A 57,671-nucleotide genomic window follows, 5' to 3' on the forward strand; every position below is an offset into this window, starting at 1 on the left:
TCGAGGCGACGAAGAAGTGACTGACGATGTCGTCCTGCCGCAGAGTGGCCCCGCTGACGCCCTTGCCGCCCCGCCGCTGCGACCGGTAGAGGTCGACCTTGGTGCGCTTGGCGTACCCGGTGCGAGTGATGGTGACCACCACGTCCTCGCGGGCGATGAGGTCCTCCATCGAGACCTCGCCGTCGAACGGAATGATCTTCGTCCGCCGCTCGTCACCCCACTTGGCGACGATCTCGCCGAGCTCCTCCGAGACGATCCGCCGCTGCCGTTCCGGCTTGGCCAGGATGTCCTTGAGGTCGGTGATCTCCAGCTCGATCTTGGCGAGCTCGTCGATGATCTTCTGGCGTTCCAGCGCGGCGAGCCGGCGCAGCTGCATGTCCAGGATCGCGGTGGCCTGGATCTCGTCGACGTCGAGTAGCTGCATCAGGCCCTGCCGGGAGTCCTCGACCGTCGGCGAGCGCCGGATCAGGGCGATCACCTCGTCGAGCATGTCCAGCGCCTTGACCAGGCCGCGCAGGATGTGTGCCCGTTCCTCGGCCTTGCGCAACCGGTACGCCGTACGTCGGCGGATCACGTCGATCTGGTGCTCGACGTAGTAGCGGATGAACTGCGCCAGGTTGAGCGTACGCGGCACCCCGTCGACCAGCGCCAGCATGTTGGCGCCGAACGTCTCCTGCAGCTGGGTGTGCTTGTAGAGGTTGTTGAGCACCACCTTGGCGACCGCGTCGCGCTTGAGCACGAGGACCAGCCGCATACCTGTACGCCCGGACGACTCGTCGCGAATGTCGGCGATCCCGGCGAGCTTGCCTTCCTTGATCAGCTCGGCGACCCGCTCGGCCAGGTTGTCCGGGTTGACCTGGTACGGCAGCTCGGTGACGACGAGCGCGGTCCGGTTCTTCTTGTCTTCCTCGACCTCGACCACGGCGCGCATCCGGATCGAGCCACGCCCGGTCCGGTAGGCGTCCTGGATCGGGGTGGTGCCGACGATCAGCCCCGCCGTGGGGAAGTCCGGGCCCTTGACGATGTCGATCAACGCGTCGAGGGTGGTCGCCTCGTCGGTCTCCGGGTTCTCCAGGCACCACTGCACCGCCGCCGCGATCTCCCGCAGGTTGTGCGGCGGGATCTTGGTGGCCATGCCGACCGCGATGCCCTCGGAGCCGTTGATCAACAGGTTGGGGATCCGGGCCGGCAGGATCACCGGCTCCTTGGCCCGCCCGTCGTAGTTGTCCTGGAAGTCGACGGTGTCCTCGTCGATGTCCCGCAGCATGTCCATCGCCAACGGGTCGAGCTTGCACTCGGTGTTGTGGCTGACGAATCCGTCGGTGACGAAGGAATGGTCGTCGGTGTCCACCCGGAGGCTGTAGACCGGTTGCACGCCCGCATCGGTGATCTCGGCGACCTCGGCGTAGTAGAAGCGGCCGTCGACCAGCGGCTCGACGACGTCACGCACCTCGCGTTCGGTGATCCGGGCGAGGATTTCGGACCGGTCGCGTTCCCACCGTTCGATCCGGTCGACGTTGTGCCGACGCAGCCAGTCACGTTCCGTCCACCGGCTCGCGCCATGCTCCCGGATGAAGTCCCCGACGAACGGCACGAAGTCGCCGGCGAGGGCCCTGCTGGTCGCCGACACCTGGGCCAGCTCGGACTCCAGTTTGGCCTGCTTGCGCCCGAGGAAACCGACGTGGGCGGCGAAGATCCGGGCGTCGCGGCGGTTGGTCACGACCACCTTGATCTCGCCGTCGTCGTACCGGCACTGCTTGCTGATCACGCCGAACTCCAGCAGGAGCTGCTGTACCTCACGGGCCAGCCGGTCACTGCGAGTGGAGTACGAGATTTGGATGGTGTTGCGGGGCAGCAGCGAGAAGGAGCCATCGCACTCGAAGAGCGCCTGGAGGAAGGCACGCTTGACCGCCGCCGGCCCCTGCCAGACGAACTCGGGTACGAACTTGGCGGCGCTGCGCGCACCGACCAGCTCGCCCAGTGCGGTGCTAGCAAACTGCTTGATGCTGGCCCGAACTCGGTACAGCGTTTTGCCTGAGGGCATCGACTCCTCGTTGACCCAGCGCTTACCCCCGACAGCGAGATCGAACGCCGCGATCACCCGTGTGAAGAAGCTGCGATCGACGTTGGCGAACTCAACCCACCTGTCGGAAATCCAGCCCTCACTCACCAGCGCACCCGCAAGGACGGCTGCCTCGACGTGCTCCAGCATCGGGTAGCCGATCTCGTCCGGCACCGAACGCTGGATGACCACCCGGTCGCCGGGGGAGATCTCGGCGAGTAGCTTCCAGAGCAGGGTCGGCACGCCGGCGACCTCGACCAGGCAGAGCACCGGGTGGTTGTGGGTGCCGGTCAGCTCGTACCCCTCGCGGGTGCGCAGCCGCAGGGTCGGGTGCTCGCCGGAGTGGAAGAACTTGGAGGCGCGGACCAGATCGCCGTTGCGGTCGCGGACCTTGAGGTCGACATCGGTCTCGCTGCTCGACGCGGCGTCCGCCACGACCTGCTCGATCCGGACCGAGCCATCAGAGGTGCGGATTCGAACATTACCGGACAGACAATAACGCATCGCCGCAGCCGGGTCGTTGCCAGGGGAGCCGAAGTTGCCGTTGCCGTCGACCAGCGGGTAGCGCAGCGACCAGGGCTGGGCCATCCGGACCAGCGCGTCGTAGATGGCCGAGTCGCCGTGCGGGTGGAACTGGCCCATCACGTCGCCGACGACCCGGGAGCACTTGACGTAGCCCCGGTCCGGTCGGTAGCCGGAGTCGAACATCGCGTAGAGGATCTTGCGGTGTACGGGCTTGAGCCCGTCCCGGACGTCCGGTAGCGCCCGCCCGACGATCACGCTCATCGCGTAGTCGAGGTAGGAGCGCTGCATCTCGACTTCCAGCCCGACCGGCTCGATGCGATCGTGGCCGGCGACCGCTGCCGTGGCGGGGGGTACCGCCGCGGCTGCCGCGCTGTCCGACTCGCTGTCGAAGGACTCGGGAGTATCCGTCACAGTTAACCCTTATCAGACTTAATACCGTCATACCGCTGTGGACAACGGCTGTGGAATCTGGCGAAGCGGGGGACAACTCGTCCGGGCCGGCCGAGGTGACGGCCGGCCCTGGTCATGGTCGCTAGATGTCCAGGAACCGCACATCCTTGGCGTTGCGTTGGATGAACGACCGGCGCGCCTCGACATCCTCACCCATCAAGACGCTGAACAACTCGTCGGCGGTCGCGGCATCGTCGAGGGTCACCTGGCGAAGCGTACGGGTCGCCGGGTTCATCGTGGTGTCCCACAGTTCGGGGTAGTTCATCTCGCCCAGGCCCTTGAACCGCTGGATGTCGTCCGGCTTGGCGTTCGGCTTCTTCTGCTGACGCAGCGCGATCAGTCCGTCCCGCTCCCGGTCGGAGTACGCGTACTGGGCGTCGTCGCCCTTGCGGTTCCACTTGATCTTGTAAAGCGGCGGGGCGGCCAGATAGACGTGACCGAGCTCGACCAGCGGCCGCATGAACCGGAACAGCAGGGTGAGCAGCAGGGTCTGGATGTGCTGACCGTCGACGTCGGCGTCGGCCATCAACACGATCTTGTGATAGCGCAGCTTTTCGATGTCGAAGTCGTCGTGGATCCCGGTGCCGAGCGCGGTGATCAGCGCCTGCACCTCGTTGTTCTTCAGTACCCGGTCGATCCGCGCCTTCTCGACGTTGAGGATCTTGCCGCGGATCGGCAGGATCGCCTGGGTACGGGGGTCGCGCCCCTGCTTGGCCGAGCCGCCCGCCGAGTCTCCCTCGACGATGAAGACCTCCGACTCACGCGGGTCGGTCGACTGGCAGTCGGCCAGCTTGCCCGGCATCGAGCCGGACTCCAGCAGCGACTTGCGCCGGGCCAGCTTGCGGGCCTGCTGGGCGGCGATCCTGGCCCGGGCCGCCTGGGTGGCCTTCGTGATGATCATCTTGGCTTCGGCCGGGTTGCGGTCGAGCCAGTCGACCAGCCACTCGTTGCACACCCGCAACACGAAGCTCTTCACCGGGGTGTTGCCGAGCTTGGTCTTGGTCTGGCCCTCGAACTGCGGATTGGCCAACTTGACCGAGATGATCGCGGCCAGCCCTTCCCGGATGTCCTCGCCGGAGAGCTTCTCGTCGCCCTTGAGCAGCTTCTTGTCCGCGCCGTACTTGTTGACGACGCTGGTCAACGCGGCCCGGAAGCCCTCCTCGTGGGTGCCGCCCTCGTGCGTGTTGATCGTGTTGGCGAAGGTGTAGACCGACTCGCCGTACGATTCGTTCCACTGCATGGCGATCTCGACCGACATGCCCTCCTCCTCCGCGCCGAACTCGACCACCGTCTTGTGGATCGGGCTCTTGGAGTTGTTGAGGTGCCGGACGAAGTCGGCGATGCCACCCTTGTAGCAGAACGTCACCTCGCGGGGCTTACCGTCCTCCTCGGCGACCCGCTCGTCGCGCAACTGGATGGTCAGCCCACGGTTGAGGAAGGCCATCTCCTGCAGGCGACGGTAGATCGTCTCGAAGGCGAAGTCGGTGGTCTCGAAGACCGACGAATCCGGCCAGAAGGCGACCGCCGAGCCGGTCCGGTTGGTCGGCTCGCCCTTGTCCAGCGGGCCCGGCTTGGAGTTGGTGTACTGCTGGCGCCAGACGTGGCCGTCCTTGTGGATCTCCACCTCCATCCGTACGGAGAGGGCGTTGACCACTGAGACACCGACACCGTGCAAACCACCGGAGACGGCGTACGCCTTGCCGTCGAACTTGCCACCGGCGTGCAGCACGGTCAACGCGACCTCGACGCCGGGCTTCTTGAGCTTCGGATGCAGGTCCACCGGGAACCCACGGCCGTTGTCGGTGACCCGTACCCCGCCGTCGGCGAGCAGCACCACCTCGATGGTGTCGCAGTAGCCGGCCAGGGCCTCGTCCACCGCGTTGTCCACGACCTCCCACACCAGGTGGTGCAGGCCACGTTCACCGGTCGACCCGATGTACATGCCCGGCCGTTTGCGGACCGCCTCCAAGCCCTCCAGTACGGTGATCGACTCGGCGCCGTACTCCTGCTTTTTCTGCGCTGCCACCCTCGGCCACTTTCTCGCGCACCTGGCCAGTGTCAGCGCAGGTGGCGCGGGGTTCGGCGGGCATCCGGACGACGGGCGCGAATCGGCACCATGGTCGACAACCCGAAAAACCGGGTGGATCGCCGACGGGTGGCGAAACGCGCCGATCGCCGCAGGGCACCCGCGGATCACGAACGGCTGGGTCCCCCTGCGGCCCGCCGATCGTGAACTGGATCGTCGCGCCGCACGGATCCCTCGTCTCTGCCTACGATCCTACTGTGCCGAACCCAGATAACAGGGACGCGGCACCCCCGTAAAGCGGCTGAGAGGTGCGTAGCCGGCCGCACCCCACCCACCGCGACCACCCCCACACGCACCCGACCGGCCCGTGGCGAGCGCCGAACCTTTGCGGCACCTTAAGATGAGACACCGCCACAGTTGCCGCTACAGTGCCGCTACCGCTGCGGCGTACCGGGTCCGCCCGATACCCGCCACCGGCTCGAGAAGGGTGACGCTTGCGATGGGGCTGGACAACGTCGCCGTGCAGTGGCCACGGATCGGCGAGTTCTACGAGCCGGTCGCGCCGGCCGAGTTCGTCGACTTCGGCGACCTGGCCGAGGTCGCCGAAGTCGCGGCGCCGACCGCGGCGCTCGCCGGATACATCGCCAAGACCGGCAGCGTACGGGCGACCGCCTACACCGAACTGGTCGATCTGCTACTCGGCCTCGTCGGGGTGCTGTACGCCACCGAGGCCGCGGCAGAGGACGAGGACCCGGTGATCGACCCGGACGGCTGCGCCTGGATCGCCGGCGGTCTGGAGCGCTTCGTGGCCGGCCACGACAAGTACGGCGAGGTGGTCACCTTCGACACCGTCGCGGCGGTGCTGCGCGACGCGCTCGTCGACGCCCGGCTGGCCGAACAGCAGTTGCGGTGGCTGGACAGCCGGCTGGACGCGCTGCGCGACGACGCCGGCAACGCGCCGCAGTGGAGCTTCCCGCGTTCCGAGCTGGCCGTACTGTCGCGTTTCTACCGGCGCTGCGCCGACCGTGGCTTCGCGATCTACGCCGACGCCGACGGCTGATCCCGCCCGTCGAGTCCGCAGGTCGATACCCGCGCGGGACATCTCCAGCCGGCCGATCTCCAGCCGGCCGATCTCCAGCCGGCTGAGTCGGCTCGGCCGTACGAGCCGACTCAGCCGTACGTGTCCCGAGGTCCCCGCCCCCGTACCCGGCGCGGTCCCTTCGACCACGATGGCGCAGCCGGACCGTGGATGTGCAGTCTGCGCACCACGTTGTGCCCGACCTCCTTGGCGATCTGCTGCAACAGCGAGCGGGCGAGCAGCCGCAGCTGGGTGGCCCACGCGGTCGACTCGGCCTCGACGGTCAACTCGCCGTCCTCCAGCTTGACCGGTCGGCTGTGCGTGGCCACCTCCGGCCCGACCACCCGTTCCCACGCGCCGAAGACGGTCGCCTCGGCGGCCGGACGCTGCCAGCCACGGGCCTTGACCAGCCGGGCCAGCACGTCACCGAAGAGTTGCGGATCGCGCGGATCCGGGCCTGGTCCGGAGTAGCCGCGCAGCCGCCGCCGGTTGCCGCCACGGCCGCCGGCGAACTCACCCGCGTCGCCGCCGGCGCCGTCCCCCGACAGATCGTCTGACGAGGTACGGCGACGCGGCTGGCTCGCCAACCGTCGGGCCCGGGCGGCGTCCAGAACCGCCCTGGCGAGCTGCGGACCGGTCGACGGCGGCGGCAACCGTACCGGGTCCTCGTCGCCGCGCGGGCGCGGTGTTCCCGGGGTGTCGGGCGGTGGATCAGCTGGCACGGCGGACCTCCCCATGAGTCACCTCGAACCTGGCCCCACGCAGCGCCAGTGGTACGTCGTCGGCGACCGCGCAGGTCACCAGGAGCTGGCTGGCTCCGGTCACGAGCTGCGCCAACCGTTCCCGCCGGCCGGTGTCCAGCTCGGCGAAGACGTCGTCGAGCACCAGCACCGGCTCAATCCCGTCGGCGCGCAGCAGGTCGTAGGCGGCCAGCCGCAGCGCCAACGCGCAGGACCAGGATTCGCCGTGGCTGGCGTAGCCCTTGACCGGCAGACTACCCAGGTTCAGCTGCAGGTCGTCGCGGTGCGGCCCGACGAGCGTGACGCCGCGTTCGACCTCACTCGGCCGGGCGGCGCGCAGGGCCTCGGCGAGCGCCGATTCGAGCGCGCCCCGGTCGGCGGTCGCCGGCTCCGGCAGCTCCGGCAGCTCCGTCGACGATCGGTAGGAGATCGCCGCCGCGCCGGTCCCGGCGGCCACCGCGTCGTACGCCTTGGCCACGTGCGGAGCCAGCGCGGTGACCAGCGCCAGCCGGCCGGCGAGCAGCTCGGCGCCGTGCCGGGCGAGGTGCGCGTCCCAGACGTCGAGCGTGCTCAGGTCGCCGCCCCGGGAACCGCCGGTCTTGCGGGCCAGGTACGCGCTGCGCAGCAAGGCGTTGCGTTGCTTCACCACCCGGTCGTAGTCGGCGCGGACCCCGGCGAACCGGGGAAGCCGGGTGACCAGCAGATCGTCCAGATAGCGGCGGCGTTCGGCCGGATCGCCCCGGACGATCTCCAGGTCCTCCGGGGCGAACATGACCAGGCGCAACGCGCCGACGATGTCCCGCGCCCGGCGTACGGCGGATCGACCCAGTCGGGCCCGGTTCGCCCGACCCGGCGTGATCTCCAGTTCCACCAGCAGCTCGCGTTGGTCCTGCGTGATCAGGCACCGGATGATCGCCGACTCGGCACCGACCCGTACCAGCGGCGCGTCGGTGGCGACCCGGTGGCTGCCGAGGGTGGCCAGGTAGCCGAGAGCCTCGATCAGGTTGGTCTTCCCGACCCCGTTCGGCCCGACCAGTACGCTGCCGCCAGGCTCGAAGGCGAGATCGACCCGCTGGTACGAGCGGAAGTCGATCAGTTCGAGCCGGCGGACGTGCACGGGCTCAAGGGCTGGACTGTACGGCGTGACCGCCGAACTGGTTGCGCAACGCGGCCACCGCCTTCATCGCCGGCGAATCCTCCTGCCGCGAGGTGAACCGGGCGAACAGCGACGCCGCGATGACGTTCATCGGCACCCCGAGCTTGATCGCCTCCTCGACCGTCCAGCGGCCTTCCCCGGTGTCGTCGGCGTAGCCGCGCAGCGCAGCCAGCCCCGGGTCCTCGTCGAGTGCCGCGTCGAGCAGGTCGAGCAGCCAGGACCGGACCACGGTCCCCTCCCGCCAGGACTTGATGACCCCGGGCACATCGGTGATCAGCTCCGCCCGCGACATCAGCTCGTAGCCCTCGGCGTACGCGTGCATCAGGGCGTACTCGACACCGTTGTGCACCATCTTGGCGAAGTGACCGGCACCGACCGGTCCGGCGTGCACGAAGCCGTACTCGCCGGCCGGCTTCAACGCCTCGAAGATCGGCATCATCCGTCGGACATGGTCGGCGTCACCGCCGACCATCAGGCCGTAGCCGTTTTCCCGACCCCAGACACCGCCGGAGACGCCGACGTCGAGGTAGCCGATGTCGTGTCGGGCCAGCCGCTCGGCCCGGGGGGTGTCGTCGGTGAACCGCGAGTTGCCGCCGTCGATCACCAGATCGCCGGGGGCGAGCAGGTCGCACAGCTCCTCGATGACCGAGAAGGTCACCGTCACCGGCACCATCGTCCAGACCGCCCGGGGAGCGTCGAGCCGGTCGACCAGTTCGGCCAGGCTGGCCACGTCGCTCACGGCCGGGTCTCGGTCGTAGCCGACCACTTCGTGACCGGCGTCGCGTAGCCGGTCCCGCATGTTGCCACCCATTCGGCCCAGACCGATGATGCCCAACCGCACGACTGATCCCCTCCGTCGGTACCGCTCGTCGCCTGCCGGATCGCGCCGCCTAGCGGGTGACCCGGATCGGCATTATCAGGTAGCGATACCCAGGAACGATCTCACCATCCTCGCCAGCGGGGGAAATCACCGCCGGCTTGAACGCGTCCACGAACGCGAAGACGGCGGTGGCCGCGCCGAGGTTCTGCAGACCGTCGATCAGGTACTGCGGGTTGAACCCAATGGTCAACGGCTCACCGGTGAAGGTGGCCTCCATCGCCTCGCTGGCCCGGGCCTCCTCGGTGTTTCCCGCCTCGACCACCAGCCCGTCGGCGCTGAAGCTCAGCAGCACCGGGGTGGTGCGCTCGGCGACCAGCGCGACCCGCCGTACCACCTCGACCAGGGTCGCGACGCTCAGCCGCGCCTCGGCGTTGTGGCTGGCTGGGAAAAGCGACCGCACCGGCGGATAGTTGGCCCCGTCGAGCAACCGGCTGGTCGTCCGGCGGGTGCCGCCGGCGAATCCGATCATGCCTTCACCGGCCCCGCCCTGGGCGAGGGCGATGGTGACGTCGCCGCCGATCGGACCGAGGGCTTTGGCGGTGTCGGCGAGCGTCCGGGCCGGAACCAGCGCGTTGATGCTGATCTCCGGATCGTCGGGCTGCCAGTCGATCTCCCGGATCGCCAGCCGGTATCGGTCGGTGGCCAGCATCGCCAGGGTGGTGCCGTCGAGTTCGAGCCGGACCCCGGTCATCATCGGCAGCGTCTCGTCCCGGCCGGCGGCGACCGCGACCTGGGCGACCGCGGCGGCGAAGGTCGGCGCGTCCACCGTACCGGCGCTGGCGGGCATGTCGGGCAGGGTCGGATAGTCCTCCACCGGCATCGTCGGCAACGTGAACCGGGCGCTGCCGCAGACCAGCTCCAGGTGTGCCCCGACCGCGGCGATGTCGACCGGCTTCGCCGGCAACGACTTGGTGATCTCGGCGAGCAGCCGGCCGGAGACCAGTGCCGCCCCGTCGGCGTCGGCCTGCACGTCGACGGTCACCTGGCTGGACACCTCGTAGTCGAACCCCGAGACGTGCAGGGCACCGTCGCCGACGCGAAGCATCGCTCCGGCCAGTACCGGCACCGACGGCCGGTTGGGCAGGCTCTTGGCGGTCCAGGCCACCGCGTCGGCGAGCGCGTCGCGCTCCACCCGGAACTTCATGACTTGCCTCCGCGCTTCATGCCGTGCCTCCGCGTCGACTCGGTGATCTCTTGGTGGCGTCGATCTCGTGGTGACGTCGGACCGCCTCTTGGTGGCGTCGGACCGCGTCGGCGGTCCGTGGGCTCGACTGCCGTCGGTCAACGCACCTCACCGAACGATAGGCCAGTCCGTCACGCCGCTGCGTTCGCCCCCGGTGCTGCGCTCCCTCGTCGGTGCCGGTCCGCCGCTGCTCTGCTCGATCCACAGAATCCACAACGCTGATGATTGGGTTTTGTTGTCTAGAAGATAAAACTCATCGTCTTCGTCGGTCCTGTGCACTCTGTGGACATCTCGCGTTTACGCAGCTCAGGTGCTATGACCCCCGGTGGGTTTCCTGTGGAGAAGGGTGGGTACAACCCGGCCCGTCGTCCACAGCCCGATCGGCCGCCCACAGGTCGGCGGAGTTATCCACAGGTTATCCACCGGTTGTCCCCAGGGTTTGTCCCCAGCTGTGGGCAGAGTAGGCGACCGGCCCTGGTCCGTTATCCACAGAACCTTCAACAGGCCGTACACAGGCAAGGGCCGACCGGTGGACAAAAGGTCACGCTGGGTAACTGTCCACAGCGGTTTCCCCAGAAGTTGTCCACAGCCTGTGGACAACGAGCACAGCCAAACAGGGGGTTATCCACCGTCGGTGGACAACCCCCTGTGGAAAACCTGTGGGCAGTGACTCAGGTGTTCTGCTTGATCCGGTTGGTCAGCTCAGCGATCTGGTTGTAGAGCGACCGCCGTTCGGCCATCTGCTGCCGGATCTTGCGGTCGGCGTGCATCACCGTGGTGTGGTCCCGACCGCCGAACGCCTGCCCGATCCGGGGCAGCGACAGGTCGGTCAGCTCCCGACACAGGTACATGGCGACCTGACGCGCGTTGACCAGGACCCGGGACCGCGAATGACCGCGCAGATCCTCCAGGCTGACACCGAAGTAGTCAGCGGTCGAGACCATGATCTGGTCGGCGGTGATCTCCGGGCCGGCACCGTCGGGGATGAAGTCCCGCAGCACCTCCTCGGCCAGACCCAGCTCTACCGGAGAACGGGTCAGGCTGGCGAAGGCGGTGACCCGGATCAGGGCACCCTCCAACTCCCGGATGGAGTTGGCGATCCGCGACGCGATGAACTCCAACACGTCCGGCGGTGCGTAGAGCCGCTCCTGGGCGGCCTTCTTCTGCAGGATCGCGATCCGGGTCTCCAGATCGGGTGGCTGGATGTCGGCCAGCAGCCCCCACTCGAACCTGGTCCGCAGCCGGTCCTCCAGGGTCGCCAGCTGCTTCGGGGACCGATCCGAGGTGATCACGATCTGCTTGTTGGCGTTGTGCAGCGTGTTGAAGGTGTGGAAGAACTCCTCCTGGGTCCGCTCCCGGTTCTCCAGGAACTGGATGTCGTCGATCAGGAGGATGTCCACGTCTCGGTACCGCCGCTGGAAGGCACTCGTCTTGTCGTCCCGCAACGAGTTGATGAAGTCGTTGGTGAACTCCTCGGTCGAGACGTACCGGACCGCGCGGGCATGCCCGAGGGTCGTCGCGTAATGCCCGATCGCGTGCAGCAGGTGAGTCTTGCCCAGTCCGGAACTGCCGTAGATGAACAGCGGGTTGTACGCCTTGGCGGGCGACTCGGCGACCGCCACCGACGCGGCGTGGGCGAACCGGTTGGACGAGCCGATCACGAACGTCTCGAACATGTATTTCGGGTTGAGCCGGTTGCCGCCGGTGTCCACCCCGGGGCCGATCAGCCGACGATCCTCCCGGCCGGTGCCCCGGTGCTCGGGCGGTGCCCCACGGCCCGGTCCGCTCTCCGGTGCCGATTCCCGGCCCGGCCCACTGTCCGGTCCACCGGCGGACAGCCGTCCCGGTGGGCCGCCGCCGTACCGCTGGTCGGCCGACCGGTAGTCGATCATCGGAGGCGCGGTCGTCGCCTCGCGGCTCGGCGGCTCGCCACGGCCGTGGGCGTACTCGTCGCCGAAGAGGGTTTCCTGCCCGGATCGCGCGCCCGGCACCACGGACGGCTGGGCGGGCACGCCCGGGCGACCCGACCCGGTGTCGAATCGTTGGTGCGGCTGTCCGGGGGCGCCACCCGCCCCGGCCTCCGGCGGCTCGGCATCGCGGGGACCGGCCCTGCCGGGGAAGCGCTCGGCCCCGTCCGGTCCGGGACCGAGCGACCCGGGCGGGCCGCCGGGCCCGCGCCCAGCGACCGGATAGCCATCCAGATCAGCCGGTGGATGGTCGGGGTGCGAGTGGACAACCGGGGCCGGACCGAGCCCAGCGGGGGGGTGCACCTGCGGATAGGCGCCAGTCGGCGGTTCGGCGTACGCCACCCGTCCATCGGCGGCGGAGGCGTACACCGTTCCTAACGGTCGCCCCTGACCGTCCTCCGGCGGACGTACGGTCACCGCGACCTGGATCGGCCGCCCGAGCCGGCGGGAGAGTGCCTCGGTGATCGCCGGTCGTAGCCGCGATTCGATCACGTCCCGGGTGAACGCGTCGGGGACCGACAGCAGCGCGGTGTCCTCGACGATGGCGCGGAGCCGGGTCAGGCGCAGATAGGCCCGTTGCTGTGCGGAGACGATCTCGTCCGCCAGTTCGTCCGTGGTCGCCATCCAGACCGCGCCGAGGTCCAAGGTCTCGGCCACCGTCGCGCCACCCCCATCGCATCCGAGTACCCGGTCGCCGCCAACCATCGATGCCGGCTGCCGGTCGGGACCGGTCCCGCTCTCGAACAGGTACGACGAGGCATGCTGCGGGCCGCTGATCTGACCGTCATCCACAAGTTATCCACAACCTGTGTGTACTGCTGGCTGCGGATCCCCGTCGCCCGCCGAAGCTGCCCCCCGCCGATCCGGCGTCGTTCTGGATCACCACTGCGGGCAGCCGCGCTGGCCGCCCGATTCGTACCGATAAAGCGGTGCCAGGTGCTGCCTGATGCTTGACCGGCAAACGCGCACGCTAACAGCGTCGTCCACCCCCGTTCAACCGGCGGCCCGTGGTTGCCGTTGTCGGTGACGGCAAAACCGTCCAGGTGCCGGGAGTCCGCGACCGGCACGGGGCTTTGCTGGGCGGGAGCTTGCGACCGGCACGGGGCTTTGCTGGGCGGGAGCTTGCGACCGGCACGGGGCTTACAGATTGACCGGTGAGAGGTCGGCGCGTAGCCTCATCGGGCCCTGCTAGCGTCCTCTGATAAGCTGCTCTTCGTGTGCTGTGCCCTGAGTAGCTGCTGGGTGCCAGGAGACCAACCGCGTCACGAGATCGAGCGGTCACGAGATGTCGAACGTCGAGAGACATAGAGAGATCAACGCAGAGGAATCCTGGGCACCTCAGCAGTAGCGATGGGCACACCGCCGCACACAGCTGGCTGAACGGTCGTCGCCGGGCACCGCGATGGTGGGGTGCCGTCACCGGTGGGTCGACCAGTAGCCTGCCTGACCACCGACTCCGGGCTGCCGGCCTGGGGCACACCCTGACGGAGAGTCTGACGTGAGCAAGCGCACCTACCAGCCGAACAACCGTCGGCGTGCAAAGACCCACGGCTTCCGGCTGCGCATGCGTACCCGCGCCGGCCGCGCCATCCTCTCCACCCGCCGCGCCAAGGGCCGCGCCCGCCTGTCGGCCTGACGGCCAACGCCGGCGTCGCGGGGATGTAAGCGCCATGCTGGCCGCTGCTCAGCGCGTACGGCGTCGTTCTGAATTCACCGACGCCGTACGCGCGGGCCGTCGTGCCGGGCGCGGCGCGGTCGTCGTACACCTGATGGTTCCGGCCGACGCCGCCCAGCCCGTCGACGCCGACGCCGGTCTGGCCGACGCCGACCGACGGCCGACGCCGACCGCGCGCGCTGGTTTCATCGTGGCCAAATCGGTGGGCCACGCGGTGACCCGCAACACGGTACGTCGACGGCTACGCCACCTGGTCCGACACCGGCTCCCGCAACTTCCCCCCGGTGCCACCCTGATCGTCCGGGCGCTGCCCGCCGCTGCCAACTGCTCTTCCGCCGAGCTCGCGGCAGATCTGGATGCCGCACTCCGGGCCGCCGCCCGCCCGGGCCGCTCCACCTCGACCGGCCGCCGATCGACGTCGGCCCGTTCCCGACGTCGCGGCACTGAAGCCAGCAGGGAGACCGGATGAGCGACGAGTCCGCTCCGCCTCGTCCTACGACACCGGGTGGCCGCCTGCTGACAGCAGCCATCGTCGCGTACCGTCGTTGGATAAGCCCGGCTCTGCCGGCTCGCTGCCGCTTCTACCCGTCGTGCAGCGCTTACGCCCTGGAGGCGGTGGCGCGGCACGGTGCACTGCGGGGGATGGCGTTGGCGGTCTGGCGGCTGCTGCGCTGTCATCCCTTCCACCCCGGTGGATATGACCCGGTACCGATGCCGGGCGGCCGCCGTGCCGATGTGACTGGAGCCCCGAATTGAGTCTCGACTGGATCTACTGGGCGATCTCGTGGATCCTCCTGTTCTGGCACTCCGTCTGGGACCGGATCGGCGTGCCGTCGCGCGAGGTCCTCGGCACCAACTGGTCGTGGATCCTGGCGATCGTCTTCCTCGTGGTCACCGTACGGGTGATCCTCTTCCCGATCTTCGTGAAGCAGATCAAGTCCCAGCGGGCCATGCAGGCGCTTCAGCCCAAGGTCAAGGAGCTGCAGGAGAAGCACAAGGGTGACCGGGAGACGCTCCAGAAGGAAATGATGGAGCTGTACCGGACGGAGAAGGCCAACCCGCTGATGGGTTGTCTGCCGATGTTCCTGCAGATCCCGGTCTTCCTCGGGCTGTTCCACATCTTGCGGCGGCTGAACCCGGAGCGGACCAGCAACATCGACATCTACGGCTGGTCGGCCGAGCAGTTCTACGACGCCTCCCGGGCCAACCTGTTTACTGCCCCGATCGCCAGCAAGTTCGGCTCCACGGCTGAGGAACTCGCCGCGATGGGAGCCAACTCGGTCACCGTCAAGGTGATGGCGGGTGTGCTGGTGCTCGTCATGATCGCGACCACCTACCTGACCAGCCGTCAGATGATCCTCAAGACCGGCTGGGCGGAAGACCCGCAGCAGCGGATGATCCAGCGTCTGATGCTCTACGGCATCCCGGCCTCGCTGTTGATCTCCGGCGCGATCTTCCCCATCGGTGTGATCATCTACTGGGTGGTCAACAACCTCTTCACCCTGGTTCAGCAGCAGTGGGTGCTTCGGAAGTTCCCGCCGCCGCCCACCCCGGTCGGCAAGAGCGGCAAGCCGTCGGCCGCCAAGCCGACCGGGCGGCCGCCGGCCCGCTCCGGTGGCGCGGCCGACCGCAAGTCGGAGACCAAGGCGAAGCCGGCGAAGTCGGCCGGGATCTTCGCCCGGGCCAAGGCCGACAACGCCGCGCCCGAGCCGGAACCGGCTCCGGTCCGCGAGGCACTGAAGCCAAAGCCCGGCGCGAAGCCGGTCAACCCCAAGAAGCGGCGGCCGGCCAAACGCCCAGGCTGAGGCGAGTTGACCGGTGCGTGCTGGAACACCTGGTCCGGCAGGCGGCACGGCCGTCCCGGGAGTGGCCTCCCGGATACCGCAGCGTTTCCGCCACCTCGGTGGCCACCAGGTAGACGTCCCCGAGAACGCGGCGCCCGTCCCTGTGTTCTCGGGAAACCAGCGGACCGACACCGGTCCGGCCGAGCGAGTACGGAGATGAGACCGTGACCGATACCAGCCTGCCCAACGCCGATACCGCTGTCGACGAGGAGAACCCTCCGACCGGGATCGCGGACGACGAGGATGACGACCTCGACCAGGCGGAAGGTGACGCTGCCGACGACGCCGCACCGGCCACGGCGGCACCGAGCGAAAGCGAACTGTTCCGGCAGAGCGAGATCGCCGCGGACTACGTCGAGGGCCTGCTCGACATCCTCGACTACGACGGTGACATCGACGAGCTCGTTTCGGCTGGACGACCGATGGTGGAGGTCGTCGGGGGACAGCTCAGCCCGCTGATCGGCCAGCGTGGTGCCACGCTGGAAGCGTTGCAGGAACTGACCCGACTGGCGATCTTCCGCCAGACCGGTACGCCGAGCCGGCTCCTGCTCGATGTCGGCGGCTACCGCGCGAACCGTCGTAAAGAACTGGCCGCCGTAGCGAAGAACGCGGTCGAGAAGGTCAAGGAGCACGGCGAGCCGGTCCGCCTGGAGCCGATGTCGGCCTTCGAACGCAAGTGTGTGCACGACGTGGTGAACGCCCTCGACGGAGTCGTCAGCGAGTCCGAGGGCGTCGAACCGACCCGTCGGATCGTCGTTCGTCCCGCCGACTGACCCGATGACGGACCTGCCCGTACCAGACGATCGGGCATCTACCGGCCCGGACGGCACGCCGTCCGGGCCGGCCCGGTCTGTGGAGAACACGTCCGAGGGTCTGCCTGCGGTTCCGCCCGCCGCCCATGAGGTGTTCGGGGCGCGGCTGGAGACGGCGGTCCGATACGCCGAGTTCCTCGCTGCCGACGGGGTGCTGCGTGGCCTGATCGGTCCGCGGGAGGTGCCTCGCCTCTGGGACCGTCATCTACTCAACTGCGCCGCGCTGGCCGAGTTGATCCCGGTCGGCACCACCGTTGTCGACGTCGGTTCCGGAGCTGGTCTGCCTGGTCTCGTCCTGGCCGTCGCTCGGCCTGACCTTTCGGTGGTCCTGGTCGAACCGCTGGCCCGGCGGTGCGCGTTCCTCACCGAGGCCGTGCGGCTTCTCGGCCTGGCGGCGTCGGTCGAGGTGGTACGGGCCCGCGCCGAGGAGGTCGCCCGTGACCACCCGGACGGGATGGCACCGATCGTCACGGCCCGTGCGGTGGCTCCGCTGGACCGGCTCGTCGGGTGGTGCCTGCCGCTGGTGGAGTCGGATGGGCGACTGCTCGCGATGAAGGGCAGTTCGGCGGCGACGGAGATCGCCGAGCATCGGGCGGCGGTCGTCCGGGCCGGTGGTTCCGATCCGGCGCTACGGCTCTGCGGCAGTCGCTGGCTCGATCCGCCGACCGTCGTGGTGGAGATCGGGTGGCGTGACGGCGGCCGTACCGGTGGCGGCCTGGTACGCGGTAAGGCGCGCCGGTCGGTGCGGGGCGCGACCGACCGCCGCGCCGGTCGGTCGCGGCGACGCGAGCCATAGCCGATGAGCCATAGCCGATCCCGCGACACCAGGAGGTTCCCGTCCGGTGATCCCGTCCGTAGGTTCCTGTCCGGCGGTTCCTGTCCGGCCCAGTTCCGGTCGCTTGGACGGGGTGGGGTCGACCAGCCCATCGATGGCGTCTCCGGTGTGGTTCTGACCGTCGGTCGGCTGGATCGGGTGCGACCGTCTCGACACGTCGGACGGTCAGCCGTGGCCACACCGGCCCTGCTCCCCGTAGGCTGACCGCGCGTCGATAGTGTGGACCGGGCGGCAGTGCGCAGCGCGTCGAATTCCTGCCGCCTCTTGCCGGTCCGCACGCCACGCCCGAAAGCGCGGACGTGAGCGCTGGCGGTGCCGATCCATCCGAGGCGGGCAGGGATGACACGGTGCATGACAACGATAGGTACGACGATCCGCATCTGATCAACGGCCGTTCGTCGGCGGGCGAGCGGTCTCCCGTTTCACGTGAAACGGGAGACCGTGGCTCGCACCGACCGACCGGCAGCGGTGGCATGGGTTCTTCGTGGCAGGTGGTGCAGCCGGCACCCCGACCCGGCCCACCCGTCGCGGACGAGCTACGTCCGCCGGACGAGCCGTTCGCGACGGTCGACCCCGACGGCAACGGAGCCCGGGTCGATCCGGATGGACCCGCCGGACCCGACCTGCCGGTCACACCGATTACGTCGCCGTCGGCTGGTGCGGTCTCCGAACGTGGTCGGTCGGACATCGGCACTCCGACAGCGTCGGTGGTGCCGGGCGTATCCGCCGCAGTGGCAGTGATCCCGATCGAGCCCGCAGTTGACGACCCATACGTTTCACGTGAAACGACGTCCCGGGAAGAGGATGATCCCCCCTTGGCAATGGAGGCTTTGCGCGCCGTGCAGATTCTGAACCCGAGCGGCGAGGTGACCATGCCTCGACCCGACCGGATGCGGGTCATGTGTGTCGCCAACCAGAAAGGTGGCGTCGGCAAGACCACCACCACGGTGAACCTTGCGGTCGCCTTGGCCCTGCACGGGAACCGGGTCCTGGTCGTCGACCTGGATCCGCAGGGCAACGCGTCGACTGGGCTGAACGTGCCACACCACGCTGGTGTGCCAGACGTGTACGACTGTCTGATCGACAACGTTCCGCTCGCCGAGGTGGCTCAGCCGGTGGAGGGAATTCCGAACCTCTGGTGTGTGCCGGCCACCATCGATCTCGCCGGAGCGGAGATCGAGTTGGTCTCGGTGGTAGCCCGCGAATCCCGGCTGGCCCGGGCGATCGCCGCCCATCCAGTCGAGCTGGACTACGTGTTCATCGACTGCCCTCCCTCGTTGGGCCTGCTGACGGTCAACGCGCTCGTGGCGGCCCAGGAGGTGCTCATCCCGATCCAGTGCGAGTACTACGCGCTGGAGGGATTGAACCAGCTGATCAGCAACATCAATCTGGTCCGGCAACATCTCAACCCGACGCTGGACGTGTCGACGATCCTGCTTACGATGTACGACCGCCGGACCCGGCTGGCCGACGCCGTGGAGCAGGACGTCCGCAACCACTTCGGCGACAAGGTTCTGCAGGCGGTGATTCCACGCAACGTCCGGGTGTCGGAGGCTCCGAGCTACGGTCAGTCGGTGATGACCTACGATCCCGGATCGCGGGGTGCGACGAGCTACTTCGAGGCAGCTCAGGAAATCGCCGAGCGCGGAGTGGCCCGGCTCGGCCGGAATGCATGACGGAGTACGGAGATCGGGAGGCAGGGCATGAAGAACCGTCCGAAGGGCGGGCTCGGTCGCGGGCTGGGTGCCCTGATCCCGACGGCTCCCGCTCCGGTGACACCAGCACAGCCGGCGGCCCCGGCGGTGCACGTCGACCGACCGGAGCCGGTACCCGCCGATTTCGCGCCGGCGCTTCCCACCCCGGCTGACAGTCCGCGCGCGGAGCCGGTTGTCGGTCAGGCCCCGCTGTCGGAGAACGAGCTGTCGCCGGTGCCCGGCGCCCGGTTCGCCGAACTGCCGGTCGCGGCGATCGTGCCGAACCCCAAGCAACCCCGACAGGTTTTCGACGACGAGGCCCTGGACGAGCTCAAGGTCTCGATCGAGCAGGTCGGGTTCCTCCAGCCGATCGTGGTACGGCAACTCGACGACGGCGTCAACTACGAAATCGTGATGGGCGAACGCCGGTGGCGGGCTGCCCAGGCGATCGGTCGGGCGTCGATTCCGGCCATCGTGCGAGACACCAAAGACGACGCGATGCTTCGGGACGCCCTGCTGGAGAACATCCATCGGGCGAACCTGAACCCGCTCGAAGAGGCTGCCGCGTACCAGCAGCTTCTGGAGGAGTTCGGCGCGACACACGAGGAGCTCGCTCGGCGAATCGGGCGGAGCCGTCCGCAGATCTCCAACACCATTCGGTTGCTGAACCTGCCCGCGCAGGTCCAGCGACGGGTGGCGGCCGGCGTGCTCTCGGCGGGCCACGCCCGGGCGCTGCTCAGCCTGGAGGATCCCGACGACCAGGATGCGTTGGCTCTACGGATCGTCGCCGAAGGCCTGTCGGTCCGCGCGACCGAGGAACTGGTGGCATTGGCGGCGACCGAGGGTACCGGCAAGCGAGGAGCCAGTACGCAGCGGCGGGCCAAGCCGCACGCTCCCGCGCTCAGCGATCTCGCCGATCGCCTGTCGGACCGGTTCGACACCCGGGTGAAGGTCGACATCGGCCGCAGCAAGGGCAAGATCACGATCGAGTTCGCGACCGTGGACGACCTGGAGCGGATCGTCGGCATCATCGGCATGGAGGGTGACGAGAGGTCCGCCGAGGAAACCTGACGCCTCCGGACCCCCTCCGAGTCTGGACGGGTTCGTGGTGGTGGCGCTGAAACGGCCGGGGGGTTCCACGTGGAACCCCCCGGCCGTTTCACGTGAAACGGGATCTCGCTCGACGGCGCGAAGGACCGGACGCGCTCTCGGTCTCCGTCGTGACCGGCTTCGACGGTGCCCGGCTCCGTTTCACGTGAAACCGTCGCCGTTCGCCCATCGCGCTGGCTCCAATAACCCGGCGGGGAGTAGCTCGTTGAGCCGACCGGGAGTCATCGGATGCTCGCGCGAGAGCCGGACCGGTGAACGGCCTCTCGGGGTCAACGTTTTCCACAGGGGTTTTCCACAGGGCGACCCCGTTTCACGTGAAACCGCGGGTGAGAGAGCCTGCCTGCCTGTGGATAACCTCGTGGAAATCCGCATCGCTGGTCCTCCTCCACGGGCGATGCACCCACGATCCAGGCGCGATGCACCCACGATTGATCCGCGATCCCACCCGTGAACGCACCCGGGTGATCGCCGGAGCACGCCCGCGTCTTCTGCCGGTATCGCCCGGCGCACGGCAGCCCAGGACACCGCCGGGGCAGCCGGGACGACCGGCGGAACGGAGGAAGGACAGCAGCCCGCGACTCCGTTAGGGTCAGCCTCGTGCCACACACCCCTGCTCCGGTACCTGACTTCGCCAGATGGCCATCCTTTCCGTTCGAGGGCGACCTGCGGGTCAAGCAACTCGATGACCCGGTGGACGCCGAGCCGCCCAGGAAAGGGGAAGGCGCGGGCGAATGTACGTCCTGCAACGCCCCCGACGACGCCTACATCTGGGTCAGCGAGCGCTGGCGGGTCCGCGCGATGGACCGACCGACCGGCTTGCCCATGGTCCTGATCCTGGAATCCCGGTCGCACTTCGACCTCGGTGACCTGCCGAACCTGCTCGCGGCTGAACTCGGTGTGATGACGGTCCGGCTGGAGCGGGCGATCCGGTCCCTGGACGGCGTCGCTCGTGTCCACGTCAACCGCTGGGGCGACGGCTCTGCCCACCTGCACCTGTGGTTCCTGGCCCGGCCGTACGGGCAGCTGCAGTTGCGGGGAACCTTTTTGTCCCTGTGGGACAGCATCCTCCCGCCGATCCCGGAGTCACGGTGGCGCGAGAATCTCGCGATGGTCGCCGCGTGGCTGGCCGAATTCGGTGGTCGGCCGCTAGCCGCTCCACCGCGGATCGAGTGGCAGGCGCCGTCGAGTCTCCGCGAGCAGGCCAGCGCCGGACCAAGTCGCTCCAGCGACGAGGAGCAGATCGCGGCGAGCAGCCAGCAGGCAGTCGGCAACCAGGCAGTCGGCAACCAGGTGAAGGAAGGCCGTACCTCATTGGTGGCCGCAGTCGATGAGGTGGAACCGGCGCGCTCCGCCTCCGGGCCACCGGCCGGGCCGCCACCAGCGGCGGCGGCGGACCCGCGATCAGCGGAGTCGCCAGCGGAAGGGCGACCTACCGACCGGCAGCCCGCCGGGTCAGGCTGGCCGGCTGGCGGCCAGATGCACCAGGGTGGCCAGCAGATTCCCGAGGTCCAAGCCGCCGGCCTGGACCGCGAGGGGTAGCAGCGAGGTCTCGGTCATTCCCGGCGCCACGTTGACTTCGAGCACGTGTGGTCGGCCAGCGGCATCGACGATCAGGTCGACTCGGGACAGGTCCCGCAGGCCGAGCGCCTGATGGGCGGCGACAGCCGTCGCCGCCACATCGGCGGCGACGGACGCGTCCAGTCGCGCCGGGGCGTGCCAGGTGGTCAAGCCGGCGGTGTACCGGGCGGCGTAGTCGTACACCCCGTTGCGCGGAACGATCTCCACCGCTGGCAGCGCCGCCGGGCCGGAACCCAGATCGACGACGGACACCGCAACGTCCATGCCCGGCACGTAGCGTTCCACCAACGCCGTCGTGTCGTACGCGAAGCATCCGACCATCGCCGCGGAGAGCTCTCCGGCTTCCCTGACGACGGCGGCGCCGAGCCCGGAGCCACCTTGCGCCGGCTTGACCATCAGTGGGAGCCCGAGGCGTTCGACGATCCGGTCCAGCACCGCGACCGCACCGAGTTCGGAGAACCGGTCGTGCGGCAGCGCGACCCAATCAGGCGTCGGGATTTGTGCCTCGCGCAACACGGCCTTCGCCGAAGGCTTGTCCCAGGCCAGACGCGACGCCCGGGCGTCGCAACCGACGTACGGTACGCCGCACAGGTCCAGTACGCCGCGCAGCGACCCGTCCTCGCCGGTCGCTCCGTGCAAAGCGATCACCACGGCGTCCGGCGGATCGGCCCGCAACGCGGGCAGCAGGGTCACGTCGGCGTCGCGCAGCTCAGCCTCCAAGCCGGCGGAACGCAGTGCGTCGAGGACCCGCCGGCCGGAACGCAGCGAGACGTCCCGCTCGTAGGAGAGTCCTCCGGCGAGGACCAGAACACGCAGATCCTGCGCGCGCGCCGCGGCGCTGGGTTCGTCCGACTGTGGGCTCATGCCCGAATCATGCCAAGTCAGGCCCGGGGGTGTCCGCGCCGGGGCGCTGCCGACGGCTACCACCGCCGGTCACCGGGCCGAACACCTCACGCATGGCGGCTTCCCGCTCCATCACCCCGGCCAACCGGCGGACTCCCTCCCGAATCCGCTCAGGCGGCGGGAACGAGAAATTGAGTCGCATGTTGCCGGCCCCCGAGCCGTCGGCGTAGAAACCGGTACCGGGCACGTAGGCCACCCGCGCCGCGATCGCCCGGGGAACCATCGCCTTGGCGTCCAGCCCCTGCGGCAGCTGAGCCCAGACGAACAGCCCGCCGCTCGGCCTGGTCCAGCTCGTGCCGGCCGGCATCAGGTCGTCGAGCGCGCCGAGCAGCGCGTCGCGCCGCTCCCGGTAGACCTCACGGTAGGTCTTGAGCTGCTCCCGCCACGGCATGGTCGCCAGGTACGTCGAGACCGCGGCTTGGGCGTAGGCGCTCGGGCAGAGGATCTGCGCCTCGCTGGCGATCACCAGCTTCTCCCGTACCGCGTGCGGGGCCAGGATCCAGCCCACCCGCAGGCCGGGCGCGAAGGTCTTGGAGAAGGTGCTGACGTAGAAGACGCCGTGTCTGCGGCGGGCCCGCAGCGGGGCCGGCGCGTCGCCCTCGAAGCTGAGTTGCCCGTACGGGTCATCCTCGATGACCAGCAGCCCGGCCCGCTCACAGATGTCGAGCACCTGATCGCGCCGCTCGTCGGTCAGCGTGACGCCGGTCGGATTCTGGAACGTGGGGATCGTGTACAGGAACTTGACCCGACGGCCGCTGCGCGCGGCGTCGGTGATCGCCTGCTCGAGCGCGGCCGGGATGAGCCCGTCGTCATCCATCGGTACGTGTACCACCTGCGCCTGCGCGGCCTGGAAGACACCGAGCGCCCCGACGTACGTCGGCCCTTCCGCGAGCACCACGTCGCCCGGGTCGAGAAAGAGCCGGGCGACCAGGTCGAGCGCCTGCTGACCGCCGACGGTCACGACCACGTCCTCGGGAGAGGCCCCAGCGGACACGTCGATGCCGGAGAGAGCCATCACCTCGCAGATCCGCTCCCGCAGATCGAGGGTGCCCTGCCCGATTCCGTACTGCAGGGTGGCGGTGCCGGTCTCCGACGCCAGGCGCCCCAGCATCTCGCCGACCGCGTCCAACGGCAGCGCGGCGACGTACGGTGCGCCACCGGCGAGCGAGACGACCTCCGGTCGGCTGGCGACCGCGAACAGCGCGCGGATCTCCGAGGCGGTCATGCCCCGGACCCGACGGGCATAGCGGTCGGTGTAGTCGTCGAGCGTCGTGCCGGTCATGACCTCACCTCGATATGCGTCGCCTCGGTGGTGTCCGGCGGACCGCGACACGCACTGATCGTCTGATCGTAGTCCGGCGTGTCGTGGGACGGCGCGATCATTCCGGTGCCTACCACATGGCGGACGCCGGCGCTGGCTGAGACGCCCGAGTGACCAGGGCCGGAGCGGATGCCACCGGGCCGGGTCCGCCCGACCTCTCCCCTGGCGCGACGTTGCGGCGTACGATCGCTCGTTGGGATGTGGAGACGGCGCGCGGTGAGACTCCGCGGTGTATGAACACTCGACCGTGTGGTGTGGGGGATGCGCCAATGTCGCGACGTCTGGTCAACCTGACCTTGGACACCTTGGAAGATCTGCCTCGGACCTGCCGGCGGTGTGTCTTCTGGGAGCTGGATCCGGCCGCCGCCGAACGGGCCTGCGCGGACGGGGATCCCGCTCTGGAGAAGGAAGCCTGGGTGTCGCAGACGCTGCTCGAATGGGGGTCCTGCGGGAAACTCGCCTACGTCGACGGCATGCCGGCCGGCTTCGTCATGTACGCTCCGCCGGCCTACCTGCCGCGTTCGATGGCCTTTCCGACCTCGCCGGTCTCCGCTGACGCGGTCCTGCTCACCACGGGCCACGTCGTCGCGCCGTTCGCCGGGGGCGGACTGGGCCGGATGCTGGTGCAGGCGGTGGCGCGCGACCTCACCAAGCGGGGCATCAAGGCGATCGAGGCGTTCGGCGTCGCCAACGCACCGGAGGGTGCCGAACCAGGTGAGCGGGGTTGTCTGGCCCCCGCCGATTTCTACCTGTCGGTGGGATTCAAGACGGTCCGCCAGCATCCACGGGTTCCACGGCTCCGACTCGAACTACGGACCGCCCTGTCCTGGAAGTCGGACGTCGAGTACGCGCTGGAGAAGCTGCTCGGCTCGATGAGCCCGGAAAGTCTGCTCCGTCCAGCCACCCGGGTCATGACCAACTGACCGGGACGGCCCACCGGCTCGCGGCTCGTCCGTCAGGCGTCGTTGCCCGCCGTCACCACCGCACGCAACGTTCGTACGTCGATCGAGCCGGTCGGCACGTCCAGCTCGACCGGGAAGTACATGCGTTGGACGGCGGCGACCAGCGCTTCCGCGACCCGGTCGCGGAAATCCGGATCGATCAGCCGGGCCCGGTCACCGGCGGCGGTGAGATAGCCGACGTCGACCCGTACCGCCGGCATCCGGGTCAGTCGCAGCAATTCCCAGGTCTTGGCGTGCACCTGGCAGTCACGCAGCCCGGTCCGTACGACGATCTCACGCTGGACCAGATTGGCGAGGCGTTCGCCGACCGTCGAGGTGACCCCGTTGTCGGTGCCGTAGTGGTACGAGGCCACCCCCTCGGCCGCCGGATTGACATGGCCGTCGAGGTGCAGGGAAATGAATAGATCAGCGTCGACGTCGTTGGCGATCCGGGTACGAGCCGGATCGCTGAGTGCCGTCGCGGGACGCGGTCCCCGGGTCAGCCGTACCCGCATGCCGGCGGCCACCAGCCGGCCTTCCAACCGGCAGGCCAGGTCGTAGGCGAGATCCGCCTCGGTCCAGCGCAGCACGCCGTCGGAGACCTCCACGCCTTGGTCCGGACCGCCGTGGCCCGGGTCAACGACGATGGTCTTGCCGACGAGGTGCGGCCCCGACTCGCGGAACGCGTCCGACTCGCGCAGCCATTGCGGTCGCCCTCCGATGACCTTGCGTCCCAGCCGGCGCAACGCGTGCATCGTGTACGGGCCGCAGGTGCCGTCGGCGGTGAGTCCCACCTCGTGCTGGAACTGGGTGACCGCCCCAGCGGTCCGGTTGCCGTACACGCCGTCCGCCCGGCCGACGTTGTAGCCCATCTCCAGCAGCCGTTCCTGCAACGCCCGGACGTCTTCGCCGACCATCGGCTCAGGCGCCGAGTGGTAGAGGGCCCGGTCGCCGAGTCGCCAGCGGGCGGCGTCCAGCGTACGCCAGGTCTCTGCCCCCACCCGGCCGTCGATGCTCAGACCACGGCTCTGCTGAAAGGTCCGTACCGCCCGTTCGGTGGCTTCGTCGAACCGGTCCAGGCCTGGATGGGGAGCCAACAGACCAAGATTGACCAGGATGGTCCGGATCTCGGCGACGGCGGGACCCTGATCGTCGCGGCGGATGGGACGCACAGGACGCCGACCTCCCCTTGCCTAGCGGGACGAACCAGAGCGTAACCCGGTCGGTCGCCGCCCGCGTCGGTGTTGCGGTGATGCTGACCGGACGGGGGTACCCGCTGACCGGCCTCGCTATCCCCGATCCGACGACGAGGGTTGGGTCGTGACAAAGGGCCGGGTCGCCGACGACCCGGCCCTTTGTTCTGCTCTGCTGTGTGGCGGTGGCGGTGGCGGTGGCGGTGGCTAGAACGCCGACTCGATCAGCTTGACCAGGTCACCCTTCGGGCGCGCTCCCGCGACGGACTGCACCGGCTCGCCGCCCTTGAAGACGGTCAACGTCGGTACCGACATCACCCGGTACTTGCGGGCGATCTCCGGGTTCTCGTCGATGTTCAGCTTGACGATCGCCACCTTGTCGCCCATCTCGTTGGCGATCTCCTCCAACAGCGGCGCGACCTTGCGGCACGGCTGGCACCATTCAGCCCAGAAGTCGACCAGGACCGGCTTGTCGGACATCAGTACGTCGCTGGCGAAGCTGGCCTCGGTGACCGCTCGGGTAGCTCCCACGGGGATTCCTCCTCCTCGACCTGACATTGCCAGGTCAGACTTCTTCGAGTGTGGCGAGGTAACGTTCGGCGTCCAGTGCCGCCGCGCAGCCGCTGCCGGCGGCGGTGATCGCCTGCTGGTATGTGTGGTCGACCAGGTCGCCCGCAGCGAACACCCCGGGCACGCTGGTGCGGGTACTCGGCGAGTCCACCAACACGTAGCCGTTCTCGTCGAGCTCGACCTGTCCCCGGAACATCTCGCTCCGTGGATCGTGGCCGATGGCGACGAACACTCCGGTCACGTCCAAGGTCTTCGACTCGCCAGAGTGGGTGTCGCGGATGCGAACTCCGGTGACTTTACCGTCGGTGCCGACGATCTCCTCGACGACACTGTTCCACTCGACCTTGATCTTTTCGTTGCCGAGGGCCCGGGCGGCCATGATCCGGCTGGCCCGGAACTCGTCGCGACGGTGCACGATCGTCACCGACTCGGCGAACCGGGTCAGGAAGGTCGCTTCCTCCATGGCCGAGTCGCCACCGCCGACCACGACGATGTGCTGACCCCGGAAGAAGAAGCCGTCGCAGGTCGCGCAGGAAGACACCCCGTGGCCGAGCAGTTCCTGCTCGCCGGGTACGCCGAGGGGCCGCCACGCCGAACCGGTGGCGAGAATAACGGCTTTGGCGCGATAAGTGGATTCTCCGACGTACACCGTGCTGGCCTGTGCCGAACCAGGAGTCCCCGTGTCGGCCAGCTCGACCCTGGTGACGTCGTCGGTGATGAACTCGGCTCCGAAGCGTTCGGCCTGCTTGCGGATGGAGTCCATCAGCTCGGGGCCCATGATGCCGTCGGGGAAACCGGGGAAGTTCTCCACCTCGGTGGTGGTCATCAGTGCTCCACCCGACTGCACCCCCTCGATCACGAGCGGATTGAGGTTGGCCCGGGCGGCGTAGACCGCAGCGGTGTAACCGGCCGGACCCGAGCCGATGATGATCAGGTTGCGGACCTCGTCCACTGCCTACTCCCAAGGTGTGAGTTGCCGTGCCGTTCCTCGGTGGCCGCTGGGGGTGAACGCCCCATCCGCTAGCGATGAACGCACTGGCCAGGGGTCGATCGGCGACCGTAGATTGAAACGTCACGACGTCGAGGCGTCATTCCCGGTCCCGCGAGACGTGTGGGACGTCACGTGGCCGGCAAAGTCACCCTACCCGGGTCGTGTACCTGGTGTCCGCGCCGGTCGCCGGCTGGCCACACCCGGGTCCACTCACCCAGATCCACGACGCACCGGCGCTGTCGGTGAACGCGATGATCAGCGCGGGTGCCCCTTCGAAGGTCGCCAGATCCACCAGATCCACCCCGAGCGCCCCGGCATCGTGTTCGTCGGTCACCGCGGCGACGCAGCCGGACAATGCCACCGGATCGGCGAACCGGCCGAGCGCCGGTACGGCTGGCGCCTGCTGCAGGGTGATGTCCTCACCTGGTTGCGACTGGATACCCGGGCCGCTCCCGTCACGGATGTCGGCCAGTGCCCTGCCCAGGGTCGTGCTCTGGTAGTCGGTGCCGCTGGCCACGACGACCGGCCCGGCCGGCCCGGTCATCGTGGTAGCGCTCTCCTCGGGCGTATCTGCCTCGTCGCCGGCGCTCATGTCCGGGGTGCCCTCGTCCGGGGCGCCACCGGCGGTGGTGCTGGAGTCGGTGGTGAAGCCGCCGCCGACGAACTGCTGCAGACCGAACCCGGCGAACGCGACGGCCGCCGCCGCGACGGCGATCGGTGCCGCGAAGCGCCGCCACCGGTGGCGTACCGGGGGTCGCTGCCGGACGATCGGCCGGAGCCGGGTCGGTGTCGGTGGCCCGTCCGGCGCGTTGACGGCACCATCCGTGTCAATCGCGTCATCCGCGTCGGCGGCACCGGCGGCACCGGCGTCACCTGCCGCACCGGTGTTCAGCGCGACGTTCAACCGGTGGGAAACCTCCGGCGGAATCGGCTCGGCCGTTGCGCTGCCCCACTCGGCGAGCATCGTCTCCACCAGCCGCGCGGCCCGAACCATGTCGTCGTGGGCGGTCGACCAGTCCGGGCGTTCGGCGATCAACCGGGCGACGACGGCCTGTTCCGGGGTGCCGTCGAGCGCCCCGCCGACATAATCGGCGAGCAGATCCGGATCGACCTCCCCGAACCGGTCGGTGGTCACCGTTCCTCCAGGCTGCTGTCGCTTCGTGCGGACCCTGATGGGACGTCACCGAGCCGCTGCGGGTTCCGTGCCGTGAGCGACGGCACTTCATCCCGTTGCCGCACCGCCGCAGCGTCGTGCCGGGGTCGTAGATGGCCGAGGATCCCGGCCAGCCGCGCCCGGCCCCGAGCACACCTGCTCTTCACCGTGCCCTCCGCGACGCCGAGCATCAGCGCCACCTCGGCCACCGGATAGCCCTGTACGTCGACCAGGATCAGCGCGGCGCGTTGTTCCACCGGAAGCTCGGCCAGCGCCTGTCGGACGACCAGCGCGGTGTCGTGGTCGACGACAGGTGCGGCCGGTTCGGTACCGCGTACCGTCCGGTCGTCGTCCTGGCTGCCGTCCGGCAGCGGTACGGTCGGGTGGGCTTTGCGCCGCCGGATTCGGTCCAGGCACGCGTTGACCACGATCCGGTGCAGCCAGGTGGTGACGGCGGAGTCGCCACGGAACCGGTCGGCGCCGCGATGCGCGGACAGCAGCGCGTCCTGCAGCGCGTCGGCGGCCTCCTCCCGGTCGCCGAGGGTGCGTACGGCAACCGCCCAGAGCCGATCCTGATGCCGGCGCAGAAGCTCGGCGAAGGCGTCCGGGTCACCTTCGGCGTGCGCCCGGAGCAGGTCGTCATCGCCGAGGTCAGCCCGGCGTCCGGTCATGGCCCCTCTACCGCTATCTCCTGGACACCGATCTGGTACTTGTCCCCGCCGATCGGCGGCAGCTTCGTGATCCACAGCAGGAGGTACTGATAGGTCTCGTCCGGTGCGAAGCCGCTGAAGGTGAGCGTCGCCCCGTCGGCGTTTTCGAACGGCTCACCGATCCGGTCGGTGAAGGTGTCGAGGATCTCGTCGTCGCCCTCGCGGGTCGCCCCGGGGTCGGCCGGCCCGGCGAGGAGCTCCGCCGAAGCGCCCGACGCGGAGAGCTCCACCTGCACCGACGTGATCGATCGGGGCTCCTGGAGGTCGATCAGCACACCCATGCCGCGTTTGAGGTTGCCGAAGTTGGGGTTGCGGTCGTACGCGTCGGTCTTCCATCCGGTGTTGGAATCCCCGTCGACCGTGGCTTCCACCCCGTCGAGTTCGTCGCGGGCGCCGTCCGCGTCGACGATCCGGACCTGGTCCGCGGTGAGCGCGATCGGCTGTGGCTGCGGGGGAGGCGTGGACTCGCTGCCGCCGGGGGTGCTGACCTGTGTCTGGGGTGTCGCCGGCGGCGCCTCGTCGTTGTCGCCGTTGGCCAGGGCGTTGATGCCGAAGAACAGTCCGGTGATCGCGATGACCAGCAGGCCCGCCACGCCCGCCGCGATCTTGCGACGGGACGATTGCGGCATCTCACCGCCGTCGTCGGAGCTGGAGAACCGAAGCGGCCCGACGCTGTCGAGGTACTGCTCCTCGGCGGCCGCGTCCAGTCGGCTCAGTTCGGCGGATAGAACCTCGGAAGAGGGCAGGGCGAGCCGTGGATCGAGGAGATCCATCGTCAGGTCGTCGAGATAGGCGGGCACGCCGGAACGGACCTGCCGGGGCGCGGCGATCGCCCCGCTCACGTCGCGGACCGCGTCCGGTAGCGCGGTGCGCCCCGCCTCGTGCTGGGGCCAGTGTCCGGTCAGGGCGAAGTAGAGCACTCCGCCGATGGCACGGATGTCGGTGTCGATCGTGTCCGAGCTGTCCGCGCGCGCGTCGGCGAGCACCACTCGGCCGTCGTGACCGATCATCACGGTGCCGGGATGGATGTTGCCGTGCACCATGCCGGTGGCGTGCACAGCGGCGATGGCCGAGGTGACCGAGTGGGCGATCATGGTGGCCCGGGCCGGATCGAGCGGGCCGGCACCGGCGACGACCTCGCGCAGCGAGTCGCCGTCGACCCATTCGCGGACCACGTAGGCGCGCTGCCCCTCGTCGATCGCGTCGTAGACGCCGACGAGGTTCGAGTGGACGACCCGGCTGGCCCGAACGGCGGCCTGCAGCATCTCCATCGCGGAGTCGCCCCCGGGATAGCGCAGCACCACGGCGACCGGTCGGCGCAACACCACGTCGACGCCACGCCAGACCTGTCGACCGGCACTGTCGTTGTTGACGTGCTCAGCCAACTGGTATCGCTCGGCGAGGATCTCGCCGAGGGTGGGCGCACCGAAGGCCATCATGGGCGGATCGGCCGCATCCGCCTCTTGGCCTTCGCCGACCTGGGTCACCCGTCCTCCCTTGATGATGGCTCCGTTCGCTGAGCGTCGCGGCGTACGAGTGCTGGTGTCGAGGTCTCCGGAGCCGCCGGACGTCGGTTCCGGAGACCCGCGCGGGCATCGGCTGGACGCCGCTTCAACGGTAGATGCCGCGCGCACCCGTCCAGAGCGACCTTACCTGGGTTCCGGCGTGACCAACATGTCAGCTTCCCGCAGTGCCCGATCTCAGCTCGCCGCAACACCTGGTCGCGCCCACTTGCTGCTGCCCCGACCGCCGGTTGAGCACGACAAATAACTTCTTGGGCGAATATACGTTGGATCGGCTGGAGGGGGTAGTCGTCGCCGGTCCGACCGGCGGCCACGGCCCGTAACGGACCTCCCGATTTCGAGTTATCCACAAGGCCGGGACCTGCGGTAGCACGGGAGCGAAGCAAGTTATCCACAGGTTCGTCCACAGGCTGTCGGCGGTGTGGGAACCGGGGACACCCGTCATCGGCGGATCTTGCGGCGGACCATCCCGAGTACGTCGTTGATCTCGCGGATGCGCAGCGCCACCGCCAGCCCCAGGTAGGTCAGTCCGACCGCCGCGCCGCCCACGATCAACTGGCCGATCGCCATCAGCCGGCCCGGCGTGTCACCGCCCGGCAGGAGCAGGAGCACCAGCCATCCGACCAGGGCGGACCCGGCCGCTGCCACGGCCACCTTGCCGAACGTCCGGGCGATCGCCCCGAACCCGATCCGGCCGACCCGACGGCGGACCAGCCACGCCGACACGATCGCGGCGGCGAGGTACGACACCGCGTTGCCGATCATCAGCCCGGCGGCGGCGAACTGTACCGACAGCGCGACGAACAGGCCCACCTGCACCAGCACCCGCAGCGCCACCACCGGAACGTTGATCAGGGCGGGGGTACGGGTGTCCGGCAGGGCGTAGAACGCGAAGGTGAACAGTTGGCTGACCGCGAACGGCACCAGCGCCACCGCCGCGGCGGCCAGCACGATCGAGGTGGCGGTCGCGTTGTCGGTGGTGAACGCGCCGTACCGGAAGAGCGCGAACGAGACCGGCGTGGCCAGCACCGCGTAGCAGACGGCGATCGGCGCGAGCACCGCGGTCACCGTCCGGGTGCCCCGGGACAGGTCGGCGGCCATGTCCGCGTACCGGCCGTCTGCGGCGGCCGCGCTCATCCTGGGCATCAGCGCGGTGATCACCGAGACCGCGATGATGCCGTGCGCCATCATCAACAGCAGGAAGACGTTGTTGTAGATCAGCGGACCGGCCTCGTCGGCGTCCCCGGCCCGGTTCAGCAGGTTGAAGACCACCACGAGGCCGAGCTGGCTGACCGCGACGTAACAGAACATCCAGGCCCCGAGGCGGCCCAGTTCGCCCAGCCCCAATCGCCGGAAGTCGAACCGCCAACGCCACCGGAACCCGACCTTGCGCAGCGCCGGGAGCAGCCCGGCGGCCTGCACCACCACACCGAGCAAGGTGCCGCCGCCGAGCAGCCCGATCCGCCCGGCCGTCATCTCCTGCGGGCCGACGATCCGCGCTCCGAAGATCGCGATGTACGTACCGAGGGTGGCGATCACCACCAGGTTGTTGAGGATCGGGGCCCACATCGGCGCGGCGAAGTGCCCCCGGGTGTTCAGCAACGCGCTGACCAGCGCCGACAACCCGGTGAAGAAGATCATCGGCAACATCAGGTAGGACAGCAGGGTGACCAGTTCCCGAAACTCGCCGGTCGTCTCGTCACTGGAGTACAGCAGTGCGAGCAGCGGCGCGGCGACCATCGCGACAAGCGTCGCCACGGCGAGCGCCAGCACCGCCAGGGTCAACAGCCGCTGGGCGTACGCCTGACCCTGGTCCGCGTCGGACTTGCGCCGACGGACCAGCACCGGCACCAGGACACTGGTCAGGATGCCGCCGAGCAGGAACTCGTAGACCATGCCCGGGAAGATCTGCGCCGTCGTGTAGGCGTTGCCGACCAGCGACCCACCCAGCGCGGCCGCCAGAACCAACGTCCGCAGGAAGCCGGTACCCCGGCTGACCAGGCTGCCGAGCGCCATGATCGCGCTGTTGCTGGCGGCGCTGCCGCCGTCGTCCGGCGCCGGACCGGCGGGAGTCGCGGCTGGCGGCTCGGACGGCGGGGCGGTTGCCTCCACCACCGGTTGACCACCCGGGCCGACCGAGATCAACGTGGCACCGTCCGGGTGCGGACCGGACGTGTGCTGGTCGTCCCCTGCCGGGACGGCGTTCGCGCTCCGGTACAACCCGTTGCTCATCGGACCTCCACCCCGCCGGTACGCCGGGACCGTCACCGCCAGACGCAGGTCGACCCTATCGGCCGTCGTCGAGGGCCGGGCCGATGCCCAGCAACGCGTCGACCACCCAGGCCGACTCGGCGGGGACCAATGGCTCGGTCAGCGCGTCCAGCACCGTCGGATGGTCCCAGCCCGCGTCCTGCAGGGCCTTGCCGAGCGCGGGTACGGCCGACAGGTCGCCGGTCTCGCGGATTCGCCGGGCGAGTGGCAGAACCGTCTGGGCGTCCCGCCAGGGCGTGTCGAACAACCGGGCGTGCCGGGCGGCGGCATGGCCGACCAGCTCGTCGAGCTGGTCGAACGGGAACGACTCGGCCCCCAACACGCGAGCCGTCGTGACGCCGTCGGCTGTCGCGCCGACATCCGCCGCGCCCACGTCGTCCGCGCTGACGCCAGGTGTCGCGCCGACATCCGCGCCGACATCCGTGCCGACATCCGTGCCGACATCCGCGCCGGCCCCCGGCGGTGCTTCGGTGACGACCCAGCCCCAGCCGGGGGCGTACCGCCAGCGGAGCCGCTCGCCGTGGTCGAGATGATCGCGGACCTGCCGGGCCACGGCGTCGTCGTCGAAGACCCGGGGGTCGACCGGAGCCGCCGACGGCCACCACGAGGGATCGGTGAACAGGTCGAGCGGCGGCTGCTGCGGGCCGACCGGCGCGACCGCGACGGCACCGGGCGCCCGGCGCAGCGACCGGAGCGCGGTGGCCACCATCGTCGCCGCCCGCCGCCGGGCTCGGCTGTCGCCGGTGGGCGGGGCGTAACGGTGCAGCAGCGCGACCACCAGCCCCGGATGCGACCACGACGGGTCGTCCATGGCCACCACCTGGCCGATCAGGTCCAGCTCGGCCCAACGCAACACGGCCGCGTACGGCCGGGCCGGATCCAACCGGGCGAGCGGGACCGGTTCGGTGGCACCCGGCTGGCGAAGACCGAGCAGGCACTCGCCGTACCCGAGGTCGATCTCCAGCACCAGGCCGTACCCGCCGGCGACCGGCAGCGACACCCGTACCTCGGCGTGGTGTTCCACGGCGGACCCGTCCGGTTCGGCCAGATACGCCGACCAGAAGGAAGGATCAGTGAACAGACCGCGTAGATGTTCGGGGATCGGCACGATGGTTCATCCTGCCCGCTGGCCGCCACGACGGCCACGGCGGATAGTCTGGCGTTCCCATGTCCGAGACCTCCGCGCCCCGCGCCATCACCGAGCCACGCGACCTGACAGCGGTGCAACGCAACGCCGTCGCCGAACTGTTGCGGGTCTCCCCCGTCGCCGACGAGTTGGGCCGCCGGTTCGCCGCCGCCGGGCACGAACTGCACCTGGTCGGCGGTTCCGTCCGGGACGCGCTGCTCGGCCGACTCGGCAACGATCTGGATTTCTGCACCGACGCGCATCCGGACCAGACGCTGGGCGTCCTTTCCGGATGGGCCGAGGCCACCTGGGAGACCGGCCGGGAGTTCGGCACGATCGGTGCGCGACGCGGCGGCCTGACGCTGGAGATCACGACGTTCCGGGCGGAGTCGTACAACGGGGTCAGCCGTAACCCGGTCGTCGCGTACGGCACCAACCTGACCGACGACCTGCGGCGCCGGGACTTCACCATCAACGCGATGGCGGTCAGCCTGCCGGACCACCGGTTCACCGACCCGTACGGTGGACTCGCCGACCTGGCCGCGAAGGTCATCCGTACCCCGGGGACACCGGAGGAGTCGTTCGGTGACGACCCGCTGCGGATGCTGCGGGCGGCCCGGTTCGCCGCCCAGCTGCGGTTCGCCGTGCATCCGGATGTCCGGGCGGCGATGGCCGGGATGGCGGCCGACCTCGACCGGATCACCGCCGAACGGATCCGCGACGAGTTCACCAAGCTGCTCAGCGGCGCGGACCCGGTCGGTGGGCTGCGCCTGCTGGTCGACTCCGGGCTGGCCGACCGGTTCCTGCCGGAGCTGTCCGGGCTGCGCCTGGAGATCGACGAACACGCCCAGCACAAGGACGTCTACGAGCACACCCTCACGGTGGTCGCCAACGCGGTGCGGTTGGAGGACGACGGGTGTGACTTCGTGCTGCGGATGGCCGCCCTGATGCACGACGTCGGCAAGCCGGCGACCAAGTCGGTCGGTGGTGACGGCCGGGTCAGCTTCCACCACCACGAGGTGGTCGGTGCCCGGCTCACCAAGCAGCGGATGAAGGCGTTGCGCTATCCCAAGGACGTGACCGCCCAGGTCACCCAGCTGGTCGGGCTGCATCTGCGGTTCTACGGGTACGGCCGGGGTGAGTGGACCGACTCGGCGGTGCGCCGCTACGTCACCGACGCCGGCGACCTGCTGTCCCGGCTGCACAAGCTGACCCGCTCCGACTGCACCACCCGCAACCGGCGTAAGGCGGCGGCGTTGGCCGCCGACTACGACGCGCTGGAGCGGCGCATCGCCCGGATCCAGGCCGAGGAGGACCTTGCTCGGGTCCGTCCGGATCTCGACGGTAACGCGATCATGGAGCTGCTCGGCGTACCGCCGGGTCCAATCGTCGGACGGGCCTGGCGCCATCTGAAGGAGATCCGTCTGGAGCGCGGTCCGCTCGACCGGGCCGAGGCCGAGGCGGAACTGGTGCGGTGGGCCCGGGCGCAGGGGATCCAGCCGGAGGGGACCCGGCCGGAGGCCGGCTGAGCACGGCTGAGCCGGCTGGCGGTACGGCGGCGCGGGGCCGGCCGGTCGCCCGTTCCCGCCGGGAGGATGGTTACCGGGCGTTGTGCCGCTCGGCTACCGTCGCAGGGCGGAACGGGTGCGTCGATCGTCCGGGCGCGAACCGCAGGTGTCCGAACAACCGGGAGGGTCCAGATGCAGCCGTGTGCGGTCTGCGGCGGCGTGTCCATCAACCAGGCCGGGTACTGCACACACTGCGGTACGTTCCGTGGCTTCCCTGCGGCCCAGCCGGGCTATCCCGGGCAGCCCCAGGCGCAGCCGCAGCCGCAGCCGACCAGTGGCGGGCCCGGCTATCCGCCGCAGCCCGCCCATCCGGGTGGCTGGGCGGGCCAGGGCGGGTATCCGTCCGCCGGTGGTCCGGCGCAGCCGTACCCGACCAGCGGGGCACCGGGATATCCGACCAGTGGGGCTCCCGGCTACCCGTCCAGTGGGGCTCCCGGCTACCCCGGGGCCGGCGGCTATCCGGGGTATCCGGTCGCGGCACCGCCACCCCAACGTGGCCGCTCCTACCTGATCCCGTTGATCGCGCTCGGCTCGACGTTGGCGGTCCTGATCGTCGCGATCACCGTCGTCGTGGCGATCCAGGGAGCCGGCGACTCCGGCACCGGGGTGGTGGCCGATCCCAGCTCGTCGGCCTCCTCGGACCGTCCGGAAGACCGGACGCCGAGCCCCACCCCGGCCGCCGGTGTCGATCCGTGCGTGGTCGGCTCGTGGCAGGTGGACTCGCACCGGGAGGACGTCGCCCTGGAGGAGCCGTTCGGCAAGGTGACCTTTACCAGCACCGGCCCGGGGGCGCTGGTGGATCTGCGCTCGGACGGCCAGGGAACGACCGACTACGGCGACGGCACCACCTACGAGGGTGTGGTCTCCGGAATCACGGTCACGTTGACCTTCGTCGGCCAGATCAGTTACCGCTTCCGGGCGATCGAGGGCACCGTGTCGTTTTCCAACGTGCGGGCCGACGGCACGGTCACCCTGAGCGCGCCGGGTGTCGACTCGGAGACCCAGGACCTCGTCGGGGACTTCGATCCCGCCCGCTACGAGTGCGGCGACGACCAGATGACGCAGAGCACGTCGCTGTACACCGTACGCATGTCTCGGCTGTGAACGCGGGCTCGCCCGGTGCGACAGCCCGGGTGGACCCGGACGTGGCACGTCCTTCGGCGCGAAAACGGGCCGGCCGGCGGGGAGGAACCCCGCCGGCCGGCCCGTTCGTGTTCGTGCTGACGTCCGGTCGACGTCAGTTCGTGCCGGTGGTCGGTCGGCCGGCGTCAGTTCGTGCCAGTGGTGCCCGTGTCGGTGACCGTGCCGGCCAGCGGCTTGCGCTCGGTGGGCCGGCCGCCGTTGCTTTCGACGCTGGCGCCGCCCAGCTTGGCCAGCAGGCCGGCCAGGTCGATGCCGGTCAGGTCGTTGCCGAGCTGCAGACCCTGCGCGACGTTGTTCGCCACCGACTTGGCCAGTGACGACGCCCCGTCGGTGGAGATCACCGTCATCTTGTCGATCGACCCCATCGGCGCGCTGGCCGCCTCGACGACCTGGGGCAGCACCTTGACCAGCAGGTCGAGTACGGCAGCCTCGCCGTACGCGGCGAACGCCTCGGCCTTGCGGGCCATCGCCTCCGCCTCGGCCTGGCCCCGGGCGAGGATGGCGGCGGCTTCCGCCGAGCCTTCTCGCTCGATCGCCTCGGCGATCGCGGTACGGCGTCGCTGCTCGGCTTCACCTTCCTTGGCACCCTCGATCGCGTTCGCCTCGGCCAGCGCGGCACGTCGGGCCCGCTCACCCTCACCGATGAGCCGGGCCTGCTCGGCGGCGGCCTGGGCGGCGGCGATGGTGGCCTGCCGTTCGGCGTCGGCACCGAGGACCGCCGCGCTGCGGGCCGCTTCCGCTTCCTGCTCCACGCGGTAGCGTGCCGCGTCGGCCGGCTTGCGGACCTCGGTGTCGAGTTGGCGTTCCTTCAGCTCCGCGTTGCGCTCGGCGACCTTCTGCTGTTCGGAGAGGATCGCCTGGTCCCGCTCAGCCTGCGCCAGCGGGCCGGCGGCCGCCGACTTGGCCTTGGCGGCGTCGATCTCGGCCTGGATCGAGGCCTGCTTGAGCGACAGGTTGCGGTTCGCCTCGGCGATCGCCTCTTCGGCAAGCAGCCGCTCCTGCTCGGCGGCCTGCCTGGCTCGGGCTTCGGCGATCGCCGCGTCCTTGAGCACGCGGGCCGCTTCGGGCCGGCCGAGATCCTGCAGGTAGGAGCCTTCGGCGATGATGTCCTGCAGCTGGAAGGTGTCGAGCACCAGACCCTGGTTGGTCATCGAATGTTCGGCTTCTTCGGCGACCGCGCTGGCGAAGGCGGCCCGGTCGCGGATGATCTCCTCGATGGTCAGACGACCGACGATCGAGCGCAACGCGCCAGCGAGCACCTCACGGGTGAAGTCCTCGATCTCGTCCTGCTGGTGCAGGAACCGCTGGGCGGCGGCCCGGATCGCGTCCTCCGTACCGCCGATCTTGACGATGGCGACGCCCTGCAGGTTGGCCCGGATGCCCTGCTTGCTGACCGCGCCGGCGATCTCCACGTGGATCCGGCGACTGGACAGGTCGAGCACCTGCAGCTTCTGCACCACCGGCAGGACGAAGACGGAGGCGCCCATCACCACCTTCTGCCCCGACAGGTCGGTGGATCGGGATCCGTCCAGCGCCTGGGTGGTCCGACCCTTGCGGCCGGTGACGATGAAGGCCTCGTTCGAGCCGGCCACCTTGATCCGGGAGAGCACGAACAGGATGAGAACGAACACCAGCACCGCGGTGCCGATGATCGCGATGAACAGAGGGGTCATGGACATTCCTTACTGGTGGGGTGGCAACTGGCGGGCTGACGGGTGGTTCACCGGCCGCACCGCAGGCATGGTCGGGCGCGGTCACGGGGCGCGGTCGTCACCCGGGCGGGTCACTGGACGGGTGGGGTCTGTTCGACCACGACACTGGTGTCGCTCGGCGCCTCCACCACGAACACCTGGGCACCGAGTGGGATGGGCTGGTTGGCACGTGCGCTGAGCTTGACCGGCTGGCCACCGACGCGGACACGGATCTCGCCGTACCCGCCGGGGTGGATCGGGGTGATCACCACGCCGAGTGAGCCGATCAGGTCGGTGCGGGTCGGGGTGGCGTCGGTCGGCATGTCCCGGGCCGCCCGGGACAGCCGCATGGTCAACCAACCGGCGGGTACGGCGGCCGTCACGCCGATCGCGGTGGCGGCGACGACGAGACCAGGGCTGCCGGCGCCGATCAGTTCGTTGGCGATCGCCGCCGCGAACCCGAACGTGCCGGCGAACCCGGCGACCATCTCCAGCGACACCGGACCGTCGGCACCGACGTCGCCGAAGTGCAGGATCTCGCCGCCGAGCAGCCCGACGGCGAGCACCGCCACGCCGAGGCCGCCGACGATGAGGAAGACGAGCGTCGCGGTGTCCACAGCCCGTGACGATAGCCCCGCTGGGCAACTGTCCTGGTCGGCGAAGTGCTGCTCAGCCAGGGCCGATGCACACCGCTCGATCGGCTGGCAGGGGGCGCACGGGCGGTGCCCGGTCACCGACCCGCGGGTCGTCCGCATGCGACGATGCGTCGGTGGAGATCAGGATCCGGAACGTGATCACCGAGTACGAGGCCGACCTGCTCCATCGGCTCGACACGTCGTTCTCCACCGGCAGCGTCTACCAGGTGACCGCAGGCGTGGACGGGTTCGCGCTCCGCGAGACGCCGGTCGCGCCGCCACTGCGCAAGCGGTACGACCTGGTTGAGGGTGTCACGGTCGGATCCCGACCGTGGGACCTCTACGCGCTGGCGATGGCCGGCCCGCGACCAGTCGGCTTCATGGCCACCACGTACGAGCGGTGGAACGGCCGGCAGGTGGTCAACGAACTGCATGTGGCTCCGGCGTACCGCCGACGCGGCGTCGCCCGGGAGTTGCTGAGCATCGCGCGGGTCACCGCTGGGGAGAACGGCGCCCGGGAGATCTGGCTGGAGACCCAGAACGTCAACGTCGCGGCGGTACGGGCGTACCGCCGGCTCGGGTTCACGCTCACCGGTATCGACACCACGCGCTACCTTCCGCCGTACACCGACGAGGTCGCCCTGTTCATGTCGGCACCGGTGTCGGCCGACGGCTCGTCGGCGGGTGGGCCGGCGGCCGACGGACCGACAGACCGACGGCCGGTGGACGAGCCGATAGACGAGTCGGCGGACACCTGACGGAGAATCAACTGATGCGCTGGGCGGTGCTCGACTCCCCGATCGGTGAACTGTCGGTGGCCACCGACGCGCTCGGCGTGTGCCGGGTGCGCTTCGGGCGTACCGATCCGGTCGCCGACGGCGCACCGACGGAGCCGGTGCTGCGAGCGGCGCTCGACGAACTGCGTGGCTACTTCGCCGGGGAACTGACCGGCTTCACCGTGCCGCTGTCGGTGCGTCAGGGCTCGGATTTCGAACGCGCGGTGTGGCGACGGATGAGCGCCATCCCGTACGGACAGACCGAGACGTACGGTGCGGTCGCCGCCGCGTTGGGTGATCCGCAGGCCGCGCGGGCGGTCGGGGTGGCCTGCAACCGTAATCCGATCCCGGTCATCGTGCCCTGCCACCGGATCGTCGGTGCCGGCGGCAAGCTGGTCGGGTTCGGCGGTGGTCTGCCCCGCAAGCGGCACCTGCTGGAGCTGGAGGCAGGGGTGGCGCTACGGCTGGCGTGGAGCTGACCGAGCCGTGGTGCGGGGGGCACAGCATCAGCTGGTCACCCCGCACCACGGCGGACTGGCCGGCGACGGCCAGCGGTGGCTCAACGCTCGATCTTGTGCGCGATGAAGTCCTCGACGGCTTGGCGGGCGTCGTGGTCGGCGTACTGCTCGGGCGGGGACTTCATGAAGTAGGAGGACGCGGACAGGATCGGGCCGCCCACGCCCCGGTCCAGGGCGATCTTCGCGGCGCGCAGCGCGTCGATGATCACACCTGCGGAGTTGGGCGAGTCCCACACCTCCAGCTTGAGCTCGGCGTTGAGCGGCGTGTCGCCGAACGAACGGCCCTCCAGCCGGATGTACGCCCACTTGCGGTCGTCGAGCCACGGCACGTGGTCGGACGGGCCGATGTGCACGTCGCTCTTGGCCATCTCGTGGGGCACCTGGGAGGTCACCGACTGGGTCTTGGAGATCTTCTTGGAGACCAGCCGGGTGCGCTCCAGCATGTTCATGAAGTCCATGTTGCCGCCGAAGTTGAGCTGGTACGTGCGCAGCAGCTCGACCCCGCGGTCCTCGAAGAGCTTGGCCAGGGCGCGGTGCACGATGGTCGCGCCGACCTGGCTCTTGATGTCGTCGCCGACGATCGGCAGCCCGGCGTCGGTGAACTTCCGCGCCCAGGTCGGGTCCGAGGCGATGAAGACCGGCAGGGCGTTGACGAACGCGCAGCCGGCGTCGATGGCGGCCTGGGCGTAGTACCGGGCGGCCTGCTCCGAGCCGACCGGCAGGTAGCAGACGACGACCTCCGCGCGGGCGTCGCGCAACGCCTGCGCGACGTCGACCGGCTCCTGGTCGGACTCGTGGATGACTTCCCGGTAGTACTCGCCGACCCCGTCGAAGGTGGGGCCGCGCTGGACCAGCACCCCACTGGGCGGTACGTCGGCGAAGGTGATGGTGTTGTTCTCGCTGGCGTTGATCGCCTCCGAGAGGTCCATGCCCACCTTCTTGGCGTCCACGTCGAACGCCGCGACGAACTCCACGTCCGAGACGTGGTAGTCGCCGAAGGTGACGTGCATGAGACCCGGGACGCGGTCGTTGGGATCGGCGTCGCGGTAGTACTCCACGCCCTGGACCAGGGACGAGGCACAGTTACCGACACCGACGATGGCGACGCGGACGGAGCCCATCGCGTTTGCCTCCTTCTTGTTCTTCACGGCCGCTCCTGCTCGTGCCTGGTCTGTCCAGGCGGAGGCGGATCGTTCTTCGGCTCTGGTTGGCCGGTGTGTGGTGCCCGGCCGGACCGCTCGTTGGCGATCAACTCCTCCAGCCAGCGGACCTCGCGTTCGCAGGCGTCGAGTCCGTGGCGTTGGAGTTCGAGCGTGTACGCGTCGATGCGCTCCGCGGCTCGACTGAGCACGTCGCGGAGTCCCTCCCGACGTTCTTCGACCTTGCGGCGCCGCCCCTCCAGGATGCGCAACCGGGTGGCCCGGTCGGTCCGGGAGAAGAAGGCGAAGTGCACGCCGAAACCGGTGTCCTCGTAGGTCTCCGGGCCGGTGTGCGCGATCAGTTCGGCGAAACGTTCCTTGCCCTCGGCGGTGATGGTGTAGACGACCCGACCGCGTCGGCTGGTCAGCGCGGGAATCTCGACCGCCGTGGTCGGCGCGTCACGGGCCTCGGCGATCAGGCCGTTGGCCTGCAGCCGTCGCAGGGTCGGGTAGAGCGAGCCGTAGCTGATCGCCGCACGAATGGCGCCGAGCTTGGCGGTGAGTTCCTTGCGGAGCTCGTAGCCGTGCATCGGTGACTCCTGCAGCAGACCGAGGATGGCGAGTTCCAGCACTCTGCTCCTCCTACCCCTCGATCTGCCTGCGGTTATCCGATGCGATGTATCGGACCGATACATCGTCACGGTAGACGGGATCCGGATGGTGGGCAAACACATCTTTGCGTCCGTATGGCTACCGAAGGTGACGGTGTCGCCAACTTCTGGCCGGACCGCGTACCCTCGGGTCCATGCGTTCGCAGCGCCAGATCGTCGACTACTCGCTCCAGCGGCGAGCGGTGCTGCGCGAGGTTCTCTCCGGCCGGATCGGCACCTACGAGGTTTGCGACGCGTCGCCCTACCTGAAGAACGCGGCCCGCTTCCACGGTGAACCGACCGAGCAGCGGTGCCCGATCTGCCGGCGCGAGAACCTGACCCAGGTGCACTACATCTATGGCGACGAGTTGAAGCAGTCCGCCGGGCAGGCCCGCACCCGCGCGGAGTTGTCGATCCTGGCGATGACTCTGCGTGAGTTCCAGGTGTACGTCGTCGAGGTGTGCCGCGTCTGCGACTGGAACCACCTGGTGGAGCAGTACCTGCTCGGTCGGGACGGACTCGCCGCCGCTGAGGACGACGACGCGACGGACGGTGCGTTCGCCGCGTCCGCCGGGATGTCCGGCGGCGCTGGTCAACTGTCCGGCGGCGCTGGTCAGCCGCTCATGAGCAGACGAAGGCGAGAGGCCCAACGGTGAACCCGATTGCCCGGCCGCTGCGTAGGCACCAGAGAGTGGGCAGGGCAATGTAAATGGTTAACCGGACAAGTCACGATATTTCTGATGAAGTGGCTTTCGGCTGCGGTGTCGATCCGGCGCCGGCAGTGGGCCAACTCACGGCAGACCGGTGGTGTCGCACCTGCGCATCACCGCAACCGGCAGGGTGTGACACATGAACTCGTACGGCGACCCCAACTCCGCCTCCGGGCGTGCCCATATGCCGGGCAGCGGCGGCGGACACGGATCTGAGCCGGATGACTACCGGTGGAGCCGTGGTACGGACGAACCCGTACCGGGTGCCTTCCATGAGTCCGGCCACGGCTCGCCGGGCCGATGGTCGGCTGGCGGCGGCGCGGACGTCCCGCCCCGGCCCGGGTCGGCGTCCAGTGGTCGGGCCTCGGTCGGTAGCGCTTCGACGGGCAGCGCGTCGGTCGGTGGCGTCAGCGGCCGCGCATCGGCCGGCCGTGCCTCGGTCGGTAGTGCCTCGGTCGGCGGCGCGCCGGCTGGCCGTGCCTCGGTCGGTGGCGCCTCGGTCGGCGGCGCCGGCCGGGCCAGTGTCGGCGGCCCCGGATCGGCGGCCGGCCGGGCGACCGTCGGGCGGGCCAGCGTACGGCCGGTCTCGCCAGCAAGCGGGTTCGACGGTCCGGGCGGCTTCGGCGGTGGCCCGAGTGGTCCCGGTGGCCCGGGCGGTCCCGGCGGTCCGGGTGGTCCGGGCGGTCCCGGCCGGCGCGGTCGCGGCGGTCGCGGCGGTCGCAACGATCCGGCCGCCGTCAAGAAGGCCAAACAGCGGCGGCGGATCAACCTGCTGATCGCCTCGTTCGCCGTACTGATCATGCTCACCGGCGGTGCTGTCGTCGGCGGCACGTACTACTCGACCACCGTGGCCCTGCCGGAGCAACTGCCACTCCCGCTGGCCAGTTCGATCTATGCCAACGACGGCACCAGCCGGATCGCCAAGCTCGGCGAGTTCAACCGGGTGTTCGTAACCGTCGATCAGATTCCCGAGCACGTGCAGCGGGCGGTCGCCTCCGCCGAGGACCGCAACTTCTACGACCACTCCGGTATCGACTACGTCGGCATCGCCCGAGCCGCGTGGAACAACTTCACCGGAGGCAGCCGGCAGGGTGCCTCGACGATCACCCAGCAGTACGCCCGTAACGCGATGGACCTGCAGGAAGTCTCCTACGCCCGGAAGGTCCGCGAGGCGGTCCTGGCCTCCAAGCTCAACGACCGGTACGAGAAGTCCGAGATCATGGGCTTCTACCTGAACACGATCTACTTCGGCCGGGGCGCCTACGGTATCGAGGCCGCCGCCCAGCAGTATTTCGGCAAGTCGGTCAGTGATCTGTCGGTCGCCGAAGGCGCGGTGATCGCGGGCGTGATCAAACAGCCGGAGCCGGACAGCGTCACCGGCCACCAGGGGTTCGACCCAGCGGTCAACGAGGTCGACGCCAAGGACCGCTGGGCGTACGTGCTCAACGGGATGGTCGAACGCGGCTGGCTCGATCCGGCGGAGCGGCCGGCGGAGTATCCCGAGGTCAGGGCCGTCGATCCGAACAGTTGCATCATCGACTGTGGGATCAACACGCCAGAAGGCAACGTGATCAACTACGTCCGGGACGAGATGGTGCAGATGGGCATCTGCACTCCGGACGACTGCTCCCAGAAGCTTCGGCAGGGTGGCTACAAGATCACCACGACGATCGACCCGGAGATGCAGGCCGCCGCCCGGAAAGCCGCGTGGCGCAAGACCAAGGGCTCGCCGATGGAGGGTCAGCCGGAGAACGTGATGGCGGCGATGGTCGCCATCGACCCGGAGACCGGTCGGGTGCTGGCCTATTTCGGCGGCGAGAACGGCACCGGACACGACTACGCCGGCCGCAACTACGAGAACGGCCAGTGGACCGGCGGGCACTCGCCTGGCTCGACGTTCAAGATCTATACGTTGGCCGCCGCGTTGGACAACGACATCTCGGTCGACTCGCGCTGGACCGCCAAGCCGTTCAAGGTCGAGGGCACCGAGATCGAGGTGCAGAACGCGGGCCGTAACGCCAGCTGCGGCGAGTGGTGCTCGCTGGAGTTCTCCACCGTGCAGTCCTACAACGTGCCGTTCTACCACGTGACCGAGCAGATCGGCGCGGACAAGGTGGTCGGGATGGCGAAGGCGGCCGGCATCAACACGATGTGGAACACCGCCGACGGCAAGCCGTACGACCTGGCCGCGATCGACGACCCCAAGCAGGTCGCACCCTCGCCGTTCTTCAACGTCGTCGGCTACGGCCAGTACCCGGTCACCGTGCTCGACCACGCCAACGGAGTGGCCACCCTGGCCAATCGCGGCGTCTACAACAAGGCCCACTTCGTGATCTCCGTCGAGCAGAAGAACCTGGTCAACGGCGAATGGGTCAAGGTCGGCGGCGAGCAGCTCAAGCCGGAGCAGCGGATCCGTACCGAGGTGGTCGCGGACCTGACCGACGTGTTGACCAAGATCCCGGACAACATCGACAAGGATCTCAAGAACGGGCGTCCGGTTGCCGGCAAGACCGGTACCTGGGAGCTCAACGAGTCCAGTGGCGAGAACGGCGACGCCTGGATGATCGGCTACACCCCGCAGATCGCCACGGCGGTCTGGGTCGGCAACGTCGGCGATCGCAAGGCCCTGCGGGACAAGAACGGCAACAAGATCGGCGGTAGCGGGCTTCCCGCGACCATCTGGCAGCGCTTCATGAACGAGGCGCACGACGGCATGGACGTCGAGCGCTTCCCGGCCGCCCGGGAGATCGGCAGCGTCGACGCCGGCAACGGTAAGTCGCCGGCGCCACCACCGGCACCGGATCCGCCCCGTGGCGGCGGCAACCCCGCCTGCGACGGCCCGCTCGGTCCGCTGCTCTGCCCCAACGGCAACAACAACGGCAACGGCAACAACCCCGGTAACAACCCCGGCAACGGCAACGGCAACGACGGTGGCGGTCAGGACGCCGCCCCCGGCGGTGGCGGTCAGGATGGCGAGGCCGGCGATGGGACGGGCCTGGATCTGTTCAACGGTGGCGGCGGCGGTGGCGCGAGTGTCCCCCCGACAGCGCCGGCAACCGGTTGATCGATATCTGTCTCTGATCTGAGGTGCGACGGGTCGGCGACCAGGGCAACTGCCCTGGTCGCCGACCCGTCTTCGGAACGAGTGTCCCGACATGTGCGATCCTGGGCAGACGTCGACCCGTCCGGTACGGCAGGATGCCTGTTCATGAGCGTGCAGCCGCCGAACGGCATCGACGAAGCTGAGCGGGATCCGCAGCCGGTACAAGCCGGTGCCGGCCACGGTGGATCGATCGTCGAGGCCACCGTCGATCATCCTTCCCGCACCGACGGATTCGTACGCGGGCTTTCCGAGGCGATCGGTGGCCCGCTCGGTCGCCACGCCGGTGCCGGGGACTCGGCGACCACCAGATCCGGCGGGTTCTGGACCGCCGGCCGGATCGTGCTCGCCCTGGTCTGCCTCAGCCTCGCCCTGCACTGGGTGCAGAAGTCACCCTGCATGGACGGTGCCTGGCAGAACAACGTCCAGTACAACCGGTTCTGCTACACCGACGTGCTGGCGCTCTACTACGCCGAAGGACTCAACGAGGGCAAGATCCCCTACCTGGACCACCCGGTCGAGTATCCGGTCGTCACCGGCTACTTCATGGGAATCCTGGGCTTGCCGGTGCACGCGATCGGCGCGGACCGTCCAGAACTCAACCAGGCGATGTGGTTCTACAACCTCAACGCCCTGGTGCTCTGCGCCCTCGCGGTCGCCGCAGTCGCCACCATCCTGTCCCTGCGCCGCCGTCGCCCGTGGGACGCCGCGATGTTCGCCCTGTCCCCGGCGCTGGTGCTGACCGCCACCGTCAACTGGGACATGCTGCCGATCGGCTTCGCCGCCTTCGGCCTGTACGCCTGGGCCAAGAAGCGGCCGGTCCTGGCCGGCATCCTGCTGGGCATCGGTGGCGCCGCCAAACTCTGGCCGCTGTTCATCCTCGGTCCGCTGCTGGTACTCGGCATGCGATCGGCCCGGCTGCGAGCCGCCGGCACCGCGATCGGCGCGGCCGTGCTGACCGTCGTCGCGGTGAACCTGCCGGTCTACCTATACGCGCGCAGCGGCTGGGACCGCTTCTTCGAACTCAACTCGGAACGGCCGATCGACTGGGGAACGTTGTGGTACATCGGCCGCTACCTCGACGGCAAGTGGGCCGCAGGCATTCCCGGTGACCAGGGACTGTTCCAGTGGTTGAGCAACAACATCCCCACCCTCAACAACGTGTCGTACGCGCTGTTCGCGCTGGCCTGCGCCGCGATCGGCCTGCTCGCCCTGCTCGCGCCACGCCGTCCGCGCGTCGCCGCGCTCGCCTTCCTGGTGGTGGCCGCCTTCCTGATCTTCAGCAAGGTCTGGTCACAGCAGTTCACCCTCTGGTTGCTACCGCTGATCGTGTTGGCCCGCCCACGCTGGGGTGCCTTCCTCGCCTGGCAGTTCGCCGAGGTCGGTTACTTCCTCGCCTTCTATGGTCAACTGCTCGGCATCTCGACCGGTAGCCCGGTCATCCCGGAAGGGGTCTTCGTCCTCGCCGCCACGCTGCGCCTGGGCACCGTGATCGCGCTCTGTGCCTTCGTCGTTCGCGACATCCTGCGGCCGGAGCTCGACCCGGTACGGCACAACTACGCCGACGACCCGGACGGCGGCGTCTTCGAGGGCACCTCCGACGCCGACTGGCTGCGACGACTTCGAGAGCGGCTCCGAGACCAACTTCGCGCCCGACTCAGCGCCGGCACCTCCGGTGGCGGTACCGGGTCACAACCGGAAGACCACGGTGTCGCCGATGTCGGCTCGGTCGATGCCGAGCCCGTCAACCGGTAGATCGATCGTGGTCTGCCACGGTGTGCCCAGCACCTCGTCACGCCGGATCACCACCGTACGAACCCCCAGTTCGCGCAGGTAGGAGATGCTCGCCTCGTCCGGGAAGGTCAGGGTCACCTCACGCACCTCGGCCAGCCGTCGCGGGGTGAACCCGCTGCCGCCGTTGACCACCGGCTGGAAGCGGGTGGTCGACCAGAGCATCACGTGCTGGTCGAGGTTCTGACCGCTGGGCAGCACCAGGATCGGTCCGTCGTCGACCCGCATGATCTGTGGTTGGGCGGGCACCACCGGATGCGGTGTCACGTTGAGCCCCTCGACCAGGACGAGCAGCAGTGGCAGCAGGGTGGCCAACCGCAGCCAGGCACCGGGACGTTCGGTCACCCGCTGCCGGGCGATCTCGCCGACCCGGTCGACGAAGGCACCGACCGCGCCGGCGGCGAGAACGGCCAACAGCAGGGTCGTCCAGAGCATCATCCGGCCCGGGGTCCGGATGCCGTCCCAACCGGGCACGTGCTCGAACAGCAGCCCGTAGGTGTAGGTGCCGCCGAAGAAGGTGGTGCCCATCGCCAGCGCGCCGCCGAGCAGGGCGCCGCCGAGCAGCAGCAGACGTTGCCGCAGGGTCCAGATGGAAAAGACCAGTCCGGCCAGGGCCAATGCGTAGAGCACGAAGCCGGGGAGCAGGGTCATCTCCGGATGCCAGGGCAGGGCGGCCCGAGCATCGGCGTGCAGGTCTCCCCAGATCCGGGACTCCTGGGGAGCGGTGAAGAAGCCCGCCAACGGTGGGGAGTACGCGGCCAGGTCGTCCATGGTGCGCGCGGCGTTCGGATGCAGCTCGGCCACCCGGAAGTACGGGATCGCGAGCAGCACGCCGACCGCGGCGAACAACGCCCCGCCGGCCAGGTCGGCGAGGAGTAGTACGGCCCCGAACGGCTTGCGTCGCGGCCAGAACCAGGTGCGGCGGACCACGTACATGATTACGCTGACCAGGCAGATGGCGGCCAGGATGTAGATGAACGGCAGTCCGATGCCGAAGCCGAGACTGATCTGCCAGGCGGCGGTGAGCCAGCCGGCGAGCGCCCAGGCCACGTTCCGCCGCTGCGGCCGGTAGCCGTGCCGCAGCGACCAGCCGTGCCCCCGCGCCAGCATGGCCAGCGCCAGCGGGATGCCGCCGTTGGAGACGATGTGCAGGTGCCCGGCCTGGGCGAGCAGCCAGGGCGCGTAGGCGTAGGCCGCTCCACCGACGACGGCGGCGGTCCGACCCGCGCCGAGTTGACGGACGAGCGCGTAGGCCCCGAGCGCCGCCAACGCGTGCGCCAGCACGAACATGATGTTGTATCGCGCGACGGCGGCGACCGGTCCGTCACCGATCATCCCGGCCGGGGCGTAGCCGAGCAGAGTGTCGGAGAAAGCGAAGCTCCACGGCTCCGGGTAAAAGGTGTTGGACCGCCACAGCTGGGTGGGGTCGGTCAACAGGATGTGTCCCGACCAGGCCATCTGCCAGGCCTGCAGGGTCGGATCCCAGGTGTCTTGCGGAATCGTGTAGAGCGGGTAGCGCAGCGTTGGCCAGGTCATCACGACCGCCAGCGCCAGGGCGGCCAGGCCGGCCAGCGTCCACTCGTGCGTCAGCCGCCGGCCGACCGCCGCGCCGGCACGTCGTAGCCGACCGGGCGGGCGGTCCGGTGCCGGGGCGAACGCGACGAACGGATCCGCCGGCTTCGGCGGTTCGGGGGCTGGCGTGGGTGTCGCGGCTTCGCCGCCGTCGGTCGTCCCGGTGGTGCCGGCCTTGGTGGTGTCGGGTTCGACCGCGTCGGCCGTCTTGGTGGTGTCGGGCCCGGAGGCATCGTGGTCGGCTACCGCTGGCGCGGGGAGGTCGACCTTGGTCGCCGCAAGCGGAGGGGACTCGTCGGCGGCTGCCGCCGGAGTTGGCGTTGCCGCCGGAGTTGGCGTTGCCTCCGGAGCTGGTGCGGCGTCCGTGGCCGAATCGGGTCCGGCGGAGTCAGGATCCCGTGCGCCCGGGGTCGATGGCTGCGTGCTGCTCATGTCGAGGCCGTCTTGTCTCGTCACCCCAGTTGACCACGGAGATAGGCGATGTCCGCCGCCTGGCCGGTGGATCCACCCGGGGTCTCGACGATCACCGGAGCGTCGGCGGCGCGGACGATCGCGACGATCGCAGCCGGGTCGATCTCGCCGTTCTGGAGGTTGTCGTGGCGGTCGCGGCCGGAGCCGAACCCGTCCTTGGATCCGTTCGCGTGGATCAGATCGATCCGTCCGGTGATGGCCTTGACCCGATCGACGATCCCCAGCAGATCCTCGCCGGCCGCGTGCGCGTGGCAGGTGTCCAGGCAGAAGCCGACGTCGAACTCGCCGACCGCGTCCCAGAGCCGGGCCAGCGCGTCGAACCGGCGGGCGCAGGCGTTGTCCCCGCCCGCGGTGTTCTCGATCAGCACCGGCAGCGGAAATCCGCCCTGTTCCCTTGCGTACGCGAAGGTCTTGCGCCAGTTGTCGAACCCGACGGCCGGGTCGTCGCCCCGGTTGACGTGGCCGCCGTGCACGATCAAACCTTTCGCGGCGATCGCGCCGGCGGCGGCGGCATGACCGACCAGCAGTTTGCGGCTCGGGATGCGAATGCGGTTGTTGCTGGTCGCGACATTGATCACGTACGGGGCGTGGACGTAGACGTCCACGTCCGAGGCGCGCAACTCGTCGGCGTCGTCCCGCGACTTCGGCGCCTGCCAACCTTGCGGATCCGCGAGGAAGAACTGTACGGCGTCGGCTCGGCGGTCGGTGGCGGCGGCAAGCGGGTCGGCCGGGTCGACGTGGGCTCCGATACGCATGTCGGCGAGCCTACGTGGCCGGCCTGACCGACTCGGCACGGTGGGCTGACCCCGCCCCACCCGCCGGCGGCGTCACCGGGGTCCGACGGCGTCGTTGAACCGGTCGGACATCCGGCCCGGTGGCTCCCGGTCAGCGTCGGGCCTCGCCCGGCTGGGAGTGACATGGCAGGTGACCGTCGGTCGGTGTACTGGTGACGGGCTCGTGGTGGAGCGAGCTGGCCGGACAGGAGCAGGCAACCGGACTTCTCGTATTGCTGGCGGCAATTGCCGTGATTGGTGTATCAGCGGCAGCTATTAGGGTTATTGTGGTGCAACACGGGCGGCGCACGCGCCGGCTGCCCTGATCCGAGACGCCATCGCCGCACAACTAAACAGGCTCCGCGGGGCGCTCCATGTCCAACCTCGTCGGTGTGGTCGTTCCTCCCCAGGTCCCACCCAAAGAATGCGGACAGGGGCGCCCCGCGGCTGGTGTCTCCCGGCCCCGGCGGCCGCGAGCCGCACCGAGCCGGGCCTGGTGCTCAGGCGCGAGCTCCCTGCTCGCCCGGGGTGCGCGTGCTGCCTGCTTCGGGGCCGGCTATCCTTGTCCAGTTGCGCTGGTGGTCGGCAATCCTGTTCGGCGACCGGCGCCACGACGCCAGACCTCCTGCCACGGAAGGACCGTGGCCGCCAGTCCAGAGGAGGTGAGTACGTCTTGCGTCATTACGAAATCATGGTGATCCTCGACCCCAGTCTCGAGGAGCGCACCGTAGCGCCATCGCTCGACACGTACCTGAACGTGATTCGGACCGCGGGTGGCTCGGTCGAGAAACTCGACGTCTGGGGCCGTCGGCGCCTTTCCTTCGAGATCAACAAGAAGGCCGAAGGGATCTACGCCGTCATCGACCTGCAGGCCAACCCGGATGCCGTCGCTGAGCTCGACCGCCAGCTGCGACTCAACGAGTCGGTGCTGCGTACCAAGGTCATTCGGCCGGAGACGCGCTGACGCGCCTTTCCCGGCACGCCCGGACAGCCTCGGTCGTCCTGTCGGTGGGCTCTGGCAGCCTTGACCGGGACGACGACTGAGCGCGCGAGGAGATGGTCATGGCAGGAGATACCACCATCACGGTCATCGGCAACCTGACCGATGACCCTGAGTTGCGTTTTACCCCTTCGGGGGCGGCGGTCGCCAAGTTCCGGGTCGCCTCGACGCCCCGGTTCATGGACAAGGCCTCCGGTGAATGGAAGGACGGCGAGCCGCTCTTCCTGTCCTGCACCGTGTGGCGTCAGGCGGCCGAACACGTCGCCGAGTCACTTCAGCGGGGCGCCCGGGTGATCGTCTCGGGTCGGCTGCGGCAGCGGTCGTACGAGACCCGTGAGGGCGAAAAGCGCACCGTCATCGAGTTGGAAGTGGACGAGATCGGCCCGTCGCTGCGGTACGCCACGGCGAAGGTGCAGAAGATGTCCCGTTCCGGTTCCGGTGGTGGCGGCTTCGGCGGTTCCGGCGGCGGCAACTCCGGCGGCGGCAACTTCGACGACCCGTGGGCCACCGCCGCGCCGGCAGCCTCGTCTGCCCGTTCCGGCGGCGGCAACTTCGACGAAGAACCTCCGTTCTGACGTGGCAACCAACGCACGCGATCGCAAACCAGGAGCAAGAGCAATGGCCAAGGCTGCGGCACTGCGCAAGCCAAAGAAGAAGGTGAACCCGCTCGACAAGGACGGGATCACCTACATCGACTACAAGGACACCGCGCTGCTGCGCAAGTTCATCTCCGACCGCGGCAAGATCCGCGCTCGGCGGGTGACTGGGGTCACCTCCCAGCAGCAGCGCCAGATCGCTCGTGCGGTCAAGAACGCCCGCGAGATGGCGCTCCTGCCGTACACCACGACGGCACGCTGAGCGGGAGGGCACCGGAATGAAGATCATCCTGACTCAGGAGGTCTCTGGGCTCGGTTCCCCAGGGGACATCGTCGAGGTCAAGGACGGTTTCGGCCGTAACTACCTGCTGCCCCAGGGGTTCGCGATCTCCTGGACCAAGGGAGCCGAGAAGCAGGTCACCTCGATCAAGCGGGCCCGGTCGGCGCGCGAGATTCGTGACCTCGGCCACGCCACCGAGGTCAAGGGGCAACTCGAAGGCCTCAAGGTCAGCATGACCGCGCGGGCTGGCGACGGTGGCCGCCTGTTCGGTTCGGTCACGCCGGCCGAGGTGGTGGACGCGGTCCGGACCGCTGGTGGCCCGGCCATCGACCGGCGTCGGCTCGAACTGCCCGGTCACATCAAGTCGGTGGGGACCTACCCGGTGCGGGTGAAGCTGCACCCGGAGGTCACCGCCACGTTCGACCTCAACGTGCTCCAGGCCAAGTAACCGCGGCTCGCACGACAGCGTCAGACACACCTGAGCCGCACCGGTCCGACCGGTGCGGCTCAGGTGTGTCTGACGTGGGCGGACGACGATGTCTCCGGCGGGGGTCCGTGGTTCGGCCGGACCGGGCCGGCGGCGGAACGGGATCAGCGCAGCGTGCTGGAGGTGACCTTCGGTTCGCCGGCCCCGAGAAAGAAGATGCCGGGATACCCGGCGGTCTCGAAGCCTCGGCTGGGATTGCGCCGCAACACCGAGTCGGTCAGCCGCAGGCTGCCGGAACGATCGTTGCTGACGAAAAAGATCGCGCCGCCACCTTCCCGGGCCTCGTTGTCCTCGATGATGGTGCCGGCGATCGTGACGGTGAACTGGTTGCCGTCGGCGTAGATCGCGCCGCCACTGCCACCACCCGGCGTACCTGGCTTGGCGGGATTCGCGCCGTTGCCGACCGCCGAGTTGTGGGTCATCAGGCTGTTGAGCACGGTCCACGACACACCGATGCTGCTCACCGCTCCGCCGTTGGCGCACACCCCGCCCGCGTTCGGGGCACCGCCGAACGTGCTGCCGACCACGTACACCGGCTTGTCCTGCCACTGGTCCAACACCCGGATCGCCGCCCCGCCCAGATCCGGGCCGGTACGGTCGCACCGGTTGCCCACGAACCGCGAATTGACCACCCGGAACTGCCCGCCCCGAACGAAGATCGCGCCGCCGCCACCGCCGTCGGTCTGCTCGCCGGTCGCGTCGCCGTCGGCGAAGGTGAGGTTCTGCACCACCAGGCGCGGATGGTCCTGATCGTTGCAGTGCGACGTCGTCCACCCCTGAGCCTCGTCGCAGGTGTTCATGTAGAGGATGCGACGTTCGCCGCCGCCACTCAACGTCACCCGGCCGCCGCCGTCGAGCACCACCTGCCGGTTCGCCGCGTTGACGACCTTGGCGGTTCGCGTCATGGTGATGGTGACCGGCGCGGGCCCACAGGAGAACGTGATGATTCCGCCAGCGGCGACGGCGTCGACCACCGCAGCCGACGTACAGCTCGCCGCGGTCCCGTCACCAACGACGCGCGTCGGTCGGCTGGTGTCCACCGCCCGCGCGTGCTCGGGCACCGCCGCGCGACCAGCCGGATTGCCGGCCGAGAAGTCAGCCGCGGAGCCGGTCACCGCACCGTCCGGCGGGGCGCTCTCGGCCGTACCGGTAGGGCTCGGGGCAGCGCCGAGCGCGGCTAGGCCGGACGGCTCGCTGGACGGCGACCGTGGCGGGTCGGACGACGGACTCGCCGCAGTCGCCGATGCGGCCGCCGGTGCCGTCGCCGGCGCGGAACCGGGCACCGGTGCGGTTCCACCGCATCCGGCGGCCAGGACGGCGATCGCCGTACCGGCGACGACCGTCAGCGAACGATTCCGGCTCCGGTAAGGCATCCGCCGATCGTAGGAGGGGAACCGGCTCGCGGGCCAGGACGCCGGGCCGCGATTCGTCGCCGACCAGATCGCCCGGTCACCCGATCGGCTGACCGGAGATCGCGCTGGCCAGCACCGTCGACATGCCGCCACCGATGACGGCGGCTGCCAGCCCGACGCTCGATGCCCGCCAGGTGCCGCTCAACCAGCGGATCGAGACCGCGAGGACGAGCGAGATCAGCAGGGCGTACGCGAAGTCCGTCGCGCTGGCCACCAGCGAATTGATCGCCTGCGCCCGGGCGGAGACGCAACCGCCGTCGATTCCCGGAATGCAGTCTGCGCTGGCCGGCGTGCCGTCCAGGGTGAGGCTCCAGATCAGAAACGCCATCACCGGTACGGCGTACCAGGCGGCGGTGTAGAGCAGCGACGAAAGATAGCCACCCTGATCGGCATCGATCAACTCGTCGTCGATCCGGTAGGTCAGTCGATGCCGGGACGGCGGCTCGTAGCGGGGCCGGCGGGTCGACTCCGGCAGCGATCGGGAGCGCGGAGCACTGGGAAACGCGACCGCTGGCGATCGTGGTGCGGACTCGGGGGGCTCCACCCAGCGTGGGTCGTCGCCGGCCAACCGGGTTCCTGACCAGAACCCGTCGTCCCGGCCGGGCTCCGCCGCCTGCCAGGGATCGACCGGCACCGGATCCGGATCGGGCCGCACCACGTCCGCCGCCCGACGCTTGCGGGCACCGGTCCGACTACCGGCGGGCCAGCTGTCGGGATCGTCACCACGATGCCACTGGCCGGTGTGGTCACTCGCGTCGCGCCAGCTGCCGATCAGGTCGTCTCGACTGGTGGAGCTACCTGAACTGATCGCGCGCGGTGCCGGCGTACGCGTCCAGGTGTCGGTCTGGTCGCTCAGCTCCGCCCGGCTCGACTCGATCTGGCGAGGCGGACGCCGACGCCACTCGTCTGACCGCTGGCTGGTGCCGGTGTAGTCGGTGGGCCGCTGCCACTCGGTGGTGTAGTCGGTGGGCCGCTGCCACTCGGTGGTGTAGTCGGTGGGCCGCTGCCACTCGGTGGTGTAGTCGGTCGCGTCCCGCTGCCACGTGCCGGTGAGGTCGCTCACCTGCTCCCAGCGGTCGGAGCGACGGCTGCCGCGCCCAGCGGGCGGGGGGGACTCGAGGTCGGCTGGTCGCCGCCATTCATCGGGCCGCTGCCACTCGGTGGTGTAGTCGGTGCCGTGCTGCCATTCACTGGTGTAGTCGGCGCGATCACGCTGTCGGTCCGCGCGTGGGTCTCGGTCCGCTCGGGCGTGACGGCTGCGCCTGCCGCCGGAGTCCCGCTGGGTCGGTCGGTCGGTCCGCCGCTCCACCTCGCGTCCAGCTGCGGGGTCCCGGTCGCGCGACCAACCCTCGAACTCGCTCGCCGGCCGAGCTTCGGACTCGCTCGCCGGCCGAGCTTCGGACTCGCTCGCCGGCCGAGCCGGCAGCCCGACCGCGCCCGTCGACCAGGTGGCGCCCGGGTCGGTGGATCGCCGAGCGGACCGATCCCGCCGCGACGTGTCGGCGCGCCGGGAGTCCTCGACAGGGTCGGGGTGGGGGTCGCTGGCCGGCGTACCCGTACCGGCGGAACCACGGGCTCGGGTGCTACGCCGTCCCCGGACCTGTTCTGTCGGTATCTGCCATGATTCGTCACGGTGGCGCCCGGTGCGTTCGGTTGCCCCGATCGGACCGGTTGCCCCGATCGGACCGGTTGCCCTGGTCGGACCGGTTGCTCCGGAGGGACCCGCCACTTCGGACGGACCGGTGCGACGCGACGAATCGTCGATCTCCGTGGCCGGTTCCGCCCGCCGATGCCGGCTCCGTCGCGGTGGGTCGACGATCTCACCAGCCTGACTGTCGTACCTTGAGTGAGTGCTTGGTTGTTCTGCGTCAGGTTGGGTGTCACCGGCCCAGCGAGCGGCCGGTCGCCGCTCGCGCGGCGGGCGGTCGCCATACTCCCAGTCCCGGTAATCCACCGCCGGAGCCTCGCCCCTTCGCTGTCGAGCCGTGATGGCTGAGCTGGCGAATCAGTTACCGCCGATAGTAGCCGGTTGGCCTGGACACAGCCGGGTACGAATTTTGTCCACCGGGTGTGGACGACGTAATCCCTGGTCAAAGCCGTTCGGCGCCAGTTGCCCCCGGGTTATCCACAGGCTGTGCACAAGGTTGTGCACAGCCTGTGGCTCGCTATCCACAGCTTGTCCCAAGGTTCGTCCACCGACCTGTTTGGGCCAGCTCCGCGGAGTCCGTATCGTTTCGGTCGGCCCTGGAACACCGATGCGACGTCCCCCGGTCGCGGCGGCGTCCGAGGGGCAACTGGCGGACGACGTCTTGTCGTACCCGCGACGTTCACTGGCAGGCAGGTGGACCGGCGGGCAGTTGGTCGACGTGGAGGGGGTGCTGGTGTCCATCACTGACGACATACAGGCCGGCACCCGACCGGCCCGTTCATCCGGTCCAGCGGGTCCGCCCTCCGGCGGCGGGCCACCCGGACCGCCCTCCGACGGTGGACAGTTCGATCGCACACCGCCCCAGGACATCGCCGCCGAGCAGTGCGTTCTCGGCGGCATGCTGCTGTCCAAGGACGCGATCGCCGACGTCGTGGAGATCCTGAAGTCCAACGACTTCTACCGGCCGATCCACGCCACCATCTTCGACGCCGTACTCGACCTGTACGGCCGGGGCGAGCCGGCCGACCCGATCACCGTCTCGGCGGCGCTGGCCGACTCCGGGGACCTGGGCCGCATCGGCGGAGCTCCCTACCTGCACACCCTGATCGCGAGCGTGCCGACCGCCGCGAACGCCGCCTACTACGCCCGGATCGTCGCCGAGCGGGCCGTGCTCCGCCGGCTGGTCGAAGCCGGCACCCGGATCGTCCAGCTCGGGTACGGTTCGGCCGCCGGAAGCGGCCGGGACATCGACGACGTCGTCGACCTGGCACAGCAGGCCGTGTACGACGTGACCGAGCGCCGGGTCAGCGAAGACTTCGCCATCCTCGCCGACATGCTGCAACCCACCCTCGACGAGATCGAAGCCGTCGGTGCCCAGGGTGGCGTGATGACCG

49 protein-coding genes (2 of these 49 cut by a window edge) are annotated in these 57,671 nt (G+C 69.4%); 24 read left to right on the forward strand and 25 right to left on the reverse strand.

Annotated features, from left to right (window positions below):
- Both gyrA and gyrB read right to left on the reverse strand, forming a co-directional pair.
- Positions 1-2,998: the 5' portion of an intein-containing DNA gyrase subunit A gene (gene gyrA / locus O7632_RS02775; protein ID WP_278111154.1), read on the reverse strand. The gene continues 797 nt to the left of window position 1, outside the view; only the first 2,998 of its 3,795 coding nucleotides appear in the window; its start codon is at positions 2,996-2,998; the stop codon falls past the left edge of the window.
- A gap of 121 nt (positions 2,999-3,119) precedes the next feature.
- Positions 3,120-5,063: a DNA topoisomerase (ATP-hydrolyzing) subunit B gene (gene gyrB, locus O7632_RS02780; RefSeq protein WP_278111156.1), complete on the reverse strand. Its 1,944-nt coding sequence runs from the start codon at positions 5,061-5,063 to the stop codon at positions 3,120-3,122.
- Positions 5,064-5,562: 499 nt separating this feature from the next.
- On the opposite strand from gyrB, the gene O7632_RS02785 reads away from it, so the two are divergent.
- Positions 5,563-6,123, forward strand: a complete 561-nt coding sequence (locus O7632_RS02785) for a hypothetical protein (RefSeq protein WP_278111158.1) — start codon at positions 5,563-5,565, stop codon at positions 6,121-6,123.
- Positions 6,124-6,233: 110 nt separating this feature from the next.
- Here the strand turns inward: O7632_RS02785 and O7632_RS02790 are convergent, their stop codons facing one another.
- The 5 genes from O7632_RS02790 to dnaA form a co-directional block, all read right to left on the reverse strand.
- The gene (locus tag O7632_RS02790; protein ID WP_278119783.1) at positions 6,234-6,794 is read right to left on the reverse strand and encodes a DciA family protein; all 561 of its coding nucleotides are present in this window, start codon (positions 6,792-6,794) and stop codon (positions 6,234-6,236) included.
- A gap of 58 nt (positions 6,795-6,852) precedes the next feature.
- Positions 6,853-7,998, reverse strand: coding sequence for a DNA replication/repair protein RecF (gene recF / locus O7632_RS02795; RefSeq protein WP_278111160.1), 1,146 nt, complete (start codon positions 7,996-7,998; stop codon positions 6,853-6,855).
- Positions 7,999-8,002: 4 nt separating this feature from the next.
- Positions 8,003-8,878 (reverse strand): phosphogluconate dehydrogenase (NAD(+)-dependent, decarboxylating), encoded by an 876-nt coding sequence (gnd, locus tag O7632_RS02800; RefSeq protein ID WP_278111162.1) that lies wholly within the window; start codon positions 8,876-8,878, stop codon positions 8,003-8,005.
- Positions 8,879-8,927: 49 nt separating this feature from the next.
- Positions 8,928-10,061 (reverse strand): DNA polymerase III subunit beta, encoded by a 1,134-nt coding sequence (dnaN, locus tag O7632_RS02805; protein ID WP_278111164.1) that lies wholly within the window; start codon positions 10,059-10,061, stop codon positions 8,928-8,930.
- Between the two features lie 710 nt (positions 10,062-10,771).
- Complete coding sequence (gene dnaA / locus O7632_RS02810; RefSeq protein ID WP_278111166.1) at positions 10,772-12,724, reverse strand: chromosomal replication initiator protein DnaA; 1,953 nt, start codon at positions 12,722-12,724, stop codon at positions 10,772-10,774.
- 841 nt (positions 12,725-13,565) lie between these two features.
- On the opposite strand from dnaA, the gene rpmH reads away from it, so the two are divergent.
- The 9 genes from rpmH (at position 13,566) to O7632_RS02855 (ending at position 21,576) form a co-directional block, all read left to right on the forward strand.
- A complete protein-coding gene (gene rpmH, locus O7632_RS02815; protein ID WP_007073824.1) occupies positions 13,566-13,703 on the forward strand; it encodes a 50S ribosomal protein L34 in 138 nt (45 codons plus the stop codon).
- A 34-nt stretch (positions 13,704-13,737) separates the two neighbouring features.
- The gene (rnpA, locus tag O7632_RS02820; protein WP_278111169.1) at positions 13,738-14,211 is read left to right on the forward strand and encodes a ribonuclease P protein component; all 474 of its coding nucleotides are present in this window, start codon (positions 13,738-13,740) and stop codon (positions 14,209-14,211) included.
- The gene (gene yidD, locus O7632_RS02825) at positions 14,208-14,498 is read left to right on the forward strand and encodes a membrane protein insertion efficiency factor YidD (protein WP_278111171.1); all 291 of its coding nucleotides are present in this window, start codon (positions 14,208-14,210) and stop codon (positions 14,496-14,498) included. Before rnpA ends, yidD begins: the two co-directional genes overlap by 4 nt.
- Positions 14,495-15,547: a membrane protein insertase YidC gene (gene yidC / locus O7632_RS02830; protein WP_278111172.1), complete on the forward strand. Its 1,053-nt coding sequence runs from the start codon at positions 14,495-14,497 to the stop codon at positions 15,545-15,547. The genes yidD and yidC overlap by 4 nt, the downstream gene beginning before the upstream one ends.
- Positions 15,548-15,750: 203 nt before the next feature.
- Positions 15,751-16,359 carry a R3H domain-containing nucleic acid-binding protein gene (locus tag O7632_RS02835; RefSeq protein WP_278111174.1) on the forward strand — a complete coding sequence of 203 codons (609 nt, stop codon included), beginning with the start codon at positions 15,751-15,753 and terminating at the stop codon, positions 16,357-16,359.
- Between the two features lie 4 nt (positions 16,360-16,363).
- Complete coding sequence (gene rsmG, locus O7632_RS02840; RefSeq protein ID WP_278111175.1) at positions 16,364-17,194, forward strand: 16S rRNA (guanine(527)-N(7))-methyltransferase RsmG; 831 nt, start codon at positions 16,364-16,366, stop codon at positions 17,192-17,194.
- Between the two features lie 512 nt (positions 17,195-17,706).
- The gene (locus tag O7632_RS02845; protein ID WP_278111177.1) at positions 17,707-18,909 is read left to right on the forward strand and encodes an AAA family ATPase; all 1,203 of its coding nucleotides are present in this window, start codon (positions 17,707-17,709) and stop codon (positions 18,907-18,909) included.
- A 27-nt stretch (positions 18,910-18,936) separates the two neighbouring features.
- Positions 18,937-19,998 carry a ParB/RepB/Spo0J family partition protein gene (locus O7632_RS02850; RefSeq protein WP_278111179.1) on the forward strand — a complete coding sequence of 354 codons (1,062 nt, stop codon included), beginning with the start codon at positions 18,937-18,939 and terminating at the stop codon, positions 19,996-19,998.
- A 636-nt stretch (positions 19,999-20,634) separates the two neighbouring features.
- A complete protein-coding gene (locus tag O7632_RS02855) occupies positions 20,635-21,576 on the forward strand; it encodes a hypothetical protein (protein WP_278111180.1) in 942 nt (313 codons plus the stop codon).
- Here the strand turns inward: O7632_RS02855 and O7632_RS02860 are convergent.
- Both O7632_RS02860 and O7632_RS02865 read right to left on the reverse strand, forming a co-directional pair.
- Positions 21,490-22,479, reverse strand: coding sequence for a D-alanine--D-alanine ligase (locus O7632_RS02860; protein WP_278111181.1), 990 nt, complete (start codon positions 22,477-22,479; stop codon positions 21,490-21,492). The two genes, O7632_RS02855 and O7632_RS02860, sit on opposite strands and share 87 nt — an antisense overlap.
- Positions 22,480-22,486: 7 nt before the next feature.
- A complete protein-coding gene (locus O7632_RS02865; protein WP_278111182.1) occupies positions 22,487-23,800 on the reverse strand; it encodes a PLP-dependent aminotransferase family protein in 1,314 nt (437 codons plus the stop codon).
- A 308-nt stretch (positions 23,801-24,108) separates the two neighbouring features.
- Here O7632_RS02865 and O7632_RS02870 point away from each other — a divergent pair, with 308 nt between their 5' ends.
- The gene (locus O7632_RS02870; RefSeq protein ID WP_278111184.1) at positions 24,109-24,762 is read left to right on the forward strand and encodes a GNAT family N-acetyltransferase; all 654 of its coding nucleotides are present in this window, start codon (positions 24,109-24,111) and stop codon (positions 24,760-24,762) included.
- 32 nt (positions 24,763-24,794) lie between these two features.
- Here the strand turns inward: O7632_RS02870 and O7632_RS02875 are convergent, their stop codons facing one another.
- From O7632_RS02875 to O7632_RS02910, 8 genes are all read right to left on the reverse strand, one after another.
- On the reverse strand, positions 24,795-25,952 hold the full coding sequence (locus O7632_RS02875; protein WP_278111186.1) for an N-acetylmuramoyl-L-alanine amidase: 1,158 nt from the start codon (positions 25,950-25,952) through the stop codon (positions 24,795-24,797).
- Between the two features lie 228 nt (positions 25,953-26,180).
- Positions 26,181-26,504 (reverse strand): thioredoxin, encoded by a 324-nt coding sequence (gene trxA / locus O7632_RS02880; protein WP_278111188.1) that lies wholly within the window; start codon positions 26,502-26,504, stop codon positions 26,181-26,183.
- Between the two features lie 34 nt (positions 26,505-26,538).
- The gene (gene trxB, locus O7632_RS02885; protein WP_278111190.1) at positions 26,539-27,495 is read right to left on the reverse strand and encodes a thioredoxin-disulfide reductase; all 957 of its coding nucleotides are present in this window, start codon (positions 27,493-27,495) and stop codon (positions 26,539-26,541) included.
- 184 nt (positions 27,496-27,679) lie between these two features.
- Positions 27,680-28,669 (reverse strand): hypothetical protein, encoded by a 990-nt coding sequence (locus O7632_RS02890; protein WP_278111192.1) that lies wholly within the window; start codon positions 28,667-28,669, stop codon positions 27,680-27,682.
- Positions 28,666-29,358 (reverse strand): RNA polymerase sigma factor SigM, encoded by a 693-nt coding sequence (sigM, locus tag O7632_RS02895; protein WP_278111194.1) that lies wholly within the window; start codon positions 29,356-29,358, stop codon positions 28,666-28,668. Before sigM ends, O7632_RS02890 begins: the two co-directional genes overlap by 4 nt.
- Positions 29,355-30,836, reverse strand: coding sequence for a protein kinase (locus tag O7632_RS02900; protein ID WP_278119785.1), 1,482 nt, complete (start codon positions 30,834-30,836; stop codon positions 29,355-29,357). Before O7632_RS02900 ends, sigM begins: the two co-directional genes overlap by 4 nt.
- A gap of 525 nt (positions 30,837-31,361) precedes the next feature.
- Positions 31,362-33,152: a murein biosynthesis integral membrane protein MurJ gene (gene murJ / locus O7632_RS02905; RefSeq protein WP_278111196.1), complete on the reverse strand. Its 1,791-nt coding sequence runs from the start codon at positions 33,150-33,152 to the stop codon at positions 31,362-31,364.
- A 55-nt stretch (positions 33,153-33,207) separates the two neighbouring features.
- Positions 33,208-34,299, reverse strand: a complete 1,092-nt coding sequence (locus O7632_RS02910; RefSeq protein WP_278111197.1) for a hypothetical protein — start codon at positions 34,297-34,299, stop codon at positions 33,208-33,210.
- Positions 34,300-34,358: 59 nt separating this feature from the next.
- On the opposite strand from O7632_RS02910, the gene O7632_RS02915 reads away from it, so the two are divergent.
- Positions 34,359-35,846 carry a CCA tRNA nucleotidyltransferase gene (locus tag O7632_RS02915; RefSeq protein WP_278111199.1) on the forward strand — a complete coding sequence of 496 codons (1,488 nt, stop codon included), beginning with the start codon at positions 34,359-34,361 and terminating at the stop codon, positions 35,844-35,846.
- A 171-nt stretch (positions 35,847-36,017) separates the two neighbouring features.
- On the forward strand, positions 36,018-36,989 hold the full coding sequence (locus O7632_RS02920) for a hypothetical protein (protein WP_278111202.1): 972 nt from the start codon (positions 36,018-36,020) through the stop codon (positions 36,987-36,989).
- Positions 36,990-37,153: 164 nt separating this feature from the next.
- Here O7632_RS02920 and O7632_RS02925 read toward each other — a convergent pair whose 3' ends face one another.
- Together O7632_RS02925 and O7632_RS02930 are read right to left on the reverse strand one after the other, a co-directional pair.
- The gene (locus tag O7632_RS02925) at positions 37,154-38,701 is read right to left on the reverse strand and encodes an SPFH domain-containing protein (protein WP_278111204.1); all 1,548 of its coding nucleotides are present in this window, start codon (positions 38,699-38,701) and stop codon (positions 37,154-37,156) included.
- A 110-nt stretch (positions 38,702-38,811) separates the two neighbouring features.
- Positions 38,812-39,336 (reverse strand): NfeD family protein, encoded by a 525-nt coding sequence (locus tag O7632_RS02930; RefSeq protein WP_278111206.1) that lies wholly within the window; start codon positions 39,334-39,336, stop codon positions 38,812-38,814.
- Positions 39,337-39,488: 152 nt separating this feature from the next.
- Between O7632_RS02930 and O7632_RS02935 the strand changes: the two genes are divergently transcribed.
- Together O7632_RS02935 and O7632_RS02940 are read left to right on the forward strand one after the other, a co-directional pair.
- Positions 39,489-40,112 (forward strand): GNAT family N-acetyltransferase, encoded by a 624-nt coding sequence (locus O7632_RS02935; RefSeq protein ID WP_278111207.1) that lies wholly within the window; start codon positions 39,489-39,491, stop codon positions 40,110-40,112.
- A 14-nt stretch (positions 40,113-40,126) separates the two neighbouring features.
- Positions 40,127-40,609 carry a methylated-DNA--[protein]-cysteine S-methyltransferase gene (locus O7632_RS02940; protein WP_278111209.1) on the forward strand — a complete coding sequence of 161 codons (483 nt, stop codon included), beginning with the start codon at positions 40,127-40,129 and terminating at the stop codon, positions 40,607-40,609.
- Positions 40,610-40,689: 80 nt separating this feature from the next.
- Here the strand turns inward: O7632_RS02940 and O7632_RS02945 are convergent, their stop codons facing one another.
- Both O7632_RS02945 and O7632_RS02950 read right to left on the reverse strand, forming a co-directional pair.
- Positions 40,690-41,769 (reverse strand): inositol-3-phosphate synthase, encoded by a 1,080-nt coding sequence (locus O7632_RS02945; RefSeq protein WP_278119787.1) that lies wholly within the window; start codon positions 41,767-41,769, stop codon positions 40,690-40,692.
- A gap of 23 nt (positions 41,770-41,792) precedes the next feature.
- A complete protein-coding gene (locus tag O7632_RS02950; protein WP_278111212.1) occupies positions 41,793-42,419 on the reverse strand; it encodes a PadR family transcriptional regulator in 627 nt (208 codons plus the stop codon).
- A gap of 173 nt (positions 42,420-42,592) precedes the next feature.
- Between O7632_RS02950 and O7632_RS02955 the strand changes: the two genes are divergently transcribed.
- From O7632_RS02955 to O7632_RS02965, 3 genes are all read left to right on the forward strand, one after another.
- Positions 42,593-43,093 carry a DUF5318 domain-containing protein gene (locus tag O7632_RS02955; RefSeq protein ID WP_278111214.1) on the forward strand — a complete coding sequence of 167 codons (501 nt, stop codon included), beginning with the start codon at positions 42,593-42,595 and terminating at the stop codon, positions 43,091-43,093.
- Between the two features lie 193 nt (positions 43,094-43,286).
- Positions 43,287-46,211, forward strand: a complete 2,925-nt coding sequence (locus O7632_RS02960; protein ID WP_278111216.1) for a transglycosylase domain-containing protein — start codon at positions 43,287-43,289, stop codon at positions 46,209-46,211.
- 144 nt (positions 46,212-46,355) lie between these two features.
- A complete protein-coding gene (locus O7632_RS02965; protein WP_278111219.1) occupies positions 46,356-48,002 on the forward strand; it encodes a glycosyltransferase 87 family protein in 1,647 nt (548 codons plus the stop codon).
- On the opposite strand, the gene O7632_RS02970 is transcribed toward O7632_RS02965, so the two are convergent.
- Positions 47,937-50,042 carry a hypothetical protein gene (locus tag O7632_RS02970; RefSeq protein ID WP_278111220.1) on the reverse strand — a complete coding sequence of 702 codons (2,106 nt, stop codon included), beginning with the start codon at positions 50,040-50,042 and terminating at the stop codon, positions 47,937-47,939. The two genes, O7632_RS02965 and O7632_RS02970, sit on opposite strands and share 66 nt — an antisense overlap.
- A gap of 20 nt (positions 50,043-50,062) precedes the next feature.
- Entirely contained in the window at positions 50,063-50,836 is a 774-nt protein-coding gene (locus tag O7632_RS02975; RefSeq protein WP_278111221.1) for a deoxyribonuclease IV, read from the reverse strand.
- A 691-nt stretch (positions 50,837-51,527) separates the two neighbouring features.
- Between O7632_RS02975 and rpsF the strand changes: the two genes are divergently transcribed.
- From rpsF to rplI, 4 genes are all read left to right on the forward strand, one after another.
- The gene (gene rpsF, locus O7632_RS02980) at positions 51,528-51,818 is read left to right on the forward strand and encodes a 30S ribosomal protein S6 (RefSeq protein WP_278111224.1); all 291 of its coding nucleotides are present in this window, start codon (positions 51,528-51,530) and stop codon (positions 51,816-51,818) included.
- A 98-nt stretch (positions 51,819-51,916) separates the two neighbouring features.
- A complete protein-coding gene (locus O7632_RS02985) occupies positions 51,917-52,429 on the forward strand; it encodes a single-stranded DNA-binding protein (protein ID WP_278111226.1) in 513 nt (170 codons plus the stop codon).
- A gap of 43 nt (positions 52,430-52,472) precedes the next feature.
- On the forward strand, positions 52,473-52,712 hold the full coding sequence (gene rpsR / locus O7632_RS02990) for a 30S ribosomal protein S18 (protein WP_091551811.1): 240 nt from the start codon (positions 52,473-52,475) through the stop codon (positions 52,710-52,712).
- 16 nt (positions 52,713-52,728) lie between these two features.
- The gene (gene rplI, locus O7632_RS02995; RefSeq protein ID WP_278111230.1) at positions 52,729-53,178 is read left to right on the forward strand and encodes a 50S ribosomal protein L9; all 450 of its coding nucleotides are present in this window, start codon (positions 52,729-52,731) and stop codon (positions 53,176-53,178) included.
- A 143-nt stretch (positions 53,179-53,321) separates the two neighbouring features.
- On the opposite strand, the gene O7632_RS32180 is transcribed toward rplI, so the two are convergent.
- Positions 53,322-54,122 carry a hypothetical protein gene (locus O7632_RS32180; RefSeq protein ID WP_347403553.1) on the reverse strand — a complete coding sequence of 267 codons (801 nt, stop codon included), beginning with the start codon at positions 54,120-54,122 and terminating at the stop codon, positions 53,322-53,324.
- 37 nt (positions 54,123-54,159) lie between these two features.
- On the opposite strand from O7632_RS32180, the gene O7632_RS32185 reads away from it, so the two are divergent.
- Positions 54,160-54,585, forward strand: coding sequence for a hypothetical protein (locus O7632_RS32185; RefSeq protein ID WP_347403554.1), 426 nt, complete (start codon positions 54,160-54,162; stop codon positions 54,583-54,585).
- A gap of 81 nt (positions 54,586-54,666) precedes the next feature.
- Here O7632_RS32185 and O7632_RS03005 read toward each other — a convergent pair whose 3' ends face one another.
- Positions 54,667-55,692 (reverse strand): hypothetical protein, encoded by a 1,026-nt coding sequence (locus tag O7632_RS03005; RefSeq protein WP_278111233.1) that lies wholly within the window; start codon positions 55,690-55,692, stop codon positions 54,667-54,669.
- Positions 55,693-57,010: 1,318 nt separating this feature from the next.
- Here O7632_RS03005 and dnaB point away from each other — a divergent pair.
- Positions 57,011-57,671, forward strand: the start of a protein-coding gene (gene dnaB / locus O7632_RS03010; protein WP_347403618.1) for a replicative DNA helicase. 3,128 nt of this gene lie beyond the right edge of the window; the window shows 661 of its 3,789 coding nt (coding positions 1-661); its start codon is at positions 57,011-57,013; the stop codon falls past the right edge of the window.

Source organism: Solwaraspora sp. WMMD406, from assembly GCF_029626025.1.
Classification (GTDB): Bacteria; Actinomycetota; Actinomycetes; order Mycobacteriales; family Micromonosporaceae; genus Micromonospora_E.

Coding starts and splice junctions, on each gene's coding strand:
- O7632_RS02955 (WP_278111214.1), top strand. CDS start 42,593: ATGCGTTCGCAGCGCCAGATCGTCGACTACTCGCTCCAGCGGCGAGCG.
- O7632_RS02850 (WP_278111179.1), top strand. CDS start 18,937: ATGAAGAACCGTCCGAAGGGCGGGCTCGGTCGCGGGCTGGGTGCCCTG.
- rsmG (WP_278111175.1), top strand. CDS start 16,364: ATGACGGACCTGCCCGTACCAGACGATCGGGCATCTACCGGCCCGGAC.
- sigM (WP_278111194.1), bottom strand. CDS start 29,358: ATGACCGGACGCCGGGCTGACCTCGGCGATGACGACCTGCTCCGGGCG.
- O7632_RS02870 (WP_278111184.1), top strand. CDS start 24,109: ATGTCGCGACGTCTGGTCAACCTGACCTTGGACACCTTGGAAGATCTG.
- O7632_RS02900 (WP_278119785.1), bottom strand. CDS start 30,836: ATGATGGCCTTCGGTGCGCCCACCCTCGGCGAGATCCTCGCCGAGCGA.
- O7632_RS02785 (WP_278111158.1), top strand. CDS start 5,563: ATGGGGCTGGACAACGTCGCCGTGCAGTGGCCACGGATCGGCGAGTTC.
- O7632_RS02975 (WP_278111221.1), bottom strand. CDS start 50,836: ATGCGTATCGGAGCCCACGTCGACCCGGCCGACCCGCTTGCCGCCGCC.
- O7632_RS02945 (WP_278119787.1), bottom strand. CDS start 41,769: ATGGGCTCCGTCCGCGTCGCCATCGTCGGTGTCGGTAACTGTGCCTCG.
- O7632_RS02960 (WP_278111216.1), top strand. CDS start 43,287: ATGAACTCGTACGGCGACCCCAACTCCGCCTCCGGGCGTGCCCATATG.
- dnaN (WP_278111164.1), bottom strand. CDS start 10,061: ATGAAGTTCCGGGTGGAGCGCGACGCGCTCGCCGACGCGGTGGCCTGG.
- rplI (WP_278111230.1), top strand. CDS start 52,729: ATGAAGATCATCCTGACTCAGGAGGTCTCTGGGCTCGGTTCCCCAGGG.
- O7632_RS02865 (WP_278111182.1), bottom strand. CDS start 23,800: ATGACCGGCACGACGCTCGACGACTACACCGACCGCTATGCCCGTCGG.
- O7632_RS02965 (WP_278111219.1), top strand. CDS start 46,356: ATGAGCGTGCAGCCGCCGAACGGCATCGACGAAGCTGAGCGGGATCCG.
- O7632_RS02845 (WP_278111177.1), top strand. CDS start 17,707: ATGGGTTCTTCGTGGCAGGTGGTGCAGCCGGCACCCCGACCCGGCCCA.
- O7632_RS02920 (WP_278111202.1), top strand. CDS start 36,018: ATGCAGCCGTGTGCGGTCTGCGGCGGCGTGTCCATCAACCAGGCCGGG.
- O7632_RS32180 (WP_347403553.1), bottom strand. CDS start 54,122: ATGACGCGAACCGCCAAGGTCGTCAACGCGGCGAACCGGCAGGTGGTG.
- O7632_RS02925 (WP_278111204.1), bottom strand. CDS start 38,701: ATGACCCCTCTGTTCATCGCGATCATCGGCACCGCGGTGCTGGTGTTC.
- murJ (WP_278111196.1), bottom strand. CDS start 33,152: ATGAGCAACGGGTTGTACCGGAGCGCGAACGCCGTCCCGGCAGGGGAC.
- O7632_RS32185 (WP_347403554.1), top strand. CDS start 54,160: ATGATTCCGCCAGCGGCGACGGCGTCGACCACCGCAGCCGACGTACAG.
- O7632_RS02915 (WP_278111199.1), top strand. CDS start 34,359: ATGTCCGAGACCTCCGCGCCCCGCGCCATCACCGAGCCACGCGACCTG.
- O7632_RS02985 (WP_278111226.1), top strand. CDS start 51,917: ATGGCAGGAGATACCACCATCACGGTCATCGGCAACCTGACCGATGAC.
- O7632_RS02970 (WP_278111220.1), bottom strand. CDS start 50,042: ATGAGCAGCACGCAGCCATCGACCCCGGGCGCACGGGATCCTGACTCC.
- yidD (WP_278111171.1), top strand. CDS start 14,208: ATGAGCGACGAGTCCGCTCCGCCTCGTCCTACGACACCGGGTGGCCGC.
- O7632_RS02860 (WP_278111181.1), bottom strand. CDS start 22,479: ATGAGCCCACAGTCGGACGAACCCAGCGCCGCGGCGCGCGCGCAGGAT.
- rnpA (WP_278111169.1), top strand. CDS start 13,738: ATGCTGGCCGCTGCTCAGCGCGTACGGCGTCGTTCTGAATTCACCGAC.
- O7632_RS02940 (WP_278111209.1), top strand. CDS start 40,127: ATGCGCTGGGCGGTGCTCGACTCCCCGATCGGTGAACTGTCGGTGGCC.
- rpsR (WP_091551811.1), top strand. CDS start 52,473: ATGGCCAAGGCTGCGGCACTGCGCAAGCCAAAGAAGAAGGTGAACCCG.